This window comes from Salinisphaera sp. LB1 (genome assembly GCF_003177035.1).
GTDB lineage: Bacteria > Pseudomonadota > Gammaproteobacteria > Nevskiales > Salinisphaeraceae > Salinisphaera.
In genome coordinates this window covers 3,156,961-3,214,631 of the sequence record NZ_CP029488.1, presented here as the reverse complement: position 1 = coordinate 3,214,631, position 57,671 = coordinate 3,156,961, and the positions used below count along the sequence as shown (strand labels likewise).

The following is a 57,671-nucleotide window of genomic DNA, read 5'->3' as shown; positions in this document are numbered from 1 at the left end:
AAATGATCACCGGCGACAACACCGCAATCGCGCGCGAGATCGCACGCGATCTCGACATGGGCACGAATATCCATCCGGCCGGCGCCCTACTGATGGATGAAAGCGGGCAGCGCGGTGTATCCGCCGAGGCGGCCCAGGCAATCGAGGATGCAGACGGTTTCGCCGAGGTGTTCCCCGAGCATAAATTCGCCATCGTCAAGGCGCTGCAGGATGCCGGCCATATCGTCGCCATGACCGGCGACGGCGTAAACGACGCGCCGGCGCTCAAGCAAGCCGAAGTCGGCATCGCGGTCTCCGGTGCGACCGACGCCGCGCGCAGCGCGGCCAGTCTCATTCTGACTGCGCCGGGGCTGTCGGTGATTATCGGTGCGGTGGAGGAGGCACGGCGCATCTTCGAGCGGATGATGAGCTACACCATCTATCGCATCTCCATGACGCTGAGCATCATGGTATTCGTGGTTCTGACCATGCTCATCTACAACAGTTATCCGCTGACCACGATCATGATCATCCTCCTGGCGCTACTCGACGACATTCCGATCATGACCATCGCCTGGGATAACGCCGAGACCAGCCAAAAGCCGGTGCGCTGGCAAATGGATCGACTGCTCGCGATTTCGTCGGTCATGGGGGCGCTGTCGTTGGCCCAGAGTTTCGGGCTGTACCTGCTCGCCCGGGATGTGTTCGGGGTAGGGCTGGCCCAAACCCAGACGATGATGTTTCTGGCTTTTATCGCCGGCGGCCACCTGTTGCTGTTCGTCACGCGCTCACGACACCCCCTCTGGCGTCCGCCCTACCCGTCCTGGCAACTGTTCACCGCCATCGTGGGTACCCAGATTGCAGGCGTGTGTTTTGTAACGTTCGGCTGGCTGATGCCGTCGATCTCCTGGGCGGCGATCGGTCTTATCTGGCTTTATGAAATCGCCTGGATGATGCTTATGAACTTTGCCAAGCTCGGCACTTATCGACTCGTCGAACAGCGCTCGCGCCATCATCGTCGGTTCCTCGGCGTGCTCACGGAATCCTTGCAGCCAGCGGCCACCCAGCGCCGCCGTCGGAACTCGTAATGGGGCGCGCGCACGCAACGTAACCGTACAGCGGCTAAACGAAGGCCTCATTCCCCCGGCTGGCTGGCCGGCTAATCCGCCTCCCCGTCGCGTTCATCACCGGAGTTTTCAGCCAGGCCTCATGCGTCACGCCCGGGGCGCTCGGCCGAACCATGGCAACAGGGGCCACCCACGCCTAAAGACGGGCCCACACCCGCCGGGCTTCGAACGGAGCCGGGACAGCGGGCCGCAGGTGCGCCGCTGATCGAGTCCGCATACCCCAGAATTGCATTGCTCCGAGGGCGGCTTGTTGACGCCGGAACACAACATCGCCCCGACGGCCAACCATCAAATCCCTCCTACGATTAAATGGCCGATTACGATCCTTCCCGACTGAAAGAACGGGCCAGCTGCGCCTTGATCTATATCAAGGCGTAGTTTCCCGGGCCATGGATACAGTCAAAGCCGCCCTTGTCTCTGAATGGGTAGCCACGATTGGCGGACCGCCGCTGAAATCGCTGTCGGCCTATATTTTAAGGCTCTGCACGGCGAGGGATTCTCTGGCGCCTATTTTCGACTTTAGGACTTCAGACAAGTTCGAAACGACGCACCAAAGCAAGCCAAACGGGGGGAAATTAAAAGTGGCCACGAATGATACGAATTACGCAGCACGTGCGCTGGAAGACAACGATCCGCTCACCACGCTCCTGAAATGGGTGCTTTTTATTGTCGGTGTGGCCTCCTTGGCGGCGTTGGCGTATGGCACATATGCCACCTACACCCATGCCCCCCCGCAACCCACTAAGGTCGTTTCGCCCAGTGGGGCGACGTTGTTTACCAACCAAGACATCGTCGCCGGCAAGGGCGCCTTTCAGCAGGCCGACCTCGGCGACTACGGCAGCATCTACGGAATGGGGACCTATTACGGCGAGGATTGGACCGCCAAATATCTGATGCGACTCGCCCACCTCACCGCGGACGCCATCGCTGAAAACCGTTATGGGAAGCCGTTCGCCAAACTCGGCGAAGGGCAACAGGCATTGGTCAAGACCCGAATGCAAAAGGATCTGCACGGCCTTGCCTTGTGGAAAAGCGTGCTGACGGTCCCGGCCCCGGTGGCAAACGCGATACAAAAACTGCAGCGCGACATCCCGAACTTCATTCTCCACAACCATTTCAAGAAAGGCTATACGCGGGCCTACAGCCTCACCCCCCAAAAAGCTCGGGCCGCGGCCGATTTTGTGATCTACTCATCCATCACAACGGTCGCCAGGCGTCCCGACACCAACAGCTCATGGACCAACAACTGGCCCTATGAGCCTTTCGTCGGTAATACGCCGACCAATGGCACGTTCATATGGACCTGGGTTTCGTTCATGATCACCTTCGCCCTGTTCGGGGCGGTCGTGTTCATTTTCGAACACTGGATCAACCGCGATACTGGAACACCGCAGCTGTTACTGGACAGGTTCCATCCGCTGACGCCCGGGCAGCGGGCTACAGGCTTTTATTTTCTTGTAGTGGCCGCGATTTTTTTGGTGCAAATCGCGGCCGGGGCCATGATGGCGCATGGCTATTCCGATCGGGCGAACTTCTACGGTGTCAATACTGACTACCTCCTGCCCTTTCAGTTTCTTCGCGACGTACACCTGCAGGGCGCGATTGTCTGGATTGGGCTTGCCTGGCTGGGATCCGGTTTGTTCATCGCCCCCCTGATGGCCGGGCGCGAGGGGCGTGGCCAAGGCTTGATGAACCACCTGCTGTTGATCGTCACCCTGCTCGTGGTCGCCGGTGCCCTGGTTGGCGATTACATGGGCGTGATGGGCTATATTCAGAAAGGCTGGTTCTGGATCGGTAACCAGGGGCTCGCTTATATCGAGCTCGGTCGCCTCTGGCAAATCGGATTCTTCATGGGATTGCTGGCCTGGAGTTTGCTGATGGGACGGGCCATCTGGCCACGCCTGGTTGACTTCAAGGAAGCAGCAAAAGCCTTCTGGACCGCACGCATCCGCGTCGAGCATCTCGTTTGGGCGAGCACGCTGAATATCGCATTGCTCTACTGGTTCGGCATGATTCCACTCACGGGGATCAATCACTCGTTCACGATTACCGACTTCTGGCGCTGGTGGGTCGTCCATCTGTGGGTCGAGCAGTCTTTCGAGTTCTTCTTCACGATCATGCTGGCCTGGCTACTGATGTCGATCGGCCTGGTTTCCCGGGCGCTGACCACGCGTGCCGCGATCTTTGATCTTATCCTTGTCTTTCTGGGCGGCATGCTCGGTGTGGGCCACCACCTTTACTGGGTCGGCGAACCCGGCATGTGGGTGCCGGTGGGCAGCGTCTTTTCATTCATCGAAGTCATGCCGCTGCTGCTGCTGATTATGGAGGCCTCACGGCAATACCGTGCGATAAAAGAGCTGGGACAGAATTTCAATTTTCGGCTGACATTTCTGTTCATTTTCGGCTCAGCCTTCTGGAATTTCCTGGGTGCGGGCGTCTTTGGGGGCGGTACCATCAATGCGCCCCTGGTCAATTATTACGAGCACGGCACATTTCTGACGCTCAACCATGCGCATACCGCCCTGTTCGGTGCCTTCGGGTTGATGGCAATCGCGCTCATCTACTTCTGCCTGCGCTATGCGGCCGGCGATCGGTACCCGTGGACGGACAAGCTCGGGTTCACTGCCTTCTGGCTCTACAACGCGGGCCTCGTGCTATGGATCGCATTGAACTTCTTTCCGATCGGATGGGCGCAGCTCGCCGCGGTGTATGAGCATGGCTATGCCTATGCGCGCAGCCTGAAGTTCTACGACACGACGACGTTATGGCAATGGCTGCGTTTTCCGGGCGACGTGGTCTTTGCAGCCGGCGTTCTGCTGATGGCGTTCGACTTCATTATCAAAATACCGCCATTCATGCCTGGATTTGTGATCCGGCGGCTGCCCGCGAGAATCGCAGGGGCCCCGAAGACCGACTGACGCCGCAGGGGCAGATAGAGACAGACCCGGGGGACGCACGCTGCCCGGCGGGCCCCGGGTCGAGTGGAGCCAGAAGTACTCAAGGCGCGAACTCGTGAAGACACGTTTCTCTCCATGTTCAGCCACGTCAAAGCCAATATGCCGCACGCCTATTTTGTCGTCATCGCCATGATAGCTACGTGCGTTGCTTGCGTGGCCGCCTCCGGTGGGCTATTTCTGGCCAAGTGCGCACTGAGAAAACGCAAACCACCAGCAATCGTGGCTTGGGGCCACCCCGTTTCCGGATTCACGGCATTGACAGTGGTCTACGTCGCTGTGACCGGCTGGCAGGGGTCAGCCGACGTCATGCTGGATTTTGGCGCGCTGATGCTCACCGCCGCTTTTGCGGGCGGATGTCTGCTATATGCTTTGCGCGCCAGTCATCTGACTCAGCCCTCTGCCATCATACTCATCCATGGCGGATTGGCGATCACTGCCTGCGGCCTGCTGATCATGGGCGTCATCAGTGCCGCAAGTACCCCGTGATACGTCATGCCGAGAGCAGAGTCTACTTCGAGCTGATTCTGGTCCTTTCTCGGCGTAAGCAATGGAATGGACGCCTCCTCACCCTACCCGGCGAGGCCGGCGCAGAGTTAATGACTTGGTTGACGCCGAGGCGATATGCGAAGCGATGAGCCGGCCGACCGTGCGCACCGTCGCAGTCAAGAACGTCGCTCAGCAAGACATATAGACCGCGCACCGCATCCGCGAATCGCGCGTCGGACAACGCACCGCCAAGGAAAATCAGAGGAGATACCGATCCGGCGCGGCAAGACCGTGCAGGCCGCCATCATCTACGCCAACGAGGATCTGATCGAGGTGATCGAGTGGTTCCGAGAGTGGAAGCGCGAGCAGCGCCTGATCAGCGCGACGCTGGTCTGCTACCCGCTGAAGATCTCAAAGCGGTCGCTTTCGGGGAAACCGGTATCGGTCGCCTACATCAGCCGGCGATTCACGGCCGCCGCGCGTGCGGCGGGCCTCGATGGCTACACGTTGAACGACATGCGGCCGAAAGCTCTGACCGATGAGTATCTGTATCTGGAAGGCGGCGACACCGACAAGGGCGGGCACATGACCGAGGCCATGAAAGAGCACTATCGCCGGGTCGAATTGCCGATGCGGGCTCGGTCGAATCTGCGGGCTATCAAGGCCGAATCTGACCGATGGTTTTCGGGGAATTTTCGGAGTGTATTTTTATACACCCCCAACCAAGCGACACAGGATACTAATTAATAAATGCAAAATGGTGGGCCGTGCTGGATTCGAACCAGCGACCAATTGATTAAAAGTCAACTGCTCTACCAACTGAGCTAACGGCCCCACGCGGAGCGCGAATGATACCGGAAAATGGCGATTTTGCCACCCCTGGGATTCAGGCGTTCGGCGCGTCCGGCTGGTAGCGCGTCGGATCGCTCACGCCGGCGGCCTCGAACCCGGCACGGCGCAGTCGGCAGGCATCGCAGCGACCACAGGCCCGCGCATCCGCGTCGGGCTGATAGCAGGTCACGGTCTGGCTGTAATCAACACCCAACGCCTGCCCGCGCTGAATGATTTCGGCTTTGGTCTGATGCATCAGCGGGGTCCGCAACGCAACCGGATAGCCTTCGACCCCGGCCTTGGTCGCGAGCGCGGCCATGCGTTCGAATGCCGCGATGAATTCTGGGCGACAGTCCGGATACCCCGAGTAGTCCACCGCATTCACGCCGATATAAATGGCGTCGGCATGCAGGACCTCGGCCCAGCCGAGCGCCACCGAGAGAAAGAGTGTGTTACGGGCCGGCACATAAGTCGAAGGAATCCCTTCGCTCGGCGTTTCGGGCACATCGATGCGGTCGTCGGTAAGCGCCGAGCCACCCATGCCGTCGAAGTCGATGGTGACGATCTTGTGCTCGGCCACCCCCGCCGCGGCCGCAATCCGTTTCGCCGCGGTGAGTTCCGCGGTATGGCGCTGGCCATAGTCGAAGCTCAACGCATAACAGCGATACCCGGCGGCCGCCGCTTCGGCCAGGCATGTGGTTGAATCGAGACCGCCGGACAGCAGAACGACGGCCAGGGGCTGATCGGACGAAGACATGGATTTTCCTGCAAACGGGACTGATGTCGTTTAATGGCCCGGCGCGTCGCCCCAGAGCTGCTTGTGCAGCTGGAGCTGGAAGCGCACGGGCAGGCGATCTGCGACGATCCAGTCGGCGAGGTCGCGCGCGGTGATTTCGCCGTGGCTGGGCGAAAACCAGATCATGCATCCCGGCGGCGGCGTGATTTCCGCCAGACGCGACTTGGACCACTCGTAATCCGAACGCGAGCAGATCACGAACTTCAGCTGGTCATGATCGGTGAGCGCATCGATATTCTCCCAGCGATTACGGGCCGCTTCGCCCGAATCGGGGGTCTTGATATCGACCACCCGCGAGGCGCGCACATCGATGGGCCGGATATCCAGGGCCCCGGCGGTTTCCACGGACACATCGTAGCCGGCATCACACAGGCGACGCACGAGCGGCGCGACGTTGGGCTGGGCCAGCGGCTCGCCGCCGGTCACACAGACATCACGCGCCCCGAATGCATCCACCCGGGCGAGAATGTCGTCCAGCCGGGTCCACTCGCCACCGTGAAAGGCGTAAGCGGTATCACAGTAACGACAGCGTAGCGGGCAACCGGTCAGGCGAACAAAGGTGCACACTCGCCCGGCCGAGCGGGCCTCCCCCTGCAGGGAACAGAATATTTCAGTGATGCGCAGCGCGTCCTCGCGCTGTGTCCAACGGCTGCTCTGCACGCCGTCGCGGCGGATCTCGTCGGATCGTACGTCGAGTATGTCGGGCACGGTTACGTATCCGTCAGCCGCCGCTGCCCAGCGACTGCAGTTTCTTCTTGGCCAGACCGGCGGCGTCGCTGTTCGGATACTGATCGACCACGCGCTGCCATGTCGCCTTGGCATTGTCGCTGTGATTGTGCGCCGCTTTGATCAGGCCAATCTTGTACAACGCCGACGGCACCTTGGACGAATCACTGAACTGATTCACGACCGTGTCGAATGCCTTTTCCGATTGGCCGAGCTTCTGCTGGACGTAATATGTCTCGCCCAGCCAGTACCAGGCGTTGTCGGTGAGACTGGTGTGGGGGTGCTGGGCGACAAACTGCTTGAACGCGGCGATGGCTGCATCGTACTTGCCGTTCTTGAGCTTGTTGAAGCCGTCCATGTAAGCCGCCTGGGTAGCGGCATCGACATCCGAGGCATTGCTACCGTCATCGTTGCCGGTCGCCGCCTGACTACCATGAGCGTTGCCGCTACTGCCACTGCCGCCCGCACCGCCGTTCTCCAGCTTGCTCAATCGCTTGTCGAGATTCTGATAGAGATCGCGCTGACCTTTCTCATTTTGCTTGAGCTTGTGCTGCAGCGTATCAACCCGGCCGTTCAGATCCCGGACCTGTTGTTGGAGATTCTGAATCTGCTGATACAGCGTGAACAGTTTCGGGCCATTGTCGTTCTGGGCCAATCGCAACGGCTGCGAGTTGCTGTCGGCGGAATCCGCCATGGCAGGATGGGCTGCCAGCCCGGTCGCGGCAAGCGCGACCGTGGCGGCGAATGTCGTGGTGATCAACGCGTTACGCATCGTTCGCCCCTAGCGACTATTGATTCGTGTAGATGAAGTCAACACGACGATTCTTGGCGTACGCCGCTTTGGTATGGCCAAGCACAGCCGGCCGTTCTTCACCGTAGGAAATCGTGGTGATCTGGCTCGCGTTGGCGCCGGACAATACCAGGGCCTGCTTTACCGATTCCGCGCGGCGCTCGCCAAGCGCGACATTGTATTCACGTGTGCCACGCTCGTCGGTGTTGCCTTCCAGACGCAGATGCACCTTCGGGTGATTGGCCAGATAGTGGGCGTGGGCCTGAATCACCTTCCCATACTTCGACGCAATCGAGCTGCTGTCCAGCGCGAAATAGATGGTGCGGGTCGACAGCGGGTTGTTTGGGTCGGTGAACAAGTGACGGTCGCCTTGCGGGATATCCTGAAGACCGCGCACGTCGATGTCACGACGCTGGCCCGTGCCGGACGCCTGACCGTTGCTGCCCTGCATCCCGGCTTGCGGCATGCCGCCGTTGCCGCGAACGTTCTTGTTGCCCGCGCAAGCCGTCACTGCAAGCGCACTGGCGAGTAGCACCATCACCGGCATCAGCCGGCGGGCGAATTGGAAGTCGAAGTGACGCATTGCTCGAACGCTCCTTGCTATTGTTTATCAACCGCCGCCTGAAGGGGAATCCGACCGGCGTATCAATCCGTTAACTCAGTTTCCGAACGGGCCCCACGCGGGCTCGCGAACTTCGCCGGCCTGGGAAAGCGTGGATTTCGCCTTGCCATCGACCGAAACAGTCGCCAGTGAATTGCTGCTGCCCTGGGTCGCGTAGAGGATGGCCTGGCCATTGGGTGCGAAGGCCGGACTATCGTCCAGCGGCCCGTCGCTCACGATGCGCACATTATTGTTGGCAAGGTTCATCACCGCAATGCGAAAACCGTTGCCGCTCTTCTGAACCATGGCCAGCGATTTGCCATCAGGCGAGAAATCCGGGCGTTGGTTACTCTGGCCGTCGTAAGTCAGGCGCTGCACCTGCCCACCCTGGCTGCTCATTTCGTAGATCTGGGGCTGGCCACCCCGATCCGAGGTGAATGCGATGTTCTGCCCATCAGGTGACCACGCCGCCTCGGTATCGATCGCGCTGTCGTGGGTCAGTTGCCGCATCTTGCCGGTCGACAGGTTGTAGACGTAAATATTGCTGTTGCCGTTGGTCGACTTCGTCAGCGCGAGCCGTTTGCCATCCGGCGACCATGCCGGGGCGCCATTGACCCCGGACCCCGAAGTGATCGTGCGGACGTGGCCGGTGGCCAGATCCTGGACCCGGACGCTGCTGACGCCCTTGTAGACATTGAAGGCCACGTAAGCGAGCTTGCTGCCGTCAGGCGACCACGCTGGCGACATGATCGGGTCCTGCGAGGAGTAGACAGTGCTGGGATGACTACCGTCGTAATCCGAAACCACCAGACGGAATTTGCGATGGTCAGCCGAGCTGCCGGTGACCGTCACGTAGGCGATGCGCGAGAGGAAGTAGCCCTTCTTGCCGGTGAATCGCTGATAGATCAGGTTTGCGATGGTATGCCCGGCCTGGCGTAACTGATTGGCCCCGGCATTGAGCTGATAACTGGCCACCGACTGCCCCTGGGCCACATCCAGCAGGCTGAAGGTGATCTTGTAGCCGCCCTGGCCGTTCGGCGAGGCCGAACCCACCACCAGATTGTCCACGTTCTGAGTGCGCCAATTATCGTAGTTGACCTGATCCGGCGAACTCGGATGCGCCAGCATGTTGCTGCGCGGGAACATCTTGAACAACCCGGTCGACGCCAGGTCGCGGCTCGCGATCTTGGCCACGTCGACCGGCAGTTTCTGGCTCTGACCGGAGCCGAACGGCGCAATCGCGATTGGAATAGCGCTATTCGAGCTCTTGGTGATATCCACCTGCAGCGCAGCCTGCGCCGGAGATATCGCGAGGGCCATCAGGCACAGGGTCGCGAAACCGACAACGAGCGAGTGAAGATTTCTGTATTTCATTGGTCCGGCCTGAAGGTAAACTCGATTTCTGGCTGAAACAGATTGTCCGACGGCGGTGTCGGCAGCGGATCGGATTTGTAGATGGCCTGCTTGACCGACCGATCGATCGCCGCGCTACCGCAAGACCCGAGCAGCTGCACATCGGTGATCTGGCCACCGGGCAACTGTTTGACTTTGACCTTGCACGAGATATTAGAGACGCCGGGCGGACGAATCCAGTTGCCCTCCACCTTATCTTCGATCGCGTTCTTGTAGGCCGCAAGCGCCTTCCGGTTAGCCGCACTCTGGCGACCGGAGGCCTCCTGAGCCAGCGCCTTCTGCAGTTCCGATTTAGCCGCTGCTTCACGCGCCTTTTTCTCGGCAGCAGCTTTCTTCGCGGCTTCTTCGGCGGCTTTCTTCTTTCGGGCTGCTTCTTCGGCCTTCTTCTTCGCCTCGGCTTCCTTGCGGGCTTTCTCTTGGGCGGCTTTCTGTTTCGCCTTGCGGGCGGCCTCCTGCTGCGCCTTTTCCCGAGCCGCCTTCTGCTCGGCGGCTTTTCGCGCCTTCTCCTGCGCCGCTTTCCGCGCGGCTTCCTTCTGCGCCTTCTCCTTCGCAGCCTTCTCGGCGGCCTCCTTCTGTGCCTTCGCCTGCGCTGCCTTCTCGGCGGCTTCCTTCTGCGCCTTCGCCTGCGCTGCCTTTTCGGCGGCCTCCTTCTGCGCCTTCGCCTGCGCTGCCTTCTCGGCGGCTTCCTTCTGCGCCTTCGCCTGCTTGGCGGCCGCTTCCTGCGCGGCCTTCTGCTTGGCTGCTTCGGTCTGCTGGTCGGATTTGGCCTGAGACTTCGGCTCCGGTTGCGGCTTGGACTTTTGCGCCGGCGGCTGGGCGGGCTGATCGCGGGTCCTCACAACCGAGGCCTCCACAATGGATTCGCCGTGGTTGCCTTTCGAGGCCGCAGGGTGGAAGAACTCGAACCCGAAGATGAGCAACGTCGCGACAAGCCCGTGCAGCAAGAGCGCGAGCATGACCGCACGCCAGTTGTCACCGATCTTGTACAACAAATCCAGCACTTAGCCGCCGCTCCCATGCTTCGATTTGTCGATGTTGTTGGTGATCAGGCCCACGTGCCCGGCGCCTGCCCGCTGCAACAACACCATGCCACGCACGACATTGGCATAGGTGCCGGAACCATCGCCGCGTACCGCAACCGGGGCATCCGGGCGCTGGTTGAGGATCCTGGAGACGGTCGAAGTGATCTGATCCGGCGACAACGGTTTGTCCGGTGAAGGGCCGACGTTGAGCGACATGTCGCCATTCGCGGTTACCGTGAGCACGATCGGATGATCCTGCTTCATGTCCAGGACCTTGGCCGGCGCCTTGGGCAGATTGACATTCACGCCCGTGGTCAACAACGGAGCCGTGACCATGAAGATGATCAGCAGGACGAGCATCACGTCGATGTAGGGTACGACGTTGATCTCGGCGGTCAGACGGCGTTTCTTTCGCGATCTCATGAGCGACGATCCTTCGCGATCCACAAACCGTTACAGTTCCGGCGCGGTGCGCGTGGGCTCGGGCTTTTCCGTCTTCTTCGGCGCTCGCTCACGGCCGATGGGGTTGGCGGCATGCACCCCGCGTTCGACGATGCCCGCCATTTCTTCCATGAAGGTATCGAACCGGTTCTCGATGAACTCGAGGCGATTGGTGAAGAAGTTGTAGGCGACCACCGCGGGGATGGCAGCGAACAGACCCATGGCGGTGGCGATCAACGCCTCCGCGATCCCGGGCGCGACCATGGACAGGCTCGCCTGCTGCACGTTGCCGAGCCCGATGAACGCGCTCATGATACCCCAGACGGTACCGAACAAACCGACATAAGGGCTGATCGAACCGACCGTCGCCAGGAACGCGAGACCGGATTCCAGCCGTTCGAGTTCACGCGACAACGCCACCCGCATCGCCCGCTGTACCGAGGGCACGATGTCCGCGCTGGTGGCGTCGCCCTGATTACGCTGGCGCTTGAGTTCTTCGTAACCGGCCTTGAACAGCGCCGGCATCCCTTCGGGATGATCGTCTTGACGAAGAACTTCCTCGTAGATGTCCTTGACATTGCCGCCGGACCAGAAACGATCCTCGAACCATTCCATTTCGGCGACCGTGTTTTTCATCAATCGCCGCTTGGAGAAAATCACCACCCATGAGGCGATCGATGCGAGCAGCAGAATCACGAGCACGGCCTTGACCAGGGTGCTCGACTGCATGATGAGACTGACAAGACTCATGTCGGTCGCGACGTTCATCTCGACTCCTTGATAAGCGCTTCAGGCAACCGGCACGGCCGGAAGTTGGCGACTTTTACACAGGCGACCGTGAATTGGCCCTGAACTAAAGCGGCGCCATCGCGCGTGATCTGTTGTTCGAAGACAACGCGCGCCGGCGTACGTTCCGCAATCGCGGCACTAACGGCCAGACGGTCATCCAGCCGGGCCGGGCGGCGGAAACGAATCGACAGATCGGCCAGGGTGAAGACCACGCCGTGTACCTCGGCCAGCTCGCGATGCCCGAGGCCCCGTGATTCCAGCCATTCGGTACGGGCGCGCTCGAAATAACGCAGATAATTGGCATGGTAGACCACACCGGTAGCGTCCGTGTCCTCGTAGTAGACGCGCAGACCGATCGCGAACGCCGCCGCCGGATCAGCCATCGAAATCAAACAGATCCGAGTCGGCGGGACGATCGGCTTGCGGTACCGGCAGGCCGTAATGACGATAGGTCGCGGATGTGGCCAGCCGGCCGCGCGGCGTGCGCATCATGAACCCCTGCTGGATGAGATATGGCTCGATGACATCCTCGATGGTCTCGCGCGCCTCGCCGACGGCGGCCGCCAGGCTTTCCACCCCGACCGGCCCGCCTTCGAATTTTTCGATCAACGCGCCGAGCAGCTTGCGGTCCATGACGTCGAAGCCGTTGTCGTCGACCCGCAGCATATCCATCGCCCGAGCCGCGGTACCACCGTTGATCCGACCGTCGGCGCGCACCTCGGCGTAGTCGCGCACGCGCCGCAACAGGCGGTTGGCCACGCGTGGCGTACCGCGTGATCGGCGAGCGATCTCGTCGGCACCCGCCGGCTCGATGACAATTTCCAGAATCCCGGCCGAGCGCGTGACAATCGACGCCAGATCGGCCTGGGAATAGAACTCCAGGCGTTGCACGATGCCGAAGCGGTCGCGCAGCGGCGAGGTTAAGGCGCCGGCCCGTGTGGTGGCGCCGACCAGCGTGAACGGCGGCAGGTCCAGCTTGATCGAGCGGGCCGCCGGCCCTTCGCCGATCACGATATCGATCTGGTAATCCTCGAGCGCGGGGTAAAGTACCTCCTCGACCACCGGCGACAGCCGATGGATCTCATCGATGAACAGCACATCGTTGCGCTCGAGGTTTGTCAGCAGGGCCGCGAGATCCCCCGGCCGTTCCAGCACCGGGCCCGAGGTCTGGCGAAAACCCACGCCCATTTCGTTGGCGATCACGTGCGCAAGCGTGGTCTTGCCCAGTCCGGGCGGGCCGAAGATCAATACGTGATCGAGGGCTTCCGCGCGCGCCCGTGCGGCGGAAACGAAAATGTCGAGCTGCTCGCATACTTCGGGCTGGCCGACGTATTCGGCCAGCCCGGTCGGGCGCAGCGCGCGATCGAAGCGGCCGTCCTCGGGGCGCTCGGCCGAACCGATCAGGCGCTGCTCGCCCGCCTCTTCGAATTCGGGCGACATGTCAGCGCACCGCTCGTTTCAATGCTTCGCGAATCAACGCTTCGCTGTCGTTGCCATCGGCATCCAGGCCACGCAGCAAGCGATCGGCCTCGGCCGGCTTGTAGCCCAGCGCGATCAGGGCATGGCGCGCATCCGCACTCGCCCCCACACCCGCGACCTCGGCACCACCGCCGGGCGGTGCCGAATTCAGGCTTGGCGCGATATCCGTCCCCGACAACTTGTCGCGCATCTCGACCAACAGGCGGGCCGCGGTCTTCTTGCCCACGCCGGGCAGTCCGGTTAGCCGTGCGGCATCGTCGGCCTCGATGGTGGCCACGAAGTCGGCCACGTTCATGCCCGACAGCACGGTTAAAGCAAGTTTGGCCCCGACGCCCGAGACCTTGATCAACTCGCGAAACAGGCGGCGTTCGGCCTCTTCGGCAAAGCCATACAGCAGGATGGCATCGTCGCGCACGACCATCTGCGTGAGCAGCGTCACCTCACCGGACTGCTGTGACAGCGTGAAGAACGTCGACATCGGCGCTTCCAGTTCGTAACCAACGCCGCCGACGTCGATCACCAGCCGCGGCGGCTGTTTTTCCACGATGCGCCCACGCAGCCGGCCGATCATGGCGTGCGCACCCGCGCCGCCTGCATGCGGCCACTGGTGTGCGCATGATGCGCGTGGCACAACGCCACGGCGGCGGCATCCGCGGCATCCGCCTGTAGCGGACCCTTCGCCCCGAGTAACATCGCGATCATATGCTGGATCTGCAGTTTGTCGGCATGGCCGCGACCGACAATCGCCTGCTTGATCTGGGTCGGTGTATATTCCGCCACCGGCAGACCGGCCGAGGCCCCGGCACAGATGGCCGCGCCGCGCGCCTGACCCAACTTGAGCGCGCTGGCGGCGTTGCGCGAGACGAACACGTTCTCGATCGCCATTTCGTCGGGCCGGTATTCACGGATCACCTCCGACAGACGATCGAAGATCAGCCCCAGCCGCGTCGGAAAATCGGCGCGCGGCAGGCGGATGCAATCGATGATCTGCGCACACGGCGCGGCGCCGCCGTCGATCACGGCATAGCCGGTCACGGTCGAACCGGGGTCGATGCCGATGATTCTTGGCACAAGGGTCTGCTGATGTTTCATACGAGTCCGCGCCAAGCGTTGTTTTGCGGCAAGACGAGGCGTAGCTCGCGCCGTGCAGTCACTCTGCACAAGCGGGCTACAACGCTGGATTGCCACAAAACAGCGCTTGTCCCAAAGGGTTGGGCCGCCCATGAAAAATTAACCATGGGCGCCCGGCGGCGTTGCAAGCCTGGGTCGTGGCACGCCACGCCGCGGCGGCTCGCGCCTTGCCGGACACGATTTGCGGTCTCCAACGCGGCGCTCGTATGAAACATCAACAGGCCCTAGGCCGCCTCGTCCGAGAGCGATTCCTCGTCGAATTCGACGTTGGTGTAGACGTTCTGCACGTCGTCGATGTCTTCCAGCGCATCGATCAACTTGAGACAGGTGCGGGCCGCGTCGCCGGTCAGTTCCACCGTGGTTGCCGGGCGCATGGTGACGTCGGCATCGGCAGGCGCGAACCCGGCCGACTCGACCGCCTGACGCACCTCAGCGTAGTCGTCCGGCGCGGTGAGCACCTCGAACGAACCGTCCTCGTACTCCACCAGATCCTCGGCGCCGGCCTCCAGCGCTGGGTCGAGCACGTCCTCGTCGCTTACCTCGGGCGAAAAAGTCAGCACGCCCTTGCGATCGAACAGATACGCCACGGACCCGTCGGCGCCCATATTGCCGCCGTTGCGGCTGAACGCATAGCGGATTTCGGAGACGGTGCGATTGCGGTTGTCGGTCATGCAGTCGACCATGATCGCCGCGCCCTGCGGGCCGTACCCCTCGTAACGCACTTCCTCGTAGTTGTCGCCGCCGGACTCGCCCGCGCCGCGCTTGGCCGCGCGCTCGATGTTGTCCTTGGGCATGTTCGCGGCCAACGCCTTGTCCCAGGCCAGGCGCAGCCGCGGATTATCGTTGGGATCCGAACCGCCCATGCGGGCCGCGACCGTGATCTCGCGAATCAGCCGCGTGAATACCTTGGCGCGCTTCTTGTCCTGGGCCTTCTTCCGGTGCTGGATATTCGCCCATTTACTATGCCCTGCCATAAACGCCTCGTCTGGATACGCTCGGCGGCATTTTAACAGGCTGCATGCCGCCTCGCGCAGGGAAAGCCGTCACCCGGAGCGGATTCATCGCGGCGACCCGCGAAAGCAAGGCGTCACCAGCCGCTCGGATTGGCATCGCGTCATCCATCCCGGCGCTGGCCTGCCGGCAACATCGCAACCCTGAGCCATTTTTTCCAGCCAAACCATTTGTTGGCGGGACTGGATACCTAAAGCTCAATCTGAAGCCCGAGTTCAACGACCCGGTCACTGGGAATCAGGTAATACGCCGTCGCCGGCACGGCGTTACGCGACATATAGGCGAACAGCCGTTCGCGCCAGACCATCATGCCCGGCACCTCCGCAGTGGGGATCAGTGTCTCGCGACCGACGTAATACGTTGTTTCCTCGACATCGATCTCCAGCCCGTATTCCCGCGCAAACCGCAACGCCACCGGCACATTCGCGGTCTGCATGAAACCGTAGTAGAGCTGCATGCGATAAAAACCGCGACCGAGGTCTTCGATGTCCATGCGCTCGGCAGCCGCCACCCGCGGCACATCGCGCGTATGCACGGTCAGCAGGATCACTTGCGCGTGCAACACCTTGTTGTGGCGCAGATGGTGCAGCAGCATCGGCGGTGTCTTGCGGGTCGCCCCAGTCATGAACACGGCCGTGCCGGCCACGCGAAAGCTCTCATCGGCGTGCGCCTGGATGAACTCATCCAGGGGCTCGGTCTCTTCATCCAGATGCCGACCCACCAGTTCACGGCCGGTTCGCCAGGTCGCCATAATGAAGAAAATCAGGGCGGCCACGAGCAGCGGATACCAGCCACCGTCGGGAATCTTGAAGATGTTGGCGCCGAAGAACGACAGATCGATCACGATCAGCACCAGCGCGATACCGGCGGCGATGTTCGGAAACCAGCCCCAACGACGGGCCACGAAAAACGCAAGCAGCGTGGTGATCACCATGTCCAGCGACACGGCCACGCCGTAGGCCGAGGCCAGTCGGTCCGAACTCTTGAACCCGATCACGAGGCCAATGGTCGCGGCCATCAAAATCCAGTTCATCATCGGGATGTAGATCTGGCCGTAGGACTCGCGCGATGTCTGGATAATGCGCAGCCGGGGCAGCTGCCCGAGCTGAACCGCCTGGCGCGTGAGCGAGAACACGCCGGAAATCACCGCCTGGGAAGCGATCACCGTCGCCAGCGTGGCGATCAGTACCACCGGATACAGCGCCCAGTGCGGCGCGAGGTCGTAGAACGGCTCGCGCGTCTGCGGGTTCGACAGCATCAGCGCGCCCTGGCCGAAATAATTGAGTAGCAACCCGGGCAGAACCACCGCGAACCAGGCGATGCGAATAGGCGCGATACCGAAATGCCCCATATCGGCATAGAGCGCCTCGCCGCCGGTGACGACCAGGAATACGGTGCCCATGACGAGGAAGCCGGCAAAGCCATTCGTGACGAAGAACGCGACGGCATAGGCCGGGTTGATCGCGGCAAACACCCCCGGGTTGTGGATGATGCCGCCGAGACCCAGCACGCCGAGCACGGCGAACCAGAGCAGCATGACCGGCCCGAAGAACGCCCCGACCGCGGCGGTACCGCGGCGCTGGATGAGAAACAGGCCGATCAGGATCACGATCGTGATCGGCACCACGTAGGGCTTGAAGGCCGGCGTGGCGACCTGGAGCCCCTCGATGGCGCTCAGGACCGAGATCGCCGGCGTGATCGTGCCGTCGCCGTAGAGCAAGGCCGCCCCGAACAGGCCGAGCAGCATGAGAATGTAGCGCCGGCTGGTCTTCTCGGTCTTCCACGGATTGAGCAACGCCACCAACGCGATGATGCCGCCCTCGCCGTTGTTGGACGCCCGCATGACCACCGACAGGTACTTGACCGAGATGACGATGATCAACGACCAGAACATCAGCGATAGCACGCCATAGACATTGGCCGCCTGCGTACCGATGCTGGCATGCGCATAGAAGGCTTCGCGCAGCGCATAGATCGGGCTGGTGCCGATATCGCCGTAAACAATACCCAGCGCAGCCAGACAGAGAAACGGCATGGACTTGCCGTTGGGTTCGTCCGCCCGCGCCGATTCCTGGCCGGTGTGGTTCGGCTTCGGGGCGTCGTCCTGGCGCGCGTGGCGGGCCAGCGAGCGCTCGTCGCTCTGGTCAGTCATACAGGGGCAACCGGCGAGGGTAAGGAAAGCGCCAAGGCCCCGGGAGTCTACACGGCGCGCCAGCGCAGCGGTCCGTGGTACAAGCCGCGGATTCCGACCGCTCCCCGTCGGAACCCGCAGATCGCCCCGGCTGCCTACTTCTTCTTGCGCGGCGGCGGGAAGTGAATCGGACGCCCGTCGACGGCAAGCGCCGCCTCGTGCACCGTCTCCGACAGGGTCGGATGCCCGTGCATGATGCGCGCGATGTCCTCGCTCGAAGCCCGGTACTCCATGGCAACAACCATTTCCTGCACCAGTTCGGACACATACGGCCCGATCATGTGCACGCCGAGGATCTCGTCGGTCTGGGCGTCGGCGATCATCTTGACGAAGCCGCCCTGCTGGCCCAGCGCCTTGGCGCGGCCGTTGGCTGAAAACGGAATCTGCCCGACCCGATAATCGATACCGGCCGATTTCACCTGCGCTTCGCTCTTGCCGACCCAGGCGAGTTCCGGCGCGGTGTAGACCACCGACGGGATCGCGTCATAGTTTACGTGCGGCTTCTGGCCCGCGAGGATTTCGGCGACCGTGGCGCCTTCTTCCATGCCCTTGTGCGCCAGCATCGGGTTGCCGACCACGTCGCCGACCGCATAAACGCCCGGCAGGCTGGTGCGATAGAAATCGTCTGTGTCGACAAAGCCCTTGTCGTCGAGCTCGACCTGAGCGCCCTTGGCGCACAGATTGGCCGTGTTCGGCCGGCGGCCGACGGCCACGATCAGGCGGTCGAAGGTTTCACTCTTGTTTTCGTCGCCCTGGGTGTATTCGACCCGGACCGATTTCTTGTTGGTCTTGGCCGAGGTCACGCGCGCGCCGAGCTGAATATCCAGGCCCTGCTTCTTGAACGTCTTGAGCGCTTCCTTGGCCACGTCGCGATCGGCGATCGGCATGAAGTCCTCGACCGCTTCCAGCAATGTGACCTCGGCGCCCAGGCGCGACCAGACACTGCCCAGTTCCACGCCGATATAACCGGCGCCGATGACGCCGATCTTCTTCGGCACTTCGTCGAATTCGAGCGCGCCCCAGGAATCGACGATCAGCTCGCCGTCGAACGGCGCGATATCCAGCTCCACCGGAATCGAGCCGGAGGCGATGATGATGTGCTCGGCCTCGATCGTCTCTTCGTTGCCATCATGGCTGGTGTATTTCACCTCACCGGAATCCACGACCTGGCCGCTGCCGGCCATGGATTCCACGCCGTTCGCCTTGAACAGACTGGCAATGCCGCCGGTGAGTTCATTCACCACACCGGCCTTGCGCTTCTGCATCTGGGCGATATCCATCTCGACATCGCCGACCTTGAGACCATGGGTGGCGAACTCGTGATTGGCGCGGTGGTAGAGCTCGCTGGACTCCAGCAGCGCCTTCGACGGAATACAACCGGCATTGAGACAGGTGCCGCCGAGCGAGGGCTTGTTGTCGAGATTGAGCCATTTGTCGATGCAGACGACCTTCATACCGAGCTGGGCGGCACGGATCGCGGCCACATAACCGGCCGGTCCCGCACCGATCACCACGACATCGTATTGCTTGCTCATGCTTGTCCTTGCTTGATTTCTATAAAGAAGCGCGCCGGCATGGAGCCGGCGCGTCGGAATCGAATCAGACCTGCAGCAGAAGTCGCGCCGGATCCTCGAGCAGTTCCTTGATCGCGCGCAGGAACAACACCGCGTCGCGGCCGTCGATCAAGCGATGATCGTAGGACACGGCCAGCATCATCATCGGCCGGATCACGATTTCGCCATTGCGCACGACCGGCTTGTCGTTGGTCGCATGCATGCCGAGAATCGCCGCCTGCGGGGGGTTGATGATCGGCGTCGACAGCAGCGAGCCAAACACGCCGCCATTGGTGATCGTGAACGTGCCGCCGGTCATCTCGTCCATCGTGACCTTGCCGTCCTGGGCCCGCTTGCCGAAATCGCGGATCTTGGACTCGACCTGGGCATACGACTGCTGGTCGGCGTCTCGCAGCACCGGCACGAGCAGACCACGTGGCGAGGACACGGCCACGCCGATGTCATAGTAACCGTGGTAGACGATATCGCCCTCGTCGATCGAGGCGTTCATGATCGGATAGCGCTTGAGCGCCTCGACCGCCGCCTTGACGAAGAACGACATGAAACCGAGCTTGACCTCGTGGTCCTTCTCGAACTTTTCCTTGTACTGCGCACGCAGATCCATGACCGCTTTCATGTCCACCTCGTTGAAGGTGGTCAGCATGGCGGTGTTCTGCGAGGCATCCAGCAGGCGTTCGGCGATGCGCTGGCGGATCCGCGTCATCGGCACGCGCTGCTCGACGCGCTCGGGCGACACCTCGCCCAGCGCCTGACGGTCGGCCTGCTCGGTCGCTGGCGCCTGTTCGGCGCTTTTATCACGGCTACTGCCCGAAGCGCTCTTGCCGCTGGCCGCGGGCTTGTCTTCGATCGCCTTCTGCACGTCGGCCTTGGTGATGCGGCCGTCCTTGCCGGTGCCCGTCACATCGCGCGCGGCGACGTCGTTCTCATCCATGAGTTTGCTGGCCGCGGGGCTCGCCAGCGCGTCGTCGCTGCCCGAGCCATCGGCGTGTTCATCCGACGTGTCCTGGCTCGACGAGGCCTGGCTGGCCGCAGATTGGCTCGTGTCCTCGCTCGCCTCGTCGTCGGATTCGTCGCCGCCGGCATCACCGGCCGCGCCTTCCTCGATGATCGCGAGCACATCGCCGGCCTGGACGGTGTCACCCGCCTGGACCTTGATTTCGGCGAGTTTGCCAGCAGCAACGGCCGGCACTTCGAGCACTACCTTGTCAGTCTCGAGATCCAGCAGGTTCTCGTCGCGTTCGACCGCGTCGCCCTGCTTTTTCTGCCATTCGCCAACCGTGGCCTCGCTGACCGATTCCGGCAGCTCCGGCACTTTGACTTCTGTCGCCATTACTATTCCTGATTCGTCGTTTGTCTGTGAATGTTGATCCGCTTCACTACTTGTTGCGGACGCCGGATTTCTTGCCGCGCGGATCGGCCTTGACCGTGCCTTTCTCGATCAGGTGCTCGCCGCCGACCAGACCAGCCTCGACCACCGCCTCCTGCTGCCGCACATGCAGCTTGTGGTAGCCCACCGCGGTAGTTGCCGCGCCCGGGCGCGTGGCATAGAGCAGTTCGTGATGATCTTCCAGCGGCACCTGCAGGCGATGCTTGATCTGATACCAGGCACCCTGGTTCTCGGGTTCTTCCTGACACCAGACGATCTGATCGGCATTCGGATAACGCGCCAGTGCGGCGGCATAATCCTGGGCCGGGAAGGGGTATAGCTGCTCGATGCGCACCAGCGCCACATCATCGAGTTCGCGCTCTGACCGCTCCTGGTACAGGTCGTAGTAGACCTTGCCGCTGCAGAACACCACGCGCTTGACCTTGTCCGCATCGAGATCGGCGGTGTCGTCGATCACGAACTGGAAGTGACCGTCCGCCAGATCCTCCAGTGTCGACGTCGACAGGCGATGACGCAGCAGGCTCTTGGGTGTGAGTACGACCAGCGGCATGCGCAGATTGCGCACCATCTGCTGACGCAGGAGATGGAACCACTGCGCCGGCGTCGAGGGCACGCAGACGATCATGTGGCGCTCGGCGCACAACTGCAGGAAACGCTCCAGACGGGCCGATGAATGCTCCGGGCCCTGACCCTCGTAACCATGCGGCAGGAACATCGTCAGCCCGCACATCCGGCCCCACTTGGCCCGGCCGCTGGCAATGAACTGGTCGATGATCACCTGGGCACCATTGACGAAGTCGCCGAACTGGGCTTCCCAGATTGTCAATGTATCCGGATCGGCCGAGGCATAGCCGTATTCGAAGCCGAGCACACCGGCCTCCGACAACAGCGTGTCGTGAACCTCGAAGGTGGTGCCGTCGCGCGAGCATTCGTTCAACGGCAGGATCGCCTCGCCGTCCTTCTGGTTGTAGATCTTGGCGTGGCGATGGAAGAACGTGCCGCGACCGGAGTCCTGCCCGGAAAGCCGCACGTTGAAGCCATCGTCGAGCAGGCTCGCATAAGCCATGTGCTCGGCGAACCCCCAGTCGATCCGGGACGCACCGGCGGCCATTTTCCGCCGATCGTCGACGATGCGCTGCACGCGTTTGTGCAAGTCGAAACCGTCGGGCAGGCTGTCGTACATGGCCGAAGACAGACGCCGCAATGTCTCCACCGGCACCGACGTGTTGACAATGTTCGACCATTTATCGAGCCGGTACTTGTCCCAGTCCACGGTGTGTTCGTTGCCCACCATGCCGAGCGTGGTCCGACTGATGTTCTTGCCCGCGTCGAGCCCGTCGCGATAGGCGTCGAACAGTTCCTGGGCGCCGTCACTGCCGATCAGGCCGATGTCCTGCAGATGCTTGGCATACAGCACGCGAGTCGTCTGCATGCTCTTGACCTTCTGATACATCAGCGGCTGGGTGACCGCGGGCTCATCCGCCTCGTTATGCCCCTGCCGGCGATAGCAGATCATGTCGACGATCACGTCCTTGCCGAAGGTCTCGCGATAATCCATGGCCAGGCGCATGACGAACACCACCGCCTCCGGGTCGTCACCGTTGACGTGGAACACCGGCGCTTCGAGCATCTTGGCGATGTCGGTGCAGTAGTTCGACGTACGCGACATCTCGCCCTGCTTGCCGGTGATCGGATCCTGCATCGTGAAACCGAGCTGGTTGTTCACGATCAGATGCACCGTGCCTCCGGTCGAGTAACCTTCGGCCTGGGACAACTGCAGCGTCTCCATGACGATGCCCTGCCCGGCGAACGAGGCATCGCCGTGAATCAGCACCGGCAGCACGGTCTCGCCAGCGCTGTCGTGGCGCCGCACCTGACGCGCTTTCACCGACCCCTGGGCGACCGGATTGACCGCCTCGAGATGGGACGGGTTGAACGCGAGCACCAGATGCACGCGTTCGTCCTCGATTTCGATATCGGTGGAGAAACCGAGGTGGTATTTGACGTCGCCCGACATGTCGAGCTCTTCGACGTCATACTTGCCCTCGAACTCGGCGAACAGCTCGCTCGGCGCCTTGCCGAGAATATTGACCAACACGTTGAGCCGACCGCGGTGCGCCATGCCGATCACGACTTCGTCGACGTGATGGCGAGCGGCGGAACGGACCAACTCGTCGAGCGCCGGAATCATGCTGTCCGCGCCTTCGAGCGAGAAACGCTTCTGGCCGACGTACTTGGTATGCAGATACCGTTCAATGCCCTCAGCCGCCGTCAGCTGGCGCAGGATCTCGAGCTTTTCATCGTCCTTGAGTCCAGGGTGCTCAACGCCGGCTTCCAGGCGCCGCTGGATCCAGCGCTTCTGCTCGGTATCGGTAATATACATGTACTCGGTGCCGATCGTGCCCGTGTACACCTGCTTGCAGACATCGATGATGTCCCGCAGCTTCATCTCGTCATCGTGGGCGTACAGCGAACCGGTGTTGAACACCTTGTCCATATCCGCCTCGCCGAGCCCGTGGTAAGCCGGGTCGAGATCCGGCAGCGCCGGCGGCTGGTACAGTCCCAGCGGGTCGAGATCGGCCACCCGATGTCCCCGGCTGCGATAATGGTTGATCAACTGCAACACGCCCGCCTGCTTCTGAGCCGCGCGCGAGGAAAGCCCCGGTTTTGCCGAAGCGCCCTGCCCCGCCGACGCCTGTACATCGACGAACGAATCGCGGATCGGGCCGTGGGCGATATCGCTGCCACGGCCATCGCCGTTGAGGCTCTTGAAATACTCGCGCCAACTCGGCTCGACTGATTCCGGATCGCGGAGATATTGCTCGTAATAGGCTTCGACGTAGGAAGAGTTGCCGCCGAACAACGGGGAGGTACTGATGAACTCGTCGTTCAAGTCACTTTTCATAGAAACTGGTCTGTGGCCGTGTCAAGGTGCCGGATACACCCTGGTGTCGTTGGCCGGCGCTCCGCTGCCATCATCCGGTCCGCGCCGGGCGCTCATGATAACAAATTGCCAGGGCCCGGGCCGGCGCGAACGCCGGCATTCCGGGCCGCCTGCTAGCTGGCCTGCTTCGCTTCTGAATCGTCGTCCCAGCTCGCGGTGAGCCGCTTGAGATAATCCCGGAACTCATCACCGATTTCGGCGTGTTTAAGGCCCATTTCAACATTGGCTTTCAGATAGCCGAATTTGCTGCCGCAGTCATAACGTGTGCCTTCGAACTCATAGGCCAGCACGGTCTGTTCGCCCATCAGGGCTTCGATCGCGTCGGTCAGCTGAATCTCGCCGCCGGCACCCGGCTTGGTCTTGTCGATCAGCCGGAAGATACGCGGCGTGAGGATATAACGGCCGACCACGGCAAGATTTGAGGGCGCTTCCTCGGTGGCTGGTTTCTCGACGATGCCGCGAATCTCGGACAGGCCGGGCCCGATCGGCTCCGCCTGCACGATGCCGTACTTGTGGGTTTCCTCCCAAGGCACCCGCTGTACCGCCAGTACGCTGGTCCCGTACTCCTGATACACGCGGTGCATCTGCGCCATACAGGGCTGGAACGAGCCGGCGATCAGATCGTCGGCCAGAATCACGGCAAAGTCCTGATCGCCAACCGCCGGCAGAGAGCAGCGAATCGCATCGCCCAGGCCAAGCTGCTCGGGCTGGCGAATGTACACACAGCTGATGCCCGGCGGCAGCACGTCGTGCACAGCGGCCAGCAACTCTTCCTTGCCCTTGGCCTCCAACGCGGCTTCGAGTTCGTAGTCGCGGTCGAAGTGATCCATGATCGAATTCTTGGCATGGCTGGTGATGAACACCATCTCTTCGGCGCCGGCCGCAATCGCTTCCTTCACCGCATATTGCACGAGCGGCTTGTCCACCACCGGCAGCATCTCCTTCGCACTGGCCTTGGTTGCCGGCAAAAAACGGGTGCCGAGTCCGGCTACCGGAAATACCGCTTTACGAATTCGCATAACAGTTCCTTTATCTAAACTTGATTCCGTCGTGGTCGCCGCGCGATCTGTCGCAGCCTGCGGCAACCCGCACCGGCCGCGGGCTCACAAATATCGAACCTCGCCCGTGAGGTGCTGAACATCGCCGGAGCGACTGGTTAAAGCAAAATCCACGCCGTTGTCGGCGCCGCCGTACTGGAATACCAAGGTACTCGGTAGAAACACGGGTTTCTTGAAGGCAACCGAAAGTGAATAAGCCTCGGAGCTCAGATGCGGCTGCAGCGCGGCGGCCGCCCGCGCCTTCATCCACATACCCGTCGCGATAGCTCGCGGGAAGCCGAACAGCTTGGCACTCCAGGCGCTGAGATGAATGGGATTGTAGTCGCCGGCCGCCGACGCATAGCGCCGACCGATATCGGCAGGCACCTGCCAGGTGGCTTCCTCCGCGGGCGTAAAATCCGCTGCGGGTGCCTGTCGCTTCTTGCTCGAAGCGCCGCCGGAGCCGCCCTTGCCGCGCGACAGCATCACGCCGGTTTCTTCCCAGATCGCGGCGCCGCTCGCATCGTTGACCCGGGTGACGAGATCGAACTCGATGCCCTTGACCGCCTCGCGATGCCCACCCACCGAGACCACCAGATCCAGCGGCTCGCCGGCCTGAATCGCCCGATGCTGGGTGATGTGGTTGCGCACATGAATCAGCCCGAGCAACTTGAGCGGGAAACGCCTGTGCGTGAGCACCGCCATATGCATGGGAAACGCCAGGACATGGGGGTATGTCACCGGCAAGGTGTCGGCGCGCGGGAAACCGCAGACCCTGCGGTACCGCGCAAGATTCTCCGCCCTGACTTCCAAGTCATTCAATCGGGCAACGATCTCGGGAATCGTTTCGCCCTTGGACAGCCCGGAGCCAAAATTCGCGACCGCCCGAAAATAGGACGGCGCCACTGCCGGCAACTGCTCGAAATCGAGCCTGATCTCTCCTGACATCGGTTTATCGTCTGTGGACGATTGAAGATCGGAGTTTAACGCGTTGGTTGGGCAATACAATGATGAGCTGCGCCCGATCGTTCAGCTTCGATTCGGATATTTCGAACATCGCGCCAACCATTCCCGCACCGCGACGCAAAACAACCGGCATCTATCGCAACGCCCATCGCAACACACCGGCCAGCCGGACGCTCGAACCGGCGGCGAGTGCGCCCTCCCGCGCAAAAAGCACTGGTGCCCGGGGCCGGACTCGAACCGGCACGGAGCCAAGCTCCAAGGGATTTTAAGTCCCATGCGTCTACCTATTTCGCCACCCGGGCTGGCCGCGGATTTTAGCAGGGAAGCTGCCGAAGCGTGCGCCGAATGGTCTGGCAACCCGACCGACGCAGCCCGATATTCGGATATCCAATGACACGCGGGGCGGGCTTGTCCCTCGCCCAACTTGCTGCCGCGATACCCGACAAACCCCGGAGGCAACGAGGCGCCAGCGCCTTACGCCAGACGAAAGTGCTCGATAAAAGCGCGCAAGAGCCCGAGATGGCGTGCCGATTGTGGAAAGTAGAGGAAAAAGCCAGGGCGCGCGGGCGTGAAGGCTTGCAGAACCTGGACCAGATCGCCGCCGTCCAGATCCGCCTGCACGCCTCGCTTGAGCGACCAGCCGATCCCCAGACCCTGGCGTGCGGCGTCGACCACGGTTCGCAGGTCATTGAGTATCAGTCCCCCACCCGGGTTGACCGTGATCGCACCATCGGCTGTCAGGAAACGCCACTCGGCAATACGCCCCGAGCTCGCTCGGCGATAGCGGATACAGGCATGCTGGAGCAGGTCGCGCGGCGCCGCCGGTAGACCATGCCGGTCGAGATAATCCGGAGAAGCGACATAGGCCGCGGGTTCCGACGAGGAAAGCCGCACCGCGACCTGATTGTCCTGCAGATGATCGCCCAGGCGAATACCGGCATGAAACCCTTGCTCGGCGAGATCCGTCAGGGCTTCGTCGACCGTCAGGTCGAGTTCGATACCGGGATAGGCTGATTGAAACGCGCGCATCCGCGGCGCGACGATCAGCTGCCAGGCCCGAAAAGGCAACGTGAGGCAAAGCCGGCCCGATTGCGCATGCCTCGGGTCGCGTACGGCATCGACTGTCCGCTCGATGGCTTGCAGTAGATGGCCGCTGCCTTCGAACAACGCCCGTCCGGCCTCGGTCAATGTGAGCGATCTCGTCGTCCTGTGGAACAACGACGTGCCGAGACGTGTTTCGAACGCCTTCAACTGGTGCGATACCGCTGGCGGGTTGACGCCCAACGATTTCGCCGCGCCGCGTAGCGAGCCCTGCTCCGCGATCGTCACGAAAGTCTGTAATGCAGCAAGATCGGCACGATTCATTGTTCGATTTTTTCGAATTCTTTAGGTCGATCCTAACGACTATACGACACGGTTGGGCTCTGAAAAGCTGACCACGCCCTTTTTATCCTGTCAGTTATGTGGAAATCCGGAGCAGCGTGTTCGGCAACCCGCGTCGGCGTCGCGACCATCATCACGACCGTTTTTGGTATGGCGTTGGCCGACGCGCTGATCAAACAGTCGAGTACCGCCATGACGCTGTGGCAGATCTATGTGCTGCGATCCGCGCTGGTGCTACCGATTCTTCTGGTAATGGCGCGCGGACGCATGAACACGGGCCGTTATGGCTGGATCGCGCTGCGCAGTCTGGCGCTCGTCTTGATGTATCTCGGCATCTACGCGGCCATTCCATGGCTCGAGCTATCGGTGGTAGCGGCGGCGTTGTATACATCGCCCCTGTTCATCGCCGGGCTGTCTGCCATCGTTCTGCGGGAGCCCATCACGTCGCGGCATTGGCTCGGCATACTGATCGGTTTTGCCGGCGTGTTGCTGATCGTCCGGCCGGCGGCATCGGGCTTCAAACCACTTGCCCTGGTTCCGGTGGGCGCCGCTTTTCTATATGCGGTGGCCGCGGTGATCACCCGTGCCAAGTGCAGCGACATGCCGACGCGGGCTCTGGCCGTCTGGCTCAATCTTAGCCTTCTTGTGACCGGACTGGCGGCGAGCCTTTACCTAAGTCGAACGGGCGTCGGCGCCGGCTTCGACTACCCTTTCCTGTTTGGCGCGTGGCGACCCATGAGCGGCCGCGACGGGTGGGTTATCGTCGTGCTTGCATGTCTGATGATCGGCATCAGCCTGGGGCTCGCCAGAGCCTATCAATCCCCGCGGCCACAAGTTATCGCCACGTTCGACTATAGTTTTCTGATCTTCGCGACATTCTGGGGATTCGTGTTTTTTGGCGACATCCCGGACCGGCTGACGCTGCTCGGTATGGGGTTGATCATGCTCGCCGGCGTGATCGTCCTGACGGCTGGCACGCCGGAGCCGACAAGACTGGAAAAAGCGAAAGTTGCGCGGGATCAACCTCTTGTTCCCTGCCGCGTCAAAACCAGGACTCGCCCACAGCGAACCGATACGAGCCCATCAAATCGCTGACGCGGCCCAGGAACGCCGGTGCGGCGCGCCGCGCTCGCGAAACCGCAGCTTCAAGCTGGCCTGCGGCAAACGCTTCGTCCTCGGCACCAATGAAATTGCCAGGATGATCGGCTCAGCCGAGACGATCGCGGACCAGGCCACCGAGGTTCTGCAACGCGGATTGCGCTGCTTGATCCCATGCAACGGCCGCGTTCAACCGCATACAGTTCTCGAATCCGCCGTTTGGCGCGAACAATGCGCCTGGGGCAAAACTGACGCCGCAGCGGAGGCTTTCGGCCAGCAGCGCCCCGGTATCCACCGTGCCCGGGAGTTCGGCCCACACCAGAAAACCGCCCTGCGGCGCACTGATCTTCGTCCCCGCCGGAAAATGTTGCTCGAGCTCAGCGATGAGCCGGGCCACGCATTGCCGATACGCTCGGGCGGCGGCTCGCATGTGCCGGTCGATATGACCGGTCGCCAGATAATGCGCGAGCGTGAGTTGAGCCGGGGTGTTGACCGAGATCGTGCGTAAGTACTGCGCCATGGCGGCCTGCTGCCGGTATCGCCCCGGCATCGCAAGCCACCCGATGCGCAGACCGGCACAGATGGTCTTGGTCGCCGAGCCGCAGTAGTACACCCGTCCTGCCCGATCCCAGGCCTTGAGCGGCGTGGGCCGTCGACCAGTCTCGACCAACTCGCCGTATGTATCGTCTTCCACGATGGGCACCGCATGCCGCTCGGCCAATGCGACAAGGGCCTGCTTGCGTTCATCGGACAACGTGACCCCTAGCGGATTCGATGCCACCGGAGTCACGACACAGGCGCGGACTTCGCGCGTACGAAACGCCTGCTCGAGCGGGTCGAGCGCGAGGCCCTGGCTCGGATCACTCGGAATCGGCAGGGCCCGCAGCTGTTGCTGTTCGAGAACCTCCAGCAAGCCGTAGTAGGTCGGCGCTTCCACCGCGACGACGTCTCCCGGCCGACACAGCATTTTCAGCGCGATCGCCATCGCTTCCTGACAACCATTGGTGATCAACAGATCGTCCGGATCGAGTCGGCACCCCGCCATGGCCAATCGCCTGGCCAGTTCCGTTCTCAATTCAACAGCGCCGGGCGGAAAGGCTTGGTTCATGCAGCGGCGTCGGGCACGGCGCCAGACGGTTCGACTCGCCGCCGCCATCGCCGCACTCGGCATGTAATCCGGGTGCGGCGTGGCCGCGCCAAAACTCACGGTCCGCGGATCGTCCGCGGCGGCGAGAAGCTGCAGTATTCGATGCGCGCCGGCAACGGGCACGGGCGAGGCGCCGTGTTCGGGAACGGAAGGCAACGCCGATCGCCGCGGACCCACCACGAAATAGCCTGACCGCGGCGCCGCTTCGATTACCCCACGGCGCTCGAGCTCGTGGTAGGCACGAACGCTCGTGGACACGCTCACGCCGCGTTGCCGGCTGATATGTCGCACCGAAGGCAAGCGCGCCCCCGGCGGGTACACGCCGGCACAGATCAGCCAGGACAAGTCATCGGCCAGCGTTTCGTACAGATGCATGGTGACCTCGCGTTCGCGTTTGATCACTGTATCGCATACAAACCGAAGATCTGTGTCTGTACCGTGATTGTGGCGTGGGCGACGATCGGGACATTGGCGAACCCACCGGAGCCGCATGGTGCACATGGCGTTATCGATCAACCCGTCACGCGAGCCGATCATCCGCGTATGGGCGCGATCCATGCTGACGGCCCGACAACGGCGTGGCGTGCCTACCGGTCCGTCAGCAACATGAACCTCGTGGCATGGCGTACCCTCAGCTATTGTCTTTTGGCGGCGGCGTTTTTCATCGGCTTTTTCAACCGATTCGCACCCGCGAGTTTCGCGCTACCGATCGGCCGGAGCTTCGGCCTCGGGCCTGCCGAGATCGGCGGCCTGGGGGCGGCCCATTTCTGGGTCTATACGCTGATGCAAATTCCGGCGGGGCTCATCGTGGACCGCATGGGTATTCGCGTACCGGCCGCGGCCGGCACGATGTTGACCGGCGCCGGGGCGCTCACGCTGGGCCTTGCGCCGAGTTACCCGATCGCGCTTGCCGGCCCCGGTCTCGTCGGATTCGGCATGTCGCTGGTTTTCGTCGCCATGATGAAAAACAACGCCATCTGGTTCGACCAGCGGCGATTCGGCCAAATCACCGGTTGTACGTTGCTTGTCGCCGCACTCGGTTCGATTACGGCCGAAGCGCCCGCACATCTGCTGCTGAAAACACTCGACTGGCGCCCGATCTTCATCGGTCTCGGGGCCCTCACGCTGGCCGTCGGCGTACTGATCAGCCGACTGTGGCGTTCCCCGCCTGGCGCGCAAGACATTCACGGCGCCACGCAGGCACCGCCCGGTGGCGACGATCTGGCGCGCATGACGGCCTGGCACGACGCCGTGCGCTCGCCGCAGCTCTGGCTGATATTGCTCGCGATCTCGGGAACCAACGGCACGTTCTATGCATTCGCCGGGCTCTGGGGAACGCGCCTGCTCGGCGACGGCTTTGGCATGTCCGGCGATGCCGCCTCCTGGGTCCTCACCGCGGCCCTTGTGCCTTACGGTCTGGGCTCGCTACTCGTAGGGCACTTTTCCGACGGGCTGCAGACACGCAAGGCATTCGTGTTATCGGCATCGCTACTCGGTTCACTGGCCTGGGCCGGATTGCTGTTCGCGCCGTGGTCCAGCGCGGCCCTCGGTCTTGCCTGTTTCCTGGCCCTGGGACTGTCGAGTGCGCAGGTCGTGGTGTCTTTCGCCGCCGTCAAGGAGAGCGTGCCCGAGCACGTCGTGGGGGTCTCGCTCGCCCTGGTGAACATGGGCGTCTTCCTGACCACCGCGGTCATCGAGATGGGCTATGGCTGGGCGCTGTCCTGGTCGGCCGGCAGCGCGGTCGCGCCGGCAGACCTTCGCGCCGCACTGTGGCTACCCGCCCTGGTGAGCCTTGCCGGCTTCGTCGCGACATTCTGGATTCGAGAGACTTTTCCACGCGCCAAGCGCCGTGCACCCGCCCGCATCCCGGGTGCAGCGCCCGAGCGCCCGGACGGTCGACGCTGACTCCGAAGCGCGGGCGCCTGTGTGAATCCATTGCCTTGCCAGGTCGGACCGCGTCACCTTGTCCCAATCCAATACGTTGAAACACTGAACGACAGGATCAACAAGGTGCTCGATACCGACATAGCCATCATCGGCGGCGGGACGATGGGGCTTGCAACGGCCACGGCCCTGGCGAATCGCACGACGCGACGGGTTCGCGTATTCGACGCGGCTCGCCCGCCGCACACCGAAGCAAGCCATCACGGGCATTCCAGACTTGTACGGGTCGCCTATGGCGAGGGGCGCGCCTACGTGCCACTCGCCCAGGAGGCACTTTGTGGCTGGCAGCGACTCAATCAAGCGGCGGACGCGCCGGTATTCATTCCCACCGGCATACTCAATATCGGCGCACACGACTCGCCCTTTCTGGCCGAGGTTGAAACCAGCGCGCGATCCTTCGATCTCCGCACCGAGTCGTTGAATCACGCGGACATCACGCAGCGCTGGCCCGGCTGGTCCCTGAATACCTCGTTTCGCGGCTGTTTCGAGCCGCAGGGCGGCGTCGTATTAACCGAACGATTGTTCCAGTACTGGCGTTCGGTGATCGCCAATTCGGCAAACATTACGGCCATCGACAACACACCGATCACGTCGATTTCGAGGCGCCACGAGCGTTTTGTTCTGCGGTCACTCGCGGGCGATCAGTGGCAAGCAGGGCAAATTCTCGTCGCGGCCGGTCGCGCCAACCGCGCCCTATTGCGACCGTTGGGCATCGAGCTTCCCATCCAGCGCGTTCGCAAGGTCTTTGGCTGGTTTGATCATACGCCCGAATACGACGCCGCCCGCTGGCCGGGCTTCAACTACTGCGGGCCTGCCGGCGATTACTATGGTTTTCCGGCGATCGACGGGCACGGCGTGAAGATCGGACGGCATGACGGGGGGCAACACATCGAAGACGAGACAACGCCAGGCGATTTCGGCAGTCACCCATCCGACCTCACCGATCTTCGTCGCTTGATAGATCGACATATGCCAGGCGTCGGCGAATTACAGCGGGGCGCGGTGTGCGAATACCTGCGAACGCCGGACGAACATTTCATCATCGACGAGCCGATCGACGGCTTGTTCATCGCCGCCGGTTTTTCAGGGCACGGATTTAAATTCGCACCCGCCATCGGTGATCGACTGCGTGACTGGATGTGCAGCCACGCGCCGCCGGCATCGTTTCAGCCCTTCAATCTCGGGCGATTCTGATCGCGACGCCTCGTCGACTCGCTCATTGGCGACCGCCTTGGCTGTACGCACGATGTCGAAGGCTGCGACACTTGCGATGATGAGCGAGCTCAGTGTCCCGAGCGATGCGGCTTACTACGGCCCACAGCTCAAGCGCACCGCGGGCAGCTTTTGGCGCGCCGCTCCACGGGCGTGGGCACGCTCGGCGATCATCGCCCGCATCAACAAGCCCGATCCCGATGCTCTGCATCAAGCGTTTCCTGTTGCAGGCCAACAAGCTGCAGCCTCATTTCCGTTCGCATCGGCTGCCAATTCACAAAGGATCGCGCCGATACTCGCTCGGCGTCACCCCGGTATGAGACTTGAAACAACGACTGAACCCGCCGTTGCCAGACCATCCCGTCGTCAGTGCGATGTCCGTGACCGGGCGTTCCGTTTCCCGAAGCAGTCGGCATGCCTCGTCGATACGTCGGCGTTGTACAAACTTGCGCGGCGTTTCGCCGTACGTCGCCTTGAACAATCGACAGAAATGATACTTGCTGAGCCAGATCTCGCGGCACAGATCGTCGATCGTGAGCGGTTGATTCAGGTGGCGATCAATGAAGGCTTCGAGTCTGGCCTTTCGACTATCCGTGAGACGACTGCCGGCCGGCAGGCTGTCGATACCTGCGGAATCGGCGTAAGCCTTGATCACACGGTAGGCGAAGGTATTGATCAGGGCACGACTGTATCGACTCGAGCGCGCCCGATCGCCGATCTGTTGCAGTTCATCCCGCAGCTCGAATGCAACCTCGGTGAGCAGCGCATCTTCAATATTCATGCGGTGTTCGAGCCGAACGCAATGAACGGCCCTATCCAAATGCAGTGATGCCGCCTGCTCGAGCAGATGCGGTGACAGATGGAAGCGGCACACCAGCCCCGGTGACTCGGACTGGCGCCAGCGCCACATGATCCGGTTCTCGAACGCGGGCGCGATGAACCACTGGTAACGTCGCTTGGCATAGGGCTGCCATGCTCGGTCGTTATAGCGATATTCGCCCTTTTCCTCGTCCGAGCAATAAAGTACGAACTGATGCGCCGCTGTGGGCTGCCGTAGGCATTCCGATGTCTTGTGACGCTGGGTGTGCCACGCGACATGAGCGCCTTCGATATCGAGCTTTTCGCTCGACACGGTGACCTGACCGTCAACCGATGCCTGGTATTCGCGGGGGCCGACAACAGGCGGCATATTTTCCGACATCCATTCCCTCCGAACAGAGTCGTTATCCGGCCAATTTGCCATGCCCGGCCTCGACGGCCAAGCAGCACTAGACCCCGCAGCAGCGTTTTGCGTGCTGACTCCGCCGAAGTTTCACAGCGATCAGCGCAGCCGTCATGCACAGGACACTTGCCAGGACGAGTATCGCCCCGAAGCCCGCCCATTGGTAAAGCGAGCCGAACACGAGGGCCGCAATCATGGCGCCGCCATAGGCGGCCACGCTGTATAACCCCAGCAAGCGAATTCCGTGTTCCGAACTGAGATGCGTCAGCACTGTCACGAGGCAGTTCAGCCCGAGCTGGTTAAAAACGCCCCAGACGATCGCCCACAAGACCAGCGTCGCAAGGCAACCCGCGGCGGCCACCCCGGCAAGATAGACCGCGCAGAGGATAAGCAAAAGCGGGCCTGCCAGCGTGCGGGGTGAGTATCGGTCGATCACGGCCCCCACCACGCTGGCGAGGCCAAACCCGAGGCCATAGCCAAGCACGACGAAGCCGGCCCCAATGGTGGACTGGTTCAACACCCGCTGCGTGTAGTCGCCCAGAAATGTATAGACCCCGTAGAACGCACACATGTACAAAAACGACACCAGCAACGTCGAGGGCGCCCACGCAACGCGCAGGGCTTGTGTGATACTCGATCGCCTCGGATTGTCATTTGACCGCTCCGCCGGCAATGTCGCCACGCCCGCAACCGAGATGAGCGCGAGCAGCGTGATAACGAGGTATGCGTACCGCCAGCTGACGTAGTGCGCGATCATTGCCGAGGTCGGGACCGCCAGAACCAGCGAAATCGACCATCCGGCGATCACCCAGCCCATGACCCGCGACTCGCCCCCCTCCGGCGCGATCACCGAAGTCGCGCCGTACGCGGCGGGCAGTATGACACCGGCGCCGAGGCCGGCCAGCGCCTGCCCGGCGACGAGAAAGCCGAGCGAGCCCGCGAGACCGGTTACAGCCACCCCGCCCGCCAACAGCGCACCACCCACGAACAGCGTGAAACGATAACCGCGCGGCTGCAGGAGCCCGGTCAGAAACAAGCCGGAAAGAGCCGTCGCCCCACCATAGGCCGACACCGCCCAGGCGGTCATCGGTGCATTCGAGTGGATACTGTCACCGACCGTCTTGAGGATCGGGCTCAGCAGAAATGCGTTGGCGCCGATGACGGTGACGGCGAGCAGCAACACCGTGGTGTTCTTGAACAGTCCGCCGGTCGGAACGTTATGAGCGACATCGCGCATGGATTTCCTGTTGAGTGATGCGTGTGGCGTTGCATCACAGTATTCCGGCCGGAAACCCTGTCGGCACGCCCCTAATTGCTGATCTGTTGCGCCGGCTTGCTGTCCTTCCTGGATCTTGTCCATGAGCTGCGCGCGGATCCTGTAGCACAGAGTCACCCCATGATTTCGGCGCTTTGTCGCGTCATGCGGCGTTCCGGCGCTAGACCAAAGCCTGACTGTCGCCAGTCGACACGATTTCGCTACGTCGCGGCGCGCGGGAAAAGATCACCGACACGTTTCAGACCGTATTGCGCTTGGCGTCCATGTCCTTTGGATAGGCTCTTTGCAGTATGCGGCTCGAACGAGCCGCCCAATTTCCCGTACCAGAGACCACTCAGCGAACACCGAGTGCTGGCATTTATCAGTCGTTGGACAGAACCCGGATCAGGCTGGCGAGCAAACTGTCCAGCTCCACCTTTTGCTCGCTGGAGAGATGAGCGATCAATTCCCGTTGTCTCTCCACGTGCTCGGTTAGCATCGCGTCAACTCTGGTCAAGCCTTCGGCTGTCAGCTCAACCTGGACACTTCTTCGATCTGTCGGACTACGGCGGCGGCGGACCAGACCCGCTTTCTCGAGCCGGTCCACGCGATTGGTCACCCCACCTGACGAAATCATCATCATCCGATATAGCGCGGTTGGCGATAGGGCATAAGGCTCGCCGGATCGCCTGAGCGTGGCCAGTACATCGAATTCACCGCGTTGCAGGTTGTACTTCTTGTAAAGCGGCGATAGGTGCGTCTTATCCAGCAATTCCGCAGCCTCTAACAGACGCCCGAACAGCATCATCGGGAAAGCATCCAGGTCTGGGCGTTCTTTCTTCCACTGAGAAAACGCGAGGTCAGCTCGTGCCATTTGGTCGGTATTTTGTCTTGACATTAAGATTCTTTGTGACGAGAGTTGTCCGGTATATTAAATCGGAGAGACGCTATGGCCGACGCCACGATTCGACGTCACCATTACACCCTGTTCGCGGCGGCCGTTCTTGTTGTTGGATTGAATCTGCGGCCTATCATGGCAGCCATAGGCCCGATCCTCGGACCGATACAGTCCGATACCAGCGTGAGCGATGCCGTTGCCGGGCTACTGACCACCCTGCCCGTGCTCGCGATGGGGATATTTGCACTGTTCGGCGGTCTGCTCCAACGGATGCTCGGGGTTGAAAAAACCGTCCTATACGGACTGATCGCCGTTGGGATCGCGTCGCTGACACGTGTGGTGTTCTATGACGAGCCGGGACTGATCGCGACTGCCGCTCTGGGCGGTGTCGGCATCGCCGTTATACAGGCTGTGCTGCCCGGCCTGATAAAACGCGACCACGCAGACAGGGCAGGCCAGCTGATGGCCTTGTACACCACTGGCATCATGGCGGGCGCGATGATTTCTTCGTCGGCGTCGGCTCCGCTATCGCGTGCCATAGGATGGCCTGAATCCTTGTCCATATGGTCCATTTTCGCCGTAATCGCATTTGTCATCTGGTCTGCGGCCACAACCGGCCGGAAAAGAATCGAGGGTAGCAGCGGCCACGCACTACCCTTGGGCTCGGCCCGCGCCTGGTACCTTCTCGTATTTTTCGGGATCGGCACATCTGCTTATACACTCGTTCTGGCCTGGCTGCCCCCGTTTTACGTTCAACGCGGATGGTCCGGGACCAGTAGCGGGCTGTTGCTCGGCGGCCTGACACTGACTCAGGTGATCGCGGCCGTCGGGCTGTCATCGGTCGTCGACCGATTCACAGACCGTCGCCCGATACTGCTATTGATCCTGGTACTAATCGGCTGTGGCTTGCTCTGCCTGCTTATCGCGCCAAAGCCGTTAGCCATCCCGGCGCTTTTGTTGCTGGGCATCGGCATCGGCGGACTGTTTCCGATGTCATTGATCGTCACAGCGGACCACCTGCAGGAAGCCGGTCAGGCCGGGGCGTTGATGGGGTTCGTGCAAGGTGGCGGCTATATTGTCGCCAGCATCATGCCGTTCGTGAGCGGAATATTGCGGGAGCAGTTGCATGACTTGACAATGGCCTGGCTCGTCATGCTCGCCGGGATCGCCGTTCAGATATTGATGGTGCCGCGTCTGTCGCCACAGTATTCCTTGTCTAAGACGGACTGGCGCCTTTGCAAAAACAGCCTCTGACGTACCGTGGCTTATGTGGGTTCGGCTCGGCATTTCAACGCCATTGGAACGGCTCCCGGGAATTCCATAACTCAACGAGCCGATATCCGCCCGGTGCGGGCAATCTCACCGGTCGATTAGCATCTCGCAAAATTTACGGGAGCGACCACTTTGCGCTCGATGGAATCGCATTCGGTTCAACATGAATGCAGGACGCAAAACCTGGTCGCTCTGCCGGCGGCGCGCGCCCAACCCGCCAGCCGCTCGGCCCGAGCGACGACCATATCCCCTACCCGGCACCGCGCTGTCGTAGTTCACCGAAAGAATCCGTCTTGTTCGGTGAGGCATCGCTCGCCCGCGCGCGATAGGCTTCGGCAAGCCGGGACTGATCGGCTGCGGCTTGCTCTTCCCGGTTATCGCGCCAAAGCCGTTAGCCATCCTTGCGCTTTTGTCGCCGGGTATCGGCAGACTGTTCCCGACGTTATTGATCGTTACAGCCGACCACCCGGTGAGCGGTATCAGCGGATACAGCGAATGGCCGGAACGGCGCATGGGGCGTAAAACGCCGATACAAGGCGATGAATTTGCGTCCCGGGACACGAGCTGCCTGGCCGGGGCCTGATCTCACACCGGCGCGCCGGCCTGCATCAGCGGTTGTCCCATGCGAACGACTTGACCGCAGTAGATGGTCTCGTGCAGACGGCAGTGTTCCGGGGCGAGCACGATGATCGTCGAGCCGTGTTGAAAATGGCCGAGCTGATCTCCCTTGGCGACGGACGCCTCGCACGCGATCGTGGCCGGCCCGATGTCACGAGCATTTAACCCCGAATCTATAAAGTCCAGCCGTATGCTGCCTACAAGCACCGCGCCGACGGCGACCAGTGTCACGGTCGTATTCAGCGATTCCAGCTGAAGCGGCATGACCACACGTTCGTTCCGGCAATACAGAAGGGGCACGCGCTCGAATGTCGGGGGGTTGACGTTCCAGAGATCGCCGGCGATGTGTCGGACCTGCCGGATGCTGCAGTTATACGGGGCATGAAAGCGATGATACATGGCGGCCGTCAGGCGCAAGGTGGCGTAGCGACCATTGCGGTACAGCCCGCTCCAGGATTCGTTGTCGAGCAGCTCGTGGAGGTCGTAATCAATACCTTTGGCCTGAAACAACATGTTGTCCCTGATCGGCCCGCACGCCACCACGACCCCGTCACAGGGGCTGGTGATGACTGACGCCCGCGTATCGACCGGTCTTGCGCCATCCCGAAGTTCGCGCGTGAAGCAATCGTGCAGGCTGGCGAAAGACGTTTTCCTGGCCTCGGACAGGTCCAGCTCACGACTGAACAGACGCCAGGCGGCGATCGACAACCGGGCGACCAGCGGGTGCTCGATGCGGCTGAACCCACCGAATGCCCGACTCAGCAGTCGGCGCGGAATCAGGCGGTTGGTGATCCAGAAATTTAGCGCCGCTCGGGCCCGCGAAGTATTCAGCATGGGGCGCTCTCCACTAGAGATCGCGGGCCAGCCCGCACTGCCCGCCCATCGGAGTTGATATGTCGTCGACTATGCTTGTCATAGGCATCGTTATCGCAATCGCGGCCCTGGTCGCTGCCGCCCGGGCCGGGTACTCGCGGCTGTTGCTGTCCCGGGCCAAGCATCCATCGCTTGTCGGTCACGGGCGAATCGCCCGTCGTTTCGCACGCCGGGTGCCAGGCTATGCCTACACGGGTGAGGCGTTCTATCGGAGCGACGACGCCCCGGCGGACGTGGGCCGGCAGCGCCGCCAGGCGTTCGAGGCACTCGCCCGCCGCCTGCGTGAGCGCAGTCCGGAGTCGATCGCCGCCGGCGAACGCGTCGCCGGGATGGTCTCGGACATGCAGTTCGTGCGTCGCTACCGGGTGCCTTTCCAGTATGCCGGCCACGTGCGGGAACACCTCAGCGTCGGCGCGTTCGTCAGCGCCTCCGCGGGCGTCACCCTGACTGATCTCGATGGCAACGAGTCCCTGGATCTGACCGGCGCGTATGGTGTCAACGTCCTCGGCTACGACTTTTACAAGGCCTGCATTGCGGCCGGGGCCGAGCGGGTCAACGATCTGGGGCCGGTGCTCGGCCCCTATCACCCGGTTGTCGAGGACAACGTCCGGCGTCTCACGGAGATTTCCGGGCTGGATGAAGTCTCGTTCCACATGTCGGGCACCGAAGCCGTCATGCAGGCGGTACGGCTGGCGCTTTACCACACCGGGCGCAGCCACGTGGTTCGCTTCTGCGGCGCCTATCATGGCTGGTGGGATGGCGTTCAGCCCGGCATCGGCAACCCGCACAAGACCGGCGACGTCTACACCCTCCGGGACATGGACGAGCGAACGCTGCGGGTACTCCGCCAGCGGCGCGACATTGCCTGTGTACTGGTCAACCCGCTGCAGGTGCTGCATCCGAACGCCAACGCCCCGGGCGACGGTTCGTTGATTAACAGCGCGCGGTCTGCAAATTCCGACGTGGCCGCTTACGGACAATGGCTGCGCGAGCTGCGCCGGGTTTGCACCGAACGCGGTATCGTCTTGATTCTCGACGAGGTCTTCGTAGGCTTCCGTATCGCCTATCGCGGTGCGCAGGAATATTTTGGTGTTCAAGCCGACCTCGTTACCTATGGCAAGACGCTTGGCGGCGGGCTGCCGGTGGGCGTGGTGTGCGGCCGTGCCCACCTGATGAAGCGGTTCCGCGATGACCGGCCGGTCGATATCTGCTTTGCCCGCGGCACTTTCAATTCCCACCCCTATGTCATGGCGACGATGAACGAATTTCTCCGGCGCAGTGCGGGCACGGAGATACAGGCGATCTACGCCAATGCAGACGAAATTTGGCAACGCCGCGCTCGCCTGTTCAACCAGCGTCTCGAGGCCGAGCACCTGCCGCTTCGCGTGGCCCATTTCTCGTCCATTTTCACCGTCCTGTACAGGCAGCCTTCGCGCTACAACTGGATGCTGCAGTTCTACTTGATCGCCGAGGGGCTGACCCTGCCATGGATCGGCACCGGGCGGTTCATCTTCAGTCTGAACTACACGGAAGACGAGTTCACGACCGTCGTGGATCGCTTTGTGTCCGCGGCCCGGCGAATGAGCGAAGGCGGCTGGTGGTGGCATGAGCCATCCCTTACCAATCAACGGATCCAGCGCCGCATCCTGCGGGAAATGCTTCAAGTGAAGCTGGGCTCCGTTAGTGGCGCCCGAATCAAGAGACAACAGCAGATATGACAACAGCCCTCGTTTTCCTGCTCTGTGCCGTCCTGTTGAGCGCCGAGCGCGTCACGTATTTCCTGGTCTGGCGTTATCCGCACAGGTTCCAGCACATCTGCCGCCATCGATTGCCCGCTGCCCTGGGCGCGCCAATTGATGTCGTCCAGGTCTTGTTTCGGGGCTTCAAAGTGCTGCAGATCGGCGTCTTTGTGTTCTGGTGCGCCTGGTTCGCCGATGGCCTCCCAATCCCCACGGCCACCCTTGCCCCGTGGCTCATCGGCGCTGCCATGATCGCCGCGGGGATGGTGCTGAACTTCAGCGTCTTCGCCGTGCTCGGCAAGACGGGCGTGTTCTACGGCAACAAGCTGGGCCACGACGTGCCCTGGCGGGAAGATTTCCCATTCTCGCTGGTTCCCCATCCACAGTACGTCGGTGCCGTTCTGGCCATCTGGGGCGTCTTTCTGATCATGCGATTCCCCCACCCCGACTGGTTTGTGCTGCCGCTGCTGGAAACGCTTTACTACGTACTGGGCGCCCACTTCGAGCAATAACGCCTCGGGCAGCGCTCGGGCCTTGTTACCGGGCGATCATGGGATCATAGAGATCGCCACGCAGCACGTAGAGCGGCGCTTTCCAGTAAAGCTTCAGGTCGTGCAGCGGATCGGTGATGATCTTGGTTGCCCAGGCCAATCCGGTCATGATGCTGGCTTGCATGAACAGTTGCACCATGCGGAACAGCACGGCCCCGATACCGATGCATATCCAGGTCACCGCAACGTTATGCATGAATTGATAGATATCGGTATGCGGTGACAGCAGTCCGAACAGGTTTGGCTTGACGATCAATACGATCGGCGAAAGTGCCCAGACACTCAGCAGCACGATCTTGCGCCGCAGGTTGTAACCGACCTTTATTGATTCCTTGTACTCGTGGGTGGCTTCGTTTTCGTCGTCGTAGCCTTTCGGTTCGAAAAAGAAGTGCCCGATCTGCCGGGAAATCATCGCCAGGAACCAGCCCGTTATCGCAGCGGACACAGGGGACCTGAACACCAGGAAGTAGGTCATGAGGAAACAGCAGGCGCTGAACAGATGCAGTGACTGGTTGATCCGGCTGTGATGATAGTAACGGTGATCATCCCATCGCTGTTGTTTTAGCTCAGTGAGGAATTTCGTCATTGATCTTGTTTCCCAATTAAAGATGGAATCTCGAATTACCCTCTGCAGAGCAAAGCGGATCGCGCAAGACGCTCGACGCGTTCGATTACGCCTCGTGTCGGGGCATCGGCAATGGCGTAATGAATCCCGTTGAAACGAGTTTCGCCACGATGCGCACGAGCGTGAAAGCGACATCCGGACTGCACGCTACTGAATGCTGACACACAATCTTTGCGACTATGTAACAGTGTTGTTTTGATCTTGCGGACCAGGCGCAGGTTCCGACGAACGGGCGCCGCTGGCGTCGATCCCGGGGCGCCGCATGCCCGGCGAAGCCAGCAAACTATGCCGTCGCGTGGTCACGCAAAATCCAGGCACCGGACACAAAAAACCCCCGAGCGCGAGTTTTCCGGATGCACACGGAAAATTCATGAACTCTCATGTACACACACAAGGGGACCAAACGGGAACTCAGACGATAGGCACGTCATCGACGGCCTCAACCACCACGGCGGGCACTTGTCGCTTCGGTATCGACCCAAGGCTCGTCGCTGGTGTCGGCGATCGCTGCCGTGAACGAGCATTCGCCGGATCGCCGGCTTAAACGGGGCCATCTGGGCCCGGAATACACGCCGCAAGCGATCATTGCGATGCTCGGTTAGCGCGACCAGCAGCGACGCGGCGGATGGCGGCTTCGCGATCGCGCAGCACATCAGCCAGCTTTTCACGATATCCATTGACGACCGTTTCCGGTGCCAGATCGGGGCGGCCGGAATCGAATGGCGGCGCGGGCGCGTATTCGAGCGCGAGCTGGATGGTCTGCGCCACGCCCACGCCGGCGATCCGGGCGACCAGCGCGAGCGCGAAGTCGATGCCGGCCGTTACCCCGCCACCGGTCCAGATATTACCGTCATTGACGACGCGGCCCTCGTCGGGGATCGCGGCGAATTCGGTCAGCATATGCCGCCATGCCCAATGACAAGCCGCGTGCCGCCCCTCTAACAGACCGGCGGCCGCCAGAATCAATGAGCCAGTGCATACCGATGTCACGTAGTCGGCCGAACCGGCCAGGCGCCGGATCGCGGCCATGAATCCGGGACGCTCCATCGCCTCCACGCAGCCGAATCCGCCCGGCACGCACAGCACATTGCAGTGCGTAATCGTCGCAAGGTCTTCCAGACCTGCGAATACCAACCCTTCCGCCTCGATATCCCGGCCGCCTTCCGAGGCTACGCTGAGGTGAACGCCGGGCAGGCGCGCAAAGACCTGATGCGGGCCGCAAAAATCCAGATGGGTTACGCCCGGATACAGTGGGAACACGATATGCGTTGTAGGAGCGGCGCTTGTCATGGGCTGGCCTGATTGGGGTGGTTGATTCAGGATAGCGATTTCGCGGATGTCGCGAATGTCATCCTTCCCTCGTTTTCCGCCATGACTTACCGCGTCGGCTTCTTCGTATTTCCGGATTTCCATATCCTCGATCTCACCGGTCCATTGTCGGTGTTCGATAGTGCCGGCCATTTCGGTCGCGCCTACAGCGCCGACATCCAGGTGTTATCCATGGCCGGTGGTTTGATTCGCAGCTCGTCGGGCCTGGTCACGGACACGACTCGCTGGAACCACCAACCCGTTGATACATTCATCGTGGTCGGTGGCCGCGGTTCTCGGGCCGCTTCGGCCTGTGTCGACAGCGTAGCCGCCGTGCGATACGCCGGCACCACAGTGCGCCGGATCGCCAGCGTTTGCACCGGCGCCTTTGTGCTCGCCGCAACCGGCCTGCTCGACGGGCGCAAGGCGACCACACACTGGCGCCACGCGGGCGAGCTACAAAGCCGGTTTCCAAGGATTCTTGTCGACGGCGAGTGTATCTTTATTCAGGACGACCGATTCTGGTCATCTGCTGGAATCACGGCCGGCATCGATCTGGCCCTGGCGCTGATCGAGTCTGATTTCGGACCGGAACTCTCGCGAGCGATCGCTGGCGAATTGGTGGTCTATCATCGACGCTCGGGCGGCCAGTCGCAGTTTTCGGCCTTGCAAGCGCTGCAACCGGCGTCGGATCGTGTTCGTGTCGCGCTGGAATATGCACATGCGCATCTGCAAACCGAGCTGTCGATCGAATGCCTGGCCTCGGCAGCCGCGCTCAGCGCGCGACAACTCACGCGGCGGTTCAAGGCCGAAACCGGCCTGACACCTGCGCGAGCGGTCGAGCGCCTTCGGGTGAAAGAAGCAAGACGACTGCTCGGCGACGGCGGACTATCCGTGGCACAAATCGCCCGCGCCGTTGGCTTCGCCAACCCCGAACGGATGCGGCGAGCCTTCATCCGACGTCTCGGCCATCCACCACAGGCGCTACGGCGCGCCAGCCGTTAATTTCGTCTATCCGGCTGGACCCTTATTCTGAGCTATGAAAACGCCTCGGGGATCTCTTCCATCGCTTCTTCGGTATGAAATATTTTGAATCCGCGATCTTGGTAATTCTGTAGCGCTTTGGGGTGATCCAGTGTGCAGGTGTGCACCCATACGCGCTCGGCGCCCATATCCCAGGCCCGGGAAATGGCTGTCGTCAGAAACGCGCCCCCGATACCCGTACCAATAAAGGTGGGTAGAAGCCCGAAATATACGACTTCAACACGTTTGTCTTTCTGAAATTCAAGTTCGAAATAGCCCGCCGGCGTACCCGAGACATGGGCGGCCCATATCTCGGTTTCAGGACGATTCAGGTGGGCAAGCCAGTCTGTATCCGTCCATGAGAGCCGTGAAGTCCAGAACCATTCAGCGCCGACGCCAGCGTACAGGAAACGATTAAACTCGGGCGACGCTATTTCGCTCTGGATTAATTGAAACCGGTCGTAGCCAGATTTTGCGGGTCGCAACTGTCCGGGTTCACGCATCTCCAGGTAGGTTGTTTTAACAAGACGCTTCATAGCAATTAAAAAGAGGTAGCGACGGCTTCCAACTCGGATTGGATAATTTCAGCGATGCGATCTGCCCATAACGTATACGCCGCCGCGCCCGGATGGAAGCCATCGACTACGACATAGACTTTGTCGGCGGGAAAGATCACCGGAATAAAACGACACGCCGCGTTATCCTGCGGAATATGTCGCATGATTCGATTGAGTCTTTTCGCGCGTGCACCCAGCCACCGGCGCAAGGGCTGTGGCAGCGCCGGGAATTGATGCATCGGCGGCACGCTGGCCAGCAAAATGTCGCGGGCTTGAAACCTCGTTTTGAGTAACGAAACAACTTTCCGCAGATTGTCGGCCCACTGCCTCGACGACGTGCGTGCTGTGAAATCGTTGACGCCGACGAAAACCAAGACAAACAGGCGCTGGGCCAAGGCCACGACGACCACTTCGGCGCCCGGCACACCTTGGCCATTTCGGTCGCCGGCAGGCCCCGGGAGAGAACCAAGAACCGCAGTCTCAGCGAATCAACCGTCTGAGTTCATCGCACGATTTTGAGTTCGTCCGATGCAGGCACGTCTACGCCCGGCCATTCTTTTGTCAGGACCAAGCCGTGGTCAGTTTGACTATATTACCCAGTGGCGTCAGCCTGAAATCAGTCACCGATCTTGCGGATTTCGTAAGCTCAGTGCGCTCTTGCAATCCCTCAACCATCCGAAACCGGCGTCGGTCCGGCGCTAAAGGACTCAAACCTACGCGCCGAGTGTGCCGTGGCAGTGACCGAGCCCTGCCGGAGGTAGTTTTCCAAGTGGTCGAGCAGCGCGGTGTTACCACTGGCGCTATTGCGCCAGACCGACAGTTCGTAATCGGGCAATGCCGGCAGATGCCGCGCCGCAATCAACTCGACCACGCGGGCCGATAAGTCGGGCAGGCAGCGATGGGGGAGTACACTGACCGCCAGACCGGCACCGACGGCCGCGGTCACCGCTGAAAGGCTGACACAGGTATAGGCCAAACGATAGCGAATGCCGGCTTGTTCCAACGCGTGCAATGCGTCTTTACGAAAGCGGCAGCCTTCGGGAAACAACGCCAGGGGCAACGGGTCGTGATCGTAGACCGCGGTTTCCGGCGACCCGATCCAGACAAGCGCGCCGCGTTGAATGACGCGGCCGAAGTCGTCGCCGGACCCGCTGGTAATCACTGCCATGTCCAGACTGCCGGCCTCGATGCGGCGCAAGATATTGGCGGTGGTATTGCAGTACAACTCGACGCCGACTTCGGGATGCGTCTTCGAGAAACGCGCCAGCAGGTCGGGCAAGAGCGTGGCCGCGAAATCGTCCGGTGCGGCAAAACGGATATGACCGCTCAGCGGCTCCCGATCGAAGGCGGCGGCCGCCGCTTCGTAGGCTTGCAGGATACGGTGCGCATGAACCCGTAGTTTTTCACCGTCGGCGGTGAGTCGTTTACATCGACCGGCCTTTTCGAACAAACGCGCACCCATCTCCTCCTGAAGTTTGCGCATCTGCAAGCTGACTGCGGCTTGGCTGCGGTGAACCTGCCTGGCGGCGGCGGTAAACGTGCCCGTATCGGCGACGCACATAAATGTTCTCAATAACTCGGGATCGACTGGCTGTTTCATGGCGGCTACCGTCACGGCTAATACATAAGCATTGGTTATGAATGAGCCCAGTATAAATAGTTGGAATGATCGATCGATCCACTCCTATGCTGCCGCATGCCTGTACCCACTGCGATCCGAGAACAGAGTCATGTCGGTTCATGATCATGCCGGCCCGCGCGGCGTAAACGCCATCCCTTATGTCTTTGTGCTCATCTGGAGCGCCGGCGCCATCGTGGTCAAGCTGGGTTTGCAGGATACGAGCGCTTTGGCGTTTCTGGCGCTGCGGATGCCCCTCGCCGCATTGGCCGTGTGGTTGATTATCCTGTGGATGCGGCCGAAATGGTCGTATTCGCGGTCGGGGTTGGCCATCACCGCCGCAACCGGCCTGTTGATGCAGGTGGTCTATCAATCCTGTTTCTTTCTGGCACTGGCATATCAACTGACCCCTGGCATGATGGCGATCATTCTCGGAACCCAGCCGCTGCTGACCGGCCTGGTTCGTTTTCGGCAAACACACGCACGCCAATGGTTGGGCTTGGTACTCGGTCTCAGCGGCTTGATCCTGGTGGTCGGTGTTGGCGCGCTCGCACATCAGGTGCCGATAGCAGGCCTTGTGTGGGGCCTGTTGGCGCTACTGGGGATTACTGCCGGCACGCTCATGCAAAAGTTCAACAGTGCGTCCAGACCCATTCTGTGCGACATGGCCGTGCAGTATTCGGTGAGTGCGGTGGTGCTGGTGGTGATTGCGCTGTGGCTGCCGGGGCAATCCGTTCACTGGACGCCGGTGTTCACGCTGACGCTGGGCTGGATGTCGTTGGTCGTGTCGGTCGGTGCGACACTGCTGCTTTACTTCATGATTCAGCGGGGCGAAGTTACCCGGGTCACCAGCCTGTTCTTCTGCGTTCCGCCGGCCACCGTACTGTGGGATTTCCTGTTGTTCGGCGACCGACTGTCCGTGCCCGCATTGATCGGCATGCTGCTGGTCGTCGCCGGTCTCATCCTGATTAACCGGCCCGCAGCCAGTAAATCACCCGCAGTCAACGGCTGAGAGGCAATGTGAATATGCCGCCGGCCAAAGTCGGTGGCGTATTCACTGTTCCTGATTTGAGCGTCATTTGGGGTGTCTGTGCCGCGCAGGGATTATCTACTCCCAAATATCGCCGGATTTCAATGGACAGGCGTGGGAGGATACAGACGGCATGCACAAAAAAGCCCGTATAAACGGGCTTTTAAAGACTTCCCTGGAACGCACTGCAAGATTTGGTGGAGGCCAGGCCCGGAATCGAACCGAGGTACGCGGCTTTGCAGGCCGCTGCATCACCACTCTGCCACCTGGCCCCGAGTGCGAAGCCCGAGAATAAACCAGGCCTCGACAAAGAAAAACCCCGGCCAATACGGCCGAGGTTTCGGCTGTCTGGAGCGGGAAACGAGATTCGAACTCGCGACCCCAACCTTGGCAAGGTTGTGCTCTACCACTGAGCTATTCCCGCCGTGTGAGCGCGTATTATAGGGCAGCGAAACAAGGTGTCAACGATTGATTCCAATCGATTCCGAAATTTGCCGGCCCGGGCCGATCCAGTGCTTCAGCCACGCTCGATGCTCAGCGTCGGCCAGGCCTGGCGCAGGTAGATCACCATCGACCACATCGTCAGCGCCGCCGATATGACAAGCAGCACCACACCGCCGGTATAGATCGCCTGCTGGTGGTAGAGATCGTAGAGCATGAGGAAGATCGCGAGCATCTGCACGGCGGTCTTGTATTTCCCGAGCGAACCGACCGAAACCACGCCGCGCTGGCCGAGTTCGGCCATCCATTCGCGCAGCGCCGATACGGTCAATTCGCGGCCGACGATAATGCTGGCCGGCAAGGCGACGAACCAGTGTGGATCGCGATACACGAGCATGACCAGTACGGCGCAGACAATGAGCTTGTCCGCGACCGGGTCGAGAAAGGCGCCGAACGCCGAGGTCTGATTCCAGCGTCGCGCGAGATAGCCATCGAGCCAGTCCGTGGCCAGCGCGATGCCGAACAGCACGGCGGCCACCACGTTGAAACCCGGGAGCGGAACGAATAACAACCCAAGCACGAAGGGAATGAGTATGAGCCGGAACAGGGTGAGCCAGATGGGCAGGTTCAACGTCTCTCCTCGCGTTGTGGTCGCACGGGCGGTCGCTTACGCCGTGTCGTGAAAATAATCGTAGATCCGCTGCGCCATGGCAGTGCTGATGCCGTCGACGCGCGCCAGATCGGAAACGCCGGCCCGCGCCACCTCGCGCGGTCCGCCGAAGGTCTGCAGCAGGCTTTTCCGTCGTTTCGGCCCCAGCCCTTCGACGCCGTCGAGAACCGAGGCGCTGCGCGCCTTGCCTCGCTGGCCTCGATGCGCGGCAATCGCGAAACGATGCGCCTCATCCCTGATCTGTTGGATCAAATGCAGCCCCGGTGAGTCGGCTGGCAGTATAAGAGGTGCATTCTGCCCCGGCAAAAACAGCTGTTCCAGGCCCGGCTTGCGCGTCGTGCCCTTGGCAACGCCCAGCAGCTGCACGCCGCTGACCCCGAGCTCGTCGAGCGCCTCCCGGGCCACGCCCAGCTGGCCCTTGCCGCCATCGATGAGCAGCAGGTCGGGCAGTTTCGCTTCGCCGGCCTTGCCCCGCTTGAAGCGCCGCGTCACGGCCTGGCGCATCGCCGCATAATCGTCCCCCGGTTCGATGCCGGTGATATTGAAGCGCCGATACGCCGATTTGTTCGGCGCCCCGGCCTCGAACACCACGCACGAGGCCACCGTCTTCTCGCCCCGGGTATGACTGATATCGAAACAGGCCATCTGCATCGGCGGCTCATCAAGCCCGAGTGCCTCGGCCAATGCGGTCAGGCGCTTCTCCACGCCCGCGCGGCTGGCGAGTTTGGCCGACAGCGTCTGCTCGAGCGTGGCGCGTGTGTTTTCCAGCCAGCGGCGACGCTCGCCGCGTACGTTGGTCTTGATGGCCACGCGCCGCTTGCCCCGCGCCGAGAGGCTCTCGGCGAGTTCGGCATCGTCGACGGGCATCGGGTCGACCAGAAGCTCCGGGGGCGCCGGCCGGTCGATGTAGTACTGGCTGATGAACGCGGCCATCGCGTCGCCGACCGTGGTACCCGACGGCGCACTGGGAAAGAAGCTGCGATGGCCGAGATTGATGCCGCCGCGTACCGTCACCACCACCACCGCGGCCACACCACCGTCGATGGTGCCGCAGATCAGGTCGAAATCGCCCTTGCCGCCCACAGTCTGGCTCTGCGCCTGGAGCCGACGCAGGGCCGAGATCTTCTCGCGCAGGCGGGCCGCGGTCTCGAAATCGAGCCTGGCCGACGCGGCCTCCATGTCCTGGACGAGCCGGTCGATGAGTTTTTCGTTGCGCCCTTCCAGCATTTCCACCGCGTCGGACACATCGCGCGCGTAGTCCTCAGCGCTGATGTAGCCCACGCACGGCGCGCTGCAGCGCTTGATCTGGTATTGCAGACAAGGCCGCGATCGGTTCTCGAAATAGCTGTCGCGACAGTTACGCAGCTTGAACAGGCGCATCAGCGTATCCGCCGTATTCTTCACCGCGCCGGAACTGGGGAACGGGCCAAAATAATGGCCTTTACGCTTCTGCGCGCCGCGGTGATAGACCACCCGCGGGTAGTCGTTATCGCCCGTGAGCAGCAGATAGGGATAGCTCTTGTCGTCGCGCAGGACCACGTTGTAGCGCGGCCGGTGCTTTTTGATCAGCGTCGACTCGAGCAGCAGCGCATCGTCTTCAGTATGGGTGACGGTGACCTCGATATTGGCCACCTGATCGAGCATCGCCTCGGTCTTGGCGCTGCCCGAGGCCCGCAGGAAATAACTCGATACACGCTTTTTGAGATTCTTGGCCTTGCCGACGTAGAGCACCTCGCCGGCGGCGTTATACATGCGATAGACGCCGGGGCGCGTGGTCAGCTGTCGGACGTAGCGGTTGGGGTCGAATCCGGTCTCGTCGGTCATGGTTCTATGATGCGTCCGAAGCGGTTGATGACAAGTCGCGCACCGAGTCCACCGCCGCTCGCGCCCGGGCGAATACCTCGTCGAACATGGCGGGCGTGAGCCGGCGCGTATTCTGGTTGTAGCGGCTGCAATGATAGGAGGCGATCAGCCGACGCCCATCAGCCAGCGTGTATGCCGCGGCATGGCCGAAGGGATAAGCCACCTGGCGCAGGCCAAGCGCCCGCACGGTGGCCTTGTGGGCCAGCCTGCCGAGCGTCACCAGCACCCGCGCGGCGGCAATCTCGTCGACCAGAAATCGATTGCAGGTGTGGATCTCGGCGGCGATCGGGCGATTGTCCGGCGGCAGGCGTTTCACCGCGTTGGTTATGCGGCAGTCGTAAAGTTCGAGACCGTCGTCCCGGCCAACCGAGCGGGGCGCGCTGGCAAAGCCGTGGGCGTGCAAGGTGGCATAGAGCAAGCTGCCCGCGTCGTCGCCGGTGAATGGACGCCCGGTCGCGTGGGCACCGTGAAGCCCGGCGGTAGTGTCCTGTCCTGGGTATTTTGTCGCATTCAGCGAGGCGGCGCGCGTTCGTGGCAAGGCGCGACGCGCCGGCCAGGGCCATCCCCTGGCCAAGCGGCGCAACGCCGTCCACGGGCGTGCGCCGCCTCGCCCCACACCCTATATCCCGAAGGGAACGCCTGTGCGCCCCCATCACCGCGTTGCGCTCCTTTGCCATAGGCTCGCCATGGCGCAGTCGCGCGCCTTGTGCTGGGCCCGCACAGGCGTTCTGAATACGGCAAAATACCCAGGACAGGACACTCGCCCGATCACCAGCAGTGCCGCATCCGGCGAGCCGAACGCGCGCACGGGCGCGCCGTGATGCGCCGGGAAAGCGCGCCGCGTCTCCCGGCGCAATGCCACCAGACGCGGACAACGACGACAATGGGGCGCGGGTTCGCGCATCCCCTCTCCTCCATTCCGGCGCGCAGTCCGGACATCCGGGTTATTCATTACCACCGGTCGGTCGCGCCGGCTATGGCGCTCGGTGAGGCCGCCCGGTCGACCCGCAATCCACCGGATCGGACACGGCGAGCGGCCCCGCGCACGGCCCGCCGACCGGCAAGGCCGCGCCGCGCACGATCACGGACCAGGCCTCGACGCGCCGAAGTCGTGGCAGCACGGGCCAGGCCAGGAACCGCGGTCTAACAGGACGCGAATTGACGCGGATCGGGGGCCTGGGCCGGATGATCGACGATCATTCGGTGACGCCCGAACGCGTCGTTCTATAATGCCAACTCGGCATTGGAGACCACGATCCCGTCGAGATCGGCGTAGAGCCAGTCTTCGGGCATGAACGACACGCCGGCGAAGCGGACTGGCACGTCTCGTTCGCCGACATTCTTCTTGTCCGACTTGAGCGGATGCGTGTTCAGCGCCTTGACCGCCACATCCATCTGCGAGATCGCCTCGGCATCGCGGATACAGCCATAGACGATGATGCCAGCCCATTCGTTGTCGATCGCGAGTTGGGCGAGATTGTCGCCCAGCAGCGCGCAGCGATCGGAACCACCGCCATCGACCACCAGTACGCGGCCGGCGCCGGGCTCTTCCAGCGCGAGCCGCACCAGCGAATTATCCTCGAAGCACTTCACGGTACTGATGGGGCCGCCGAAGGCGAGCCGGCCGCCGAAGTCGGTGAACATCGGCTCCAGAATCTGGAGCTGATCGGCGAACTCGTCGCACAGATCGGTTACGGGATACATGAAAGTCTCCTTGCTCAGGACGCGGAATAACGTGACGCTGCAGGACGCGCGCCGAGACCGCACAGGCCCGCCAGCGCACCGCCACTCAACAGAATGAAATAGATCAAGGACCAGGCCGGCAAACTCAGGCCGAGGAACGCGCCCTTGACCGTGGCACAGCTGGCATCACCGCGCAGTACGACCGACACCACCTCCTGTAGCGGCATGATGTGGATCAGGTAATTCAGGCCGGGACCGCAGGCGGGCACCTGGTCGGGCGGCAGATGCATGAGCCAGACGTGGCGCGCGGCGATGGCGGCACCGGCAAGGGCCGCCAGGCCGGCCAGCCCGGCGTAGACACGGTGCGCCAGCCCGCCTGGACCATGGACCCAGCCCACCAGGCAAAACAACGCCACGCCGGCCATGGCCACGCGCTGGAAAATACACAGCGGACAGGGCTCGAGCCCGCCGACGTATTGCAGCAGGTAGACCAGAACCAGCGCGGCGGCAGCAGCGGAGAAGCCCGCGGCGAAATACAGGCGAGAAGTCATCGACGGGATATTCCCACAGCGTCCGGCCGGCGGCAACGCAGATGGAGGCCGCACAGTGGTCTGTTATAATGAAGTGCATGATGACACTGCGTGCCTTGCCATGACGCCATCTCGTGTCGTGGCCCGGGCCGCGAGTGCGTTGTTGATCGCCGGCAGTCTTTCCGGCATCGGGGCAGCCGCCGCACCCGGCGCTGTATCCGCACGTCTCGATCGGCTCGGGCACGGCTTGTTTCCCGGCGTCGGGCACCTTCTGGCACCGGAAAACACCCCCTGGCCGCGCTTCGTCGATCCGTGGTCGGCCTCATCCCGCCCGGCCACCGTGCTGCGCGAGATCGCAGCGCTTCCCCCCAGGCCGCGAGCCGATCCGCCGCGACCGGGGCTGAATCCACGCCAGCGGCAGGACCTCGGACGACGGCTGCACACGACGCTGCCGCGCTATAATCAGCTGTTCGCAAATGCCGGCCATGCTTATGGCTTGCCGGCCTCGCTGCTCGCTGCGGTCGCGTACATCGAGTCCAAATGGCGCCCGCGCGCGACCCATCACCGCGCTGCCGGCATGATGATGCTGTCGCCTTCGACAGCGCGGACGGTGGGTGTGACCGACCGGCTCTCCGCGGTGGCAAGCGTGCGCGGCGGCGCTCATTATCTGGCACGAATGCGTGCCCGGGTTTCGAGCAAAGTGCCCCTGCCCGATCGCAACGATTTCGCACTGGCCGCGTACAACATGGGCATGGGGCATCTGCGCGATGCGCAGACGCTGGCGCGTCGGCTCGGCAAGAATCCGCATCTATGGTCCGATCTCAAGCAGGTGCTGCCGCTGCTGGCCGAGCCGCGTTACTACACTGACCTGCCCCACGGCTATGCCCGCGGCGGCGATGTCGTTGCCTATGTCGAGCGCGTACGCGGTTACCAGGCGCTGATCGCGCCGCATCTCGACTGATCGGCGCATCGCGCCGGTCGCCCCTTCAATCACTCGAACCCTTTCAAGGAACCCGACTTGTCCGATTTCATGCCGACCACGCCGGTCGTCCAACGTCATGGCCCGCTGCAACTGGCCGGGCGCGTGTTCTACCCCGTGGTCACGCTCATCCTCACACTGGTCGCCGCGACCATGCTCTGGCCCGAAACCATGTCGGGCGTGTTCAATGTACTGCTGGCCGATATCGTCCATTACTTCGGCTGGTACTACATCTTCATCTGCGCCGGCTTCATCGGCTTCTGCATCTGGGTGGGCTGCAGCCGCTTCGGCGCACTCCGGCTCGGGCCGGACGACTCGCGCCCCGAGTTCTCACGCCTGTCCTGGTACACAATGTTGTTCTCGGCCGGCATCGGCATCGGGGTCATCTTCTACGGTACGGCCGAGCCCATAGCGCACTTCCACCACGCGCCGCGGCAGATGGCGTCCGGCACCATCGCCGCCGCCCGCTATGCGATCCAGCTGACCTGGATGGAATGGGGCGCGGGCGCGTTCGCGATCTATATCATCGTCGGGCTGGCGCTCGGATTCGCCACCCATCGTCGCGGCCGACCGCTGGCGATCCGCTGGGGCCTGGAACCCCTGCTGGGGCGCTGGGTGCACGGCTGGATCGGCGACCTGATCGATATCGTGGCCATCATCGGCACCGTGTTCGGGCTGGCGACCTCGCTCGGTCTCGGCGTCATCCAGATCAATACCGGCCTGCAGTATCTCGGCATCGCCCACTCCTCGCTCGACCTGCGCATCACCATCATCGCGTTGATCAGCCTGGCCGCCGGCGTTTCCGTGCTGTCGGGGTTGTCGCGCGGCATCAAGTGGCTGTCGAACCTCAACATCCTGCTGGCCGCGGTGCTACTGGCCTTCGTGTTCGTCTTCGGCCCCACTGTATTCCTGCTCAAGGCCCTGACCGCGTCGTTCGGTTACTACTTCCAGCACATCCTGCAAACGAGCTTCGAAACCGACTTCTCCACCGGCAGCGACAAGTGGCAGTCTTACTGGACGGTCTTCTTCTGGGCCTGGTGGATCGCCTGGGGGCCGTTCGTGGGCACTTTTCTGGCGCGCATCTCGCGCGGGCGCACGGTGCGCGAATTCGCCCTCGGCGTGCTCTGCATCCCGACCCTGGGCATTTTCCTGTGGTTCGGCACCATGGGCTGGGCCGCACTGCACCGCGAGATGTTCGGCGCCGGCGGACTCGGCGATGTCGCGACACAGCAGGTCGTTTTCGATTATCTCGCCGGGCTGCCGTTCGCCACGTTCAGCTCGATTCTGGCGATCGTGCTCATCGTGACCTTCTTCGTCACCTCGGCCGACTCGGGCGCGTTCGTGGTCGCCGTGCTGTCCACCGGCGGCATGACGCGGCCCCCCGTATCGACCCGCGCGTTCTGGGTCCTGCTACAGGGGCTCGTAAGCATTGCACTCGCCATCGCCGGCGGCCTGTCGGCGCTGCAGACCGCCTCGCTGGTCGGCGGCCTGCCGTTTTCGGTGGTGATGATTCTAATGTGCGTAGCCGTCGTGAAGAGCATGCGACATGAACTCGCCGTCTCCGAACGCCTTCGCGCCGCCGTGCCAGGCACGATCACACCAGCCGATTGAGATGCCAGCCACCGGCCTGCGCCACGTGCGCGGGCTGGCCCGCAGCACCGATGGCGAGCACGTGGGTGCGCGAATTATCCCGGCCCGCTCGGTAATACCGGCGCGCAAGCCGCATAGCCGGGTATCCGAAGCGGCAATGTTTGCGTCGACGCGGCCCGCGGATACACAGTCGGGCCATTCATTCCTATCGCGATACATCATGATCGAATTCTATTACCACCCCTCACCGAACCCGGAAAAGGTCGCACTCTATTTGGAAGAAAGCGGCCTCGACTACACGCTGAAACCGGTCGACACCCGCAAGGGTGAGCAACATGCCCCGGAATTCCGGAAGATCAATCCGAACGCCAAGACGCCGGCGATGGTCGATACCGACACTGGCGCGCGCGTGTTCGACAGCACCGCGATCCTGCTGTACCTGGTCGACAAGACCGGGCAATACCGCTTGCCGGAAGATCCGGTCGAGCGCGGCCAGGCGCTGTCGTGGCTGATGTTCATCGCAACGGGCATCGGTCCGTACTCGGGCCAGTGCGTGCACTTCCGGCATTTCGCGCCCGAGGGCAACGACTACGCCATCAATCGCTACGACTTCGAAGCCCGTCGTCACTGGGGGTTGATCGAGCAGCACCTGGCCGATCGCCGCTACATGGCGGGTGAAGCCTACGGCATTGTCGACATGGCGCTATGGGGCTGGGGCAGCCGCGTGCCGTTCATTCTCGACAACCAGGAGGTCTGGTCGGACTATCCGCAGATCAAGCGGTTGCTCGACGAAATCGAAGCCCGGCCGGCAGCGCAACGCGCTCGTGCGTTGAAATCCAGGCATGCCTTCAAGACCGAGATGGATGACGAGGCCCGGCGCCACATGTTCCCGCAGAACACCGCCCGCGCCTGATCGAAGGACTGCGAACCGGCCGCGGCGGCCGGTTCGCCCGACTCGGCGCCGTTCAACGATCGCCGGAATCGTCGCGGCGCCGGGCACCGGCATGCCGCAGCGCGGATATCGCATACGCGAGCGCCGCGGCCACGGCGATGGCCCCGAACACGATCTCGAATTGGGGGTAGAGCCGGACGAGCAGTAACGCCAGCATCGCCACGAACAGCGCACCCGAGCGCTGCATCCGGCCGCGGTCCCCCATGCGCAGACTGATCAGGAACGCGCCCATCGCGCAGGCCGCGCCCACGGTCAACAGATTCAGCAGCATTGAACACCTCCACTGGCTGTCATCCCGGCCACACGCGCCACTCAGCGCGCCCCGGGCTGCGCCGTCCATTCCTCAACGGTCAGCGCATAGCGTTCGTGATCGCGCCAATCGCCACCGATCTTGAGATAACGCGGGGAAAAGCCTTCCAGCCGAAAACCCAGCCGTTCGACCAGCGCCTTCGACGCTCGATTGGCCGGCTGAACATTCGCCTCGACCCGATGCAGGCCATGGCGATCGAAGGCGAGGTCGATCACCCGCGCGAGCACCTGCGACATGAGCCCGCGCCCTTGATAGGGCTCGAAAACGAAATACGCGAGGAAGGCGGACTGCAGCGCCCCGTGCACGATTTCGTTGATATGCACGCAGCCGATGAGTGAGTGATCGCCAGCGACGGCCACATAGCTGGCCTGGTTGATCGCCTCGTAACGTCTTAGATGCTGGCGGAAACCCGCCACGGTGCAAGGCGGCGAAATCCAGGGATGATGAAGACGCACACTGCGCCGGGCTGCCTCAAGGAACGCCGCCTGGTGTCGTGCCTGAACCGGCTCGATCGTGAACATTCCACCTGCTTCGTCGAGTCACTCTACCCCGTATCTTAGCGAGATTGACCGGTATTCGTGCGAGTGATGACGATCGAGGCGTTGAAAACGGAGCAAGGCCAACCAGCCCGCCGCGCCTATCCCACACCATCGGGCTTCGAGATACGAAACGGCCGCTTAACACGCAGAATTGACGGCTGCGGGCCAATCTGGAACATTCCCGCCACAATCCCGCACCGAATGGTTCCAGCCGTGTCCGAAACACAACAAGGCCCCCTGGCCCAGCAGCTTCTTGACGATGCCGTATTTCCGCAGCTTCTGGAGGACAGCAAGACACTCGTGGCCAGCGAGGTCGAAAAGAAGAACATGGCCCTGCGCACCGGCTTCAACATGATCCGCAAAGCCAAGCCGAATCTGATCGACAGCGCCATGCGCGCGCTGCTGCCACAATTTGTGGATGCACTGGAACCGTTCTATGCCCATGCCCAGGCCGATCCGGACACGCATTTCCGCGATTATCTGATGGCCCATCAGAGCCAAGTGGCCGACGCCCTGCTCGCGGTCAGTGATCGCCGGGTGGCCGAGGTGGACAATCGGGTGGTCAAATCCGGCTACCAGCGGTTGCGCGGGCGCGCCCAGCGCGAGGTGATTGCCGCCATGCCGGGGATCGCCAGCGTCATGTCAAAATACGCCGATTGACCGCCGACGGCGCGCGTTCCCCCGGCGCGCCCCGCGCTGGCGCAGTCCGATCTCAGCGACCGATCGGTCGGCCGAACCAGCTGGCGGCCGGCTCGCGGAACACCAGATACAGGCCCGCAATCTGCGCCAACGCCTGCGCGCAGGTCGCGGTCGCGGCGAGCGGAATCACGGCAAAATGCGTGAACACGAGCGGTAGTGCCGGCAATACCCCGACAATGGACAGAATCAACATCGCCCCGCGCGCCCAGGATGCGCCCATCGCCAGATAGATCGCCACCAGTATCATGAGCGAATAGATCGCGATGAAGGTAAACACCGCGAACGAGTGCCCTCCCGGCCCCGCCGGCAACGACAGCACGCGCCCCAGCTTGAACAGTCCGAGCACGATGGTGAGCCAGAACAG

At 62.2% G+C, this 57,671-nt stretch carries 52 protein-coding genes, 4 tRNA genes and 2 pseudogenes (2 of these 58 only partly in view); 16 read left to right on the top strand and 42 right to left on the bottom strand.

From position 1 onward, the window contains the following. The 4 genes and pseudogenes from SALB1_RS14465 to SALB1_RS19990 all read left to right on the top strand — a co-directional run. Positions 1-1,067, top strand: the final stretch of a protein-coding gene (locus SALB1_RS14465; protein ID WP_109994491.1) for a plasma-membrane proton-efflux P-type ATPase. The gene continues 1,468 nt to the left of window position 1, outside the view; the window shows 1,067 of its 2,535 coding nt (coding positions 1,469-2,535); its start codon lies beyond the left edge, outside the window; its stop codon occupies positions 1,065-1,067. A 428-nt stretch (positions 1,068-1,495) separates the two neighbouring features. Beyond that, entirely contained in the window at positions 1,496-4,024 is a 2,529-nt protein-coding gene (locus SALB1_RS14460) for a nitric-oxide reductase large subunit (RefSeq protein ID WP_109994490.1), read from the top strand. A 114-nt stretch (positions 4,025-4,138) separates the two neighbouring features. Then, positions 4,139-4,549: a hypothetical protein gene (locus SALB1_RS18825; protein WP_145961333.1), complete on the top strand. Its 411-nt coding sequence runs from the start codon at positions 4,139-4,141 to the stop codon at positions 4,547-4,549. A gap of 97 nt (positions 4,550-4,646) precedes the next feature. Beyond that, a pseudogene (locus SALB1_RS19990) lies at positions 4,647-4,745 on the top strand (IS110 family transposase); the annotation flags it as partial. Positions 4,746-5,307: 562 nt separating this feature from the next. Here the strand turns inward: SALB1_RS19990 and SALB1_RS14445 are convergent. The 22 genes from SALB1_RS14445 to SALB1_RS14340 form a co-directional block, all read right to left on the bottom strand. Then, positions 5,308-5,383: transfer RNA gene (locus SALB1_RS14445), tRNA-Lys, on the bottom strand. A gap of 52 nt (positions 5,384-5,435) precedes the next feature. Then, a complete protein-coding gene (queC, locus tag SALB1_RS14440) occupies positions 5,436-6,137 on the bottom strand; it encodes a 7-cyano-7-deazaguanine synthase QueC (RefSeq protein WP_109994487.1) in 702 nt (233 codons plus the stop codon). 30 nt (positions 6,138-6,167) lie between these two features. Further along, a complete protein-coding gene (gene queE, locus SALB1_RS14435) occupies positions 6,168-6,836 on the bottom strand; it encodes a 7-carboxy-7-deazaguanine synthase QueE (RefSeq protein WP_304572179.1) in 669 nt (222 codons plus the stop codon). Positions 6,837-6,897: 61 nt separating this feature from the next. Next, entirely contained in the window at positions 6,898-7,674 is a 777-nt protein-coding gene (ybgF, locus tag SALB1_RS14430) for a tol-pal system protein YbgF (protein WP_109994485.1), read from the bottom strand. Between the two features lie 16 nt (positions 7,675-7,690). After that, positions 7,691-8,275, bottom strand: coding sequence for a peptidoglycan-associated lipoprotein Pal (pal, locus tag SALB1_RS14425; RefSeq protein ID WP_109994484.1), 585 nt, complete (start codon positions 8,273-8,275; stop codon positions 7,691-7,693). A 75-nt stretch (positions 8,276-8,350) separates the two neighbouring features. After that, entirely contained in the window at positions 8,351-9,667 is a 1,317-nt protein-coding gene (tolB, locus tag SALB1_RS14420; protein ID WP_255414414.1) for a Tol-Pal system beta propeller repeat protein TolB, read from the bottom strand. Continuing rightward, entirely contained in the window at positions 9,664-10,707 is a 1,044-nt protein-coding gene (gene tolA / locus SALB1_RS14415) for a cell envelope integrity protein TolA (RefSeq protein ID WP_255414413.1), read from the bottom strand. The genes tolB and tolA overlap by 4 nt, the downstream gene beginning before the upstream one ends. After that, the gene (gene tolR, locus SALB1_RS14410) at positions 10,708-11,151 is read right to left on the bottom strand and encodes a protein TolR (protein ID WP_109994483.1); all 444 of its coding nucleotides are present in this window, start codon (positions 11,149-11,151) and stop codon (positions 10,708-10,710) included. Positions 11,152-11,181: 30 nt separating this feature from the next. Next, positions 11,182-11,937 carry a protein TolQ gene (gene tolQ / locus SALB1_RS14405; protein WP_109994482.1) on the bottom strand — a complete coding sequence of 252 codons (756 nt, stop codon included), beginning with the start codon at positions 11,935-11,937 and terminating at the stop codon, positions 11,182-11,184. Further along, complete coding sequence (gene ybgC, locus SALB1_RS14400) at positions 11,934-12,341, bottom strand: tol-pal system-associated acyl-CoA thioesterase (RefSeq protein ID WP_109994481.1); 408 nt, start codon at positions 12,339-12,341, stop codon at positions 11,934-11,936. Before ybgC ends, tolQ begins: the two co-directional genes overlap by 4 nt. Continuing rightward, positions 12,334-13,398: a Holliday junction branch migration DNA helicase RuvB gene (gene ruvB / locus SALB1_RS14395; protein ID WP_109994480.1), complete on the bottom strand. Its 1,065-nt coding sequence runs from the start codon at positions 13,396-13,398 to the stop codon at positions 12,334-12,336. The genes ybgC and ruvB overlap by 8 nt, the downstream gene beginning before the upstream one ends. A gap of 1 nt (position 13,399) precedes the next feature. Continuing rightward, positions 13,400-14,008, bottom strand: a complete 609-nt coding sequence (gene ruvA, locus SALB1_RS14390; protein ID WP_109994479.1) for a Holliday junction branch migration protein RuvA — start codon at positions 14,006-14,008, stop codon at positions 13,400-13,402. Beyond that, a complete protein-coding gene (ruvC, locus tag SALB1_RS14385; protein WP_109995465.1) occupies positions 14,005-14,508 on the bottom strand; it encodes a crossover junction endodeoxyribonuclease RuvC in 504 nt (167 codons plus the stop codon). Before ruvC ends, ruvA begins: the two co-directional genes overlap by 4 nt. Positions 14,509-14,792: 284 nt before the next feature. Further along, positions 14,793-15,542, bottom strand: coding sequence for a YebC/PmpR family DNA-binding transcriptional regulator (locus SALB1_RS14380; RefSeq protein ID WP_109994478.1), 750 nt, complete (start codon positions 15,540-15,542; stop codon positions 14,793-14,795). A gap of 227 nt (positions 15,543-15,769) precedes the next feature. Then, complete coding sequence (locus SALB1_RS14375) at positions 15,770-17,614, bottom strand: potassium transporter Kup (protein WP_370453260.1); 1,845 nt, start codon at positions 17,612-17,614, stop codon at positions 15,770-15,772. Between the two features lie 251 nt (positions 17,615-17,865). Next, positions 17,866-19,305 (bottom strand): dihydrolipoyl dehydrogenase, encoded by a 1,440-nt coding sequence (lpdA, locus tag SALB1_RS14370; RefSeq protein ID WP_109994476.1) that lies wholly within the window; start codon positions 19,303-19,305, stop codon positions 17,866-17,868. Positions 19,306-19,369: 64 nt separating this feature from the next. Next, the gene (gene odhB, locus SALB1_RS14365) at positions 19,370-20,674 is read right to left on the bottom strand and encodes a 2-oxoglutarate dehydrogenase complex dihydrolipoyllysine-residue succinyltransferase (protein ID WP_109994475.1); all 1,305 of its coding nucleotides are present in this window, start codon (positions 20,672-20,674) and stop codon (positions 19,370-19,372) included. 46 nt (positions 20,675-20,720) lie between these two features. Next, a complete protein-coding gene (locus SALB1_RS14360; RefSeq protein ID WP_109994474.1) occupies positions 20,721-23,636 on the bottom strand; it encodes a 2-oxoglutarate dehydrogenase E1 component in 2,916 nt (971 codons plus the stop codon). A 152-nt stretch (positions 23,637-23,788) separates the two neighbouring features. Continuing rightward, on the bottom strand, positions 23,789-24,694 hold the full coding sequence (gene galU / locus SALB1_RS14355; RefSeq protein ID WP_109994473.1) for a UTP--glucose-1-phosphate uridylyltransferase GalU: 906 nt from the start codon (positions 24,692-24,694) through the stop codon (positions 23,789-23,791). An 84-nt stretch (positions 24,695-24,778) separates the two neighbouring features. After that, entirely contained in the window at positions 24,779-25,660 is an 882-nt protein-coding gene (locus tag SALB1_RS14350; RefSeq protein WP_109994472.1) for a MaoC/PaaZ C-terminal domain-containing protein, read from the bottom strand. Between the two features lie 232 nt (positions 25,661-25,892). Next, positions 25,893-25,980 (bottom strand) — tRNA-Leu (locus SALB1_RS14345). Between the two features lie 172 nt (positions 25,981-26,152). After that, a complete protein-coding gene (locus SALB1_RS14340) occupies positions 26,153-27,043 on the bottom strand; it encodes a LysR family transcriptional regulator (protein WP_109994471.1) in 891 nt (296 codons plus the stop codon). A 96-nt stretch (positions 27,044-27,139) separates the two neighbouring features. Here SALB1_RS14340 and SALB1_RS14335 point away from each other — a divergent pair, with 96 nt between their 5' ends. After that, entirely contained in the window at positions 27,140-28,156 is a 1,017-nt protein-coding gene (locus tag SALB1_RS14335; protein WP_109994470.1) for a DMT family transporter, read from the top strand. Between the two features lie 112 nt (positions 28,157-28,268). On the opposite strand, the gene SALB1_RS14330 is transcribed toward SALB1_RS14335, so the two are convergent. After that, a complete protein-coding gene (locus SALB1_RS14330) occupies positions 28,269-29,681 on the bottom strand; it encodes a PLP-dependent aminotransferase family protein (protein WP_109995464.1) in 1,413 nt (470 codons plus the stop codon). A gap of 240 nt (positions 29,682-29,921) precedes the next feature. Here SALB1_RS14330 and SALB1_RS14325 point away from each other — a divergent pair, with 240 nt between their 5' ends. Both SALB1_RS14325 and solA read left to right on the top strand, forming a co-directional pair. Continuing rightward, positions 29,922-31,211, top strand: a complete 1,290-nt coding sequence (locus SALB1_RS14325) for an MFS transporter (RefSeq protein ID WP_158590754.1) — start codon at positions 29,922-29,924, stop codon at positions 31,209-31,211. A gap of 105 nt (positions 31,212-31,316) precedes the next feature. Beyond that, a complete protein-coding gene (gene solA / locus SALB1_RS14320) occupies positions 31,317-32,444 on the top strand; it encodes an N-methyl-L-tryptophan oxidase (RefSeq protein WP_109994468.1) in 1,128 nt (375 codons plus the stop codon). 292 nt (positions 32,445-32,736) lie between these two features. On the opposite strand, the gene SALB1_RS19985 is transcribed toward solA, so the two are convergent. The 3 genes from SALB1_RS19985 to SALB1_RS14305 all read right to left on the bottom strand — a co-directional run bounded on the left by SALB1_RS19985 (position 32,737) and on the right by SALB1_RS14305 (position 35,813). After that, positions 32,737-33,243 (bottom strand): helix-turn-helix domain-containing protein, encoded by a 507-nt coding sequence (locus tag SALB1_RS19985; RefSeq protein ID WP_370453259.1) that lies wholly within the window; start codon positions 33,241-33,243, stop codon positions 32,737-32,739. A 487-nt stretch (positions 33,244-33,730) separates the two neighbouring features. Further along, entirely contained in the window at positions 33,731-35,044 is a 1,314-nt protein-coding gene (locus tag SALB1_RS14310; protein ID WP_145961332.1) for an MFS transporter, read from the bottom strand. Positions 35,045-35,321: 277 nt separating this feature from the next. Further along, positions 35,322-35,813: a MarR family winged helix-turn-helix transcriptional regulator gene (locus SALB1_RS14305; RefSeq protein ID WP_179950671.1), complete on the bottom strand. Its 492-nt coding sequence runs from the start codon at positions 35,811-35,813 to the stop codon at positions 35,322-35,324. Positions 35,814-35,888: 75 nt separating this feature from the next. Here SALB1_RS14305 and SALB1_RS14300 point away from each other — a divergent pair, with 75 nt between their 5' ends. Continuing rightward, the gene (locus SALB1_RS14300) at positions 35,889-37,091 is read left to right on the top strand and encodes a CynX/NimT family MFS transporter (RefSeq protein WP_109994465.1); all 1,203 of its coding nucleotides are present in this window, start codon (positions 35,889-35,891) and stop codon (positions 37,089-37,091) included. Positions 37,092-37,694: 603 nt separating this feature from the next. Here the strand turns inward: SALB1_RS14300 and asd are convergent. Continuing rightward, the gene (asd, locus tag SALB1_RS14295) at positions 37,695-38,435 is read right to left on the bottom strand and encodes an archaetidylserine decarboxylase (RefSeq protein ID WP_199678816.1); all 741 of its coding nucleotides are present in this window, start codon (positions 38,433-38,435) and stop codon (positions 37,695-37,697) included. A gap of 185 nt (positions 38,436-38,620) precedes the next feature. Here asd and SALB1_RS14290 point away from each other — a divergent pair, with 185 nt between their 5' ends. Both SALB1_RS14290 and SALB1_RS14285 read left to right on the top strand, forming a co-directional pair. Continuing rightward, positions 38,621-40,318 (top strand): aminotransferase class III-fold pyridoxal phosphate-dependent enzyme, encoded by a 1,698-nt coding sequence (locus SALB1_RS14290; RefSeq protein ID WP_109994463.1) that lies wholly within the window; start codon positions 38,621-38,623, stop codon positions 40,316-40,318. Further along, the gene (locus tag SALB1_RS14285; protein ID WP_109994462.1) at positions 40,315-40,851 is read left to right on the top strand and encodes a methyltransferase; all 537 of its coding nucleotides are present in this window, start codon (positions 40,315-40,317) and stop codon (positions 40,849-40,851) included. Before SALB1_RS14290 ends, SALB1_RS14285 begins: the two co-directional genes overlap by 4 nt. 25 nt (positions 40,852-40,876) lie before the next feature. Here SALB1_RS14285 and SALB1_RS14280 read toward each other — a convergent pair whose 3' ends face one another. Then, positions 40,877-41,476 carry a hypothetical protein gene (locus SALB1_RS14280; RefSeq protein WP_109994461.1) on the bottom strand — a complete coding sequence of 200 codons (600 nt, stop codon included), beginning with the start codon at positions 41,474-41,476 and terminating at the stop codon, positions 40,877-40,879. A gap of 621 nt (positions 41,477-42,097) precedes the next feature. Further along, the gene (locus tag SALB1_RS14275; protein ID WP_109994460.1) at positions 42,098-42,805 is read right to left on the bottom strand and encodes a DJ-1/PfpI family protein; all 708 of its coding nucleotides are present in this window, start codon (positions 42,803-42,805) and stop codon (positions 42,098-42,100) included. An 81-nt stretch (positions 42,806-42,886) separates the two neighbouring features. Between SALB1_RS14275 and SALB1_RS14270 the strand changes: the two genes are divergently transcribed. Continuing rightward, positions 42,887-43,828: a GlxA family transcriptional regulator gene (locus SALB1_RS14270; protein ID WP_109995462.1), complete on the top strand. Its 942-nt coding sequence runs from the start codon at positions 42,887-42,889 to the stop codon at positions 43,826-43,828. A 32-nt stretch (positions 43,829-43,860) separates the two neighbouring features. On the opposite strand, the gene SALB1_RS14265 is transcribed toward SALB1_RS14270, so the two are convergent. The 3 genes from SALB1_RS14265 to SALB1_RS14255 form a co-directional block, all read right to left on the bottom strand. Continuing rightward, on the bottom strand, positions 43,861-44,382 hold the full coding sequence (locus SALB1_RS14265) for a GNAT family N-acetyltransferase (RefSeq protein ID WP_109994459.1): 522 nt from the start codon (positions 44,380-44,382) through the stop codon (positions 43,861-43,863). A gap of 5 nt (positions 44,383-44,387) precedes the next feature. Next, a complete protein-coding gene (locus SALB1_RS14260; protein ID WP_158590752.1) occupies positions 44,388-44,804 on the bottom strand; it encodes an SGNH/GDSL hydrolase family protein in 417 nt (138 codons plus the stop codon). A 266-nt stretch (positions 44,805-45,070) separates the two neighbouring features. Beyond that, on the bottom strand, positions 45,071-46,018 hold the full coding sequence (locus SALB1_RS14255; protein ID WP_145961331.1) for a LysR substrate-binding domain-containing protein: 948 nt from the start codon (positions 46,016-46,018) through the stop codon (positions 45,071-45,073). 115 nt (positions 46,019-46,133) lie between these two features. Between SALB1_RS14255 and SALB1_RS14250 the strand changes: the two genes are divergently transcribed. Then, a complete protein-coding gene (locus SALB1_RS14250; protein WP_158590751.1) occupies positions 46,134-47,033 on the top strand; it encodes a DMT family transporter in 900 nt (299 codons plus the stop codon). A gap of 216 nt (positions 47,034-47,249) precedes the next feature. Here the strand turns inward: SALB1_RS14250 and SALB1_RS14245 are convergent. From SALB1_RS14245 to SALB1_RS14215, 7 genes and pseudogenes are all read right to left on the bottom strand, one after another. Continuing rightward, positions 47,250-47,323: transfer RNA gene (locus SALB1_RS14245), tRNA-Cys, on the bottom strand. 77 nt (positions 47,324-47,400) lie between these two features. Continuing rightward, positions 47,401-47,475 (bottom strand) — tRNA-Gly (locus SALB1_RS14240). Between the two features lie 93 nt (positions 47,476-47,568). After that, complete coding sequence (gene pgsA, locus SALB1_RS14235) at positions 47,569-48,123, bottom strand: CDP-diacylglycerol--glycerol-3-phosphate 3-phosphatidyltransferase (RefSeq protein WP_109994455.1); 555 nt, start codon at positions 48,121-48,123, stop codon at positions 47,569-47,571. Positions 48,124-48,159: 36 nt separating this feature from the next. Then, positions 48,160-49,986, bottom strand: a complete 1,827-nt coding sequence (gene uvrC / locus SALB1_RS14230) for an excinuclease ABC subunit UvrC (protein ID WP_109994454.1) — start codon at positions 49,984-49,986, stop codon at positions 48,160-48,162. Between the two features lie 4 nt (positions 49,987-49,990). Next, positions 49,991-50,500 (bottom strand): annotated as a pseudogene (locus SALB1_RS14225) (uracil-DNA glycosylase family protein); the annotation flags it as partial. 749 nt (positions 50,501-51,249) lie between these two features. Continuing rightward, positions 51,250-51,729, bottom strand: coding sequence for a ribonuclease E activity regulator RraA (rraA, locus tag SALB1_RS14220; protein WP_109994452.1), 480 nt, complete (start codon positions 51,727-51,729; stop codon positions 51,250-51,252). A gap of 14 nt (positions 51,730-51,743) precedes the next feature. Then, entirely contained in the window at positions 51,744-52,259 is a 516-nt protein-coding gene (locus SALB1_RS14215) for a disulfide bond formation protein B (protein ID WP_109994451.1), read from the bottom strand. Between the two features lie 100 nt (positions 52,260-52,359). Between SALB1_RS14215 and SALB1_RS14210 the strand changes: the two genes are divergently transcribed. The 3 genes from SALB1_RS14210 to SALB1_RS14200 all read left to right on the top strand — a co-directional run bounded on the left by SALB1_RS14210 (position 52,360) and on the right by SALB1_RS14200 (position 55,720). Then, positions 52,360-53,199, top strand: a complete 840-nt coding sequence (locus SALB1_RS14210) for a transglycosylase SLT domain-containing protein (protein WP_109994450.1) — start codon at positions 52,360-52,362, stop codon at positions 53,197-53,199. Between the two features lie 57 nt (positions 53,200-53,256). Then, positions 53,257-54,828: a BCCT family transporter gene (locus SALB1_RS14205; RefSeq protein ID WP_109994449.1), complete on the top strand. Its 1,572-nt coding sequence runs from the start codon at positions 53,257-53,259 to the stop codon at positions 54,826-54,828. Positions 54,829-55,027: 199 nt separating this feature from the next. Next, positions 55,028-55,720, top strand: a complete 693-nt coding sequence (locus SALB1_RS14200; RefSeq protein WP_109995461.1) for a glutathione S-transferase family protein — start codon at positions 55,028-55,030, stop codon at positions 55,718-55,720. Positions 55,721-55,772: 52 nt separating this feature from the next. On the opposite strand, the gene SALB1_RS14195 is transcribed toward SALB1_RS14200, so the two are convergent. Together SALB1_RS14195 and SALB1_RS14190 are read right to left on the bottom strand one after the other, a co-directional pair. Then, positions 55,773-56,030 carry a hypothetical protein gene (locus SALB1_RS14195; protein WP_109994448.1) on the bottom strand — a complete coding sequence of 86 codons (258 nt, stop codon included), beginning with the start codon at positions 56,028-56,030 and terminating at the stop codon, positions 55,773-55,775. A 41-nt stretch (positions 56,031-56,071) separates the two neighbouring features. After that, entirely contained in the window at positions 56,072-56,590 is a 519-nt protein-coding gene (locus SALB1_RS14190) for a GNAT family N-acetyltransferase (protein ID WP_109994447.1), read from the bottom strand. A gap of 66 nt (positions 56,591-56,656) precedes the next feature. Between SALB1_RS14190 and SALB1_RS14185 the strand changes: the two genes are divergently transcribed. Beyond that, the gene (locus tag SALB1_RS14185) at positions 56,657-57,268 is read left to right on the top strand and encodes a hypothetical protein (RefSeq protein ID WP_145961330.1); all 612 of its coding nucleotides are present in this window, start codon (positions 56,657-56,659) and stop codon (positions 57,266-57,268) included. A 52-nt stretch (positions 57,269-57,320) separates the two neighbouring features. Here SALB1_RS14185 and SALB1_RS14180 read toward each other — a convergent pair whose 3' ends face one another. After that, positions 57,321-57,671, bottom strand: the 3' portion of a protein-coding gene (locus SALB1_RS14180) for a hypothetical protein (protein ID WP_145961329.1). It continues 51 nt past the right edge of the window; only the last 351 of its 402 coding nucleotides appear in the window; its start codon lies off the right edge, out of view — the gene reads right to left on this strand; it ends in the stop codon at positions 57,321-57,323.

Excerpts from the sequence above, each read along its gene's own strand:
- SALB1_RS14460 (WP_109994490.1), top strand. The coding sequence starts at position 1,496 with ATGGATACAGTCAAAGCCGCCCTTGTCTCTGAATGGGTAGCCACGATT.
- SALB1_RS18825 (WP_145961333.1), top strand. The coding sequence starts at position 4,139 with ATGTTCAGCCACGTCAAAGCCAATATGCCGCACGCCTATTTTGTCGTC.
- queC (WP_109994487.1), bottom strand. The coding sequence starts at position 6,137 with ATGTCTTCGTCCGATCAGCCCCTGGCCGTCGTTCTGCTGTCCGGCGGT.
- ybgF (WP_109994485.1), bottom strand. The coding sequence starts at position 7,674 with ATGCGTAACGCGTTGATCACCACGACATTCGCCGCCACGGTCGCGCTT.
- pal (WP_109994484.1), bottom strand. The coding sequence starts at position 8,275 with ATGCGTCACTTCGACTTCCAATTCGCCCGCCGGCTGATGCCGGTGATG.
- tolB (WP_255414414.1), bottom strand. The coding sequence starts at position 9,667 with ATGAAATACAGAAATCTTCACTCGCTCGTTGTCGGTTTCGCGACCCTG.
- tolR (WP_109994483.1), bottom strand. The coding sequence starts at position 11,151 with ATGAGATCGCGAAAGAAACGCCGTCTGACCGCCGAGATCAACGTCGTA.
- tolQ (WP_109994482.1), bottom strand. The coding sequence starts at position 11,937 with ATGAACGTCGCGACCGACATGAGTCTTGTCAGTCTCATCATGCAGTCG.
- ybgC (WP_109994481.1), bottom strand. The coding sequence starts at position 12,341 with ATGGCTGATCCGGCGGCGGCGTTCGCGATCGGTCTGCGCGTCTACTAC.
- ruvB (WP_109994480.1), bottom strand. The coding sequence starts at position 13,398 with ATGTCGCCCGAATTCGAAGAGGCGGGCGAGCAGCGCCTGATCGGTTCG.
- ruvA (WP_109994479.1), bottom strand. The coding sequence starts at position 14,008 with ATGATCGGCCGGCTGCGTGGGCGCATCGTGGAAAAACAGCCGCCGCGG.
- SALB1_RS14380 (WP_109994478.1), bottom strand. The coding sequence starts at position 15,542 with ATGGCAGGGCATAGTAAATGGGCGAATATCCAGCACCGGAAGAAGGCC.
- SALB1_RS14375 (WP_370453260.1), bottom strand. The coding sequence starts at position 17,614 with ATGCCGTTTCTCTGTCTGGCTGCGCTGGGTATTGTTTACGGCGATATC.
- lpdA (WP_109994476.1), bottom strand. The coding sequence starts at position 19,305 with ATGAGCAAGCAATACGATGTCGTGGTGATCGGTGCGGGACCGGCCGGT.
- odhB (WP_109994475.1), bottom strand. The coding sequence starts at position 20,674 with ATGGCGACAGAAGTCAAAGTGCCGGAGCTGCCGGAATCGGTCAGCGAG.
- SALB1_RS14360 (WP_109994474.1), bottom strand. The coding sequence starts at position 23,636 with ATGAAAAGTGACTTGAACGACGAGTTCATCAGTACCTCCCCGTTGTTC.
- galU (WP_109994473.1), bottom strand. The coding sequence starts at position 24,694 with ATGCGAATTCGTAAAGCGGTATTTCCGGTAGCCGGACTCGGCACCCGT.
- SALB1_RS14350 (WP_109994472.1), bottom strand. The coding sequence starts at position 25,660 with ATGTCAGGAGAGATCAGGCTCGATTTCGAGCAGTTGCCGGCAGTGGCG.
- SALB1_RS14340 (WP_109994471.1), bottom strand. The coding sequence starts at position 27,043 with ATGAATCGTGCCGATCTTGCTGCATTACAGACTTTCGTGACGATCGCG.
- SALB1_RS14335 (WP_109994470.1), top strand. The coding sequence starts at position 27,140 with ATGTGGAAATCCGGAGCAGCGTGTTCGGCAACCCGCGTCGGCGTCGCG.
- SALB1_RS14330 (WP_109995464.1), bottom strand. The coding sequence starts at position 29,681 with ATGCATCTGTACGAAACGCTGGCCGATGACTTGTCCTGGCTGATCTGT.
- SALB1_RS19985 (WP_370453259.1), bottom strand. The coding sequence starts at position 33,243 with ATGAATATTGAAGATGCGCTGCTCACCGAGGTTGCATTCGAGCTGCGG.
- SALB1_RS14310 (WP_145961332.1), bottom strand. The coding sequence starts at position 35,044 with ATGGACAAGATCCAGGAAGGACAGCAAGCCGGCGCAACAGATCAGCAA.
- SALB1_RS14305 (WP_179950671.1), bottom strand. The coding sequence starts at position 35,813 with ATGGCACGAGCTGACCTCGCGTTTTCTCAGTGGAAGAAAGAACGCCCA.
- SALB1_RS14300 (WP_109994465.1), top strand. The coding sequence starts at position 35,889 with ATGGCCGACGCCACGATTCGACGTCACCATTACACCCTGTTCGCGGCG.
- SALB1_RS14290 (WP_109994463.1), top strand. The coding sequence starts at position 38,621 with ATGTCGTCGACTATGCTTGTCATAGGCATCGTTATCGCAATCGCGGCC.
- SALB1_RS14285 (WP_109994462.1), top strand. The coding sequence starts at position 40,315 with ATGACAACAGCCCTCGTTTTCCTGCTCTGTGCCGTCCTGTTGAGCGCC.
- SALB1_RS14280 (WP_109994461.1), bottom strand. The coding sequence starts at position 41,476 with ATGACGAAATTCCTCACTGAGCTAAAACAACAGCGATGGGATGATCAC.
- SALB1_RS14275 (WP_109994460.1), bottom strand. The coding sequence starts at position 42,805 with ATGACAAGCGCCGCTCCTACAACGCATATCGTGTTCCCACTGTATCCG.
- SALB1_RS14270 (WP_109995462.1), top strand. The coding sequence starts at position 42,887 with ATGACTTACCGCGTCGGCTTCTTCGTATTTCCGGATTTCCATATCCTC.
- SALB1_RS14265 (WP_109994459.1), bottom strand. The coding sequence starts at position 44,382 with ATGAAGCGTCTTGTTAAAACAACCTACCTGGAGATGCGTGAACCCGGA.
- SALB1_RS14250 (WP_158590751.1), top strand. The coding sequence starts at position 46,134 with ATGTCGGTTCATGATCATGCCGGCCCGCGCGGCGTAAACGCCATCCCT.
- uvrC (WP_109994454.1), bottom strand. The coding sequence starts at position 49,986 with ATGACCGACGAGACCGGATTCGACCCCAACCGCTACGTCCGACAGCTG.
- rraA (WP_109994452.1), bottom strand. The coding sequence starts at position 51,729 with ATGTATCCCGTAACCGATCTGTGCGACGAGTTCGCCGATCAGCTCCAG.
- SALB1_RS14215 (WP_109994451.1), bottom strand. The coding sequence starts at position 52,259 with ATGACTTCTCGCCTGTATTTCGCCGCGGGCTTCTCCGCTGCTGCCGCC.
- SALB1_RS14210 (WP_109994450.1), top strand. The coding sequence starts at position 52,360 with ATGACGCCATCTCGTGTCGTGGCCCGGGCCGCGAGTGCGTTGTTGATC.
- SALB1_RS14200 (WP_109995461.1), top strand. The coding sequence starts at position 55,028 with ATGATCGAATTCTATTACCACCCCTCACCGAACCCGGAAAAGGTCGCA.
- SALB1_RS14195 (WP_109994448.1), bottom strand. The coding sequence starts at position 56,030 with ATGCTGCTGAATCTGTTGACCGTGGGCGCGGCCTGCGCGATGGGCGCG.
- SALB1_RS14190 (WP_109994447.1), bottom strand. The coding sequence starts at position 56,590 with ATGTTCACGATCGAGCCGGTTCAGGCACGACACCAGGCGGCGTTCCTT.
- SALB1_RS14185 (WP_145961330.1), top strand. The coding sequence starts at position 56,657 with ATGACGATCGAGGCGTTGAAAACGGAGCAAGGCCAACCAGCCCGCCGC.